The organism is Planctopirus hydrillae, from assembly GCF_001707835.1.
GTDB lineage: Bacteria > Planctomycetota > Planctomycetia > Planctomycetales > Planctomycetaceae > Planctopirus > Planctopirus hydrillae.
Genome location: NZ_LYDR01000058.1, coordinates 1 through 51369, shown reverse-complemented (window position 1 = coordinate 51369; position 51369 = coordinate 1). Strand labels below are relative to the sequence as shown.

32 protein-coding genes and 2 pseudogenes are annotated in these 51369 nt (G+C 53.6%); 24 read left to right on the top strand and 10 right to left on the bottom strand.

What is annotated here, in order from left to right; translation table 11 throughout:
- On the bottom strand, window positions 1-1236 hold a 1236-nt coding region (locus A6X21_RS07485), incomplete at its 3' end, for a hypothetical protein (RefSeq protein WP_131818237.1).
- A 59-nt stretch (window positions 1237-1295) separates the two neighbouring features.
- A complete protein-coding gene (locus tag A6X21_RS24595) occupies window positions 1296-1466 on the bottom strand; it encodes a hypothetical protein (protein ID WP_165603714.1) in 171 nt (56 codons plus the stop codon).
- Between the two features lie 950 nt (window positions 1467-2416).
- Here A6X21_RS24595 and A6X21_RS07475 point away from each other — a divergent pair.
- The 9 genes from A6X21_RS07475 to A6X21_RS07435 are packed head-to-tail and all read left to right on the top strand — an operon-like array spanning window position 2417 to window position 11320.
- A complete protein-coding gene (locus A6X21_RS07475; protein ID WP_131818236.1) occupies window positions 2417-3256 on the top strand; it encodes a hypothetical protein in 840 nt (279 codons plus the stop codon).
- A 48-nt stretch (window positions 3257-3304) separates the two neighbouring features.
- On the top strand, window positions 3305-4504 hold the full coding sequence (locus tag A6X21_RS07470) for a hypothetical protein (RefSeq protein ID WP_068846988.1): 1200 nt from the start codon (window positions 3305-3307) through the stop codon (window positions 4502-4504).
- Between the two features lie 4 nt (window positions 4505-4508).
- Window positions 4509-5015 (top strand): hypothetical protein, encoded by a 507-nt coding sequence (locus tag A6X21_RS07465; protein WP_068846987.1) that lies wholly within the window; start codon window positions 4509-4511, stop codon window positions 5013-5015.
- A gap of 33 nt (window positions 5016-5048) precedes the next feature.
- A complete protein-coding gene (locus A6X21_RS07460) occupies window positions 5049-6638 on the top strand; it encodes a hypothetical protein (protein ID WP_131818235.1) in 1590 nt (529 codons plus the stop codon).
- Window positions 6639-6671: 33 nt separating this feature from the next.
- The gene (locus A6X21_RS07455) at window positions 6672-7142 is read left to right on the top strand and encodes a hypothetical protein (RefSeq protein ID WP_068846985.1); all 471 of its coding nucleotides are present in this window, start codon (window positions 6672-6674) and stop codon (window positions 7140-7142) included.
- A gap of 32 nt (window positions 7143-7174) precedes the next feature.
- Window positions 7175-7627: a hypothetical protein gene (locus A6X21_RS07450; RefSeq protein WP_068846984.1), complete on the top strand. Its 453-nt coding sequence runs from the start codon at window positions 7175-7177 to the stop codon at window positions 7625-7627.
- A gap of 59 nt (window positions 7628-7686) precedes the next feature.
- The gene (locus tag A6X21_RS07445; RefSeq protein WP_068846983.1) at window positions 7687-8325 is read left to right on the top strand and encodes a hypothetical protein; all 639 of its coding nucleotides are present in this window, start codon (window positions 7687-7689) and stop codon (window positions 8323-8325) included.
- Between the two features lie 8 nt (window positions 8326-8333).
- Window positions 8334-9821 (top strand): hypothetical protein, encoded by a 1488-nt coding sequence (locus A6X21_RS07440; RefSeq protein ID WP_068846982.1) that lies wholly within the window; start codon window positions 8334-8336, stop codon window positions 9819-9821.
- A 32-nt stretch (window positions 9822-9853) separates the two neighbouring features.
- Window positions 9854-11320: a hypothetical protein gene (locus A6X21_RS07435; RefSeq protein WP_131818234.1), complete on the top strand. Its 1467-nt coding sequence runs from the start codon at window positions 9854-9856 to the stop codon at window positions 11318-11320.
- Window positions 11321-13448: 2128 nt separating this feature from the next.
- Here the strand turns inward: A6X21_RS07435 and A6X21_RS07415 are convergent.
- Both A6X21_RS07415 and A6X21_RS07410 read right to left on the bottom strand, forming a co-directional pair.
- A pseudogene (locus A6X21_RS07415) lies at window positions 13449-13765 on the bottom strand (transposase); the annotation flags it as partial.
- 49 nt (window positions 13766-13814) lie between these two features.
- Window positions 13815-14747, bottom strand: a complete 933-nt coding sequence (locus tag A6X21_RS07410; RefSeq protein ID WP_068846976.1) for a hypothetical protein — start codon at window positions 14745-14747, stop codon at window positions 13815-13817.
- 2477 nt (window positions 14748-17224) lie between these two features.
- Here A6X21_RS07410 and A6X21_RS24300 point away from each other — a divergent pair.
- The 5 genes from A6X21_RS24300 to A6X21_RS07370 all read left to right on the top strand — a co-directional run bounded on the left by A6X21_RS24300 (window position 17225) and on the right by A6X21_RS07370 (window position 27159).
- On the top strand, window positions 17225-17947 hold the full coding sequence (locus A6X21_RS24300) for a hypothetical protein (RefSeq protein ID WP_131818233.1): 723 nt from the start codon (window positions 17225-17227) through the stop codon (window positions 17945-17947).
- Between the two features lie 1432 nt (window positions 17948-19379).
- Complete coding sequence (locus A6X21_RS07385) at window positions 19380-23507, top strand: leucine-rich repeat domain-containing protein (protein WP_068846971.1); 4128 nt, start codon at window positions 19380-19382, stop codon at window positions 23505-23507.
- A gap of 621 nt (window positions 23508-24128) precedes the next feature.
- Window positions 24129-26276, top strand: coding sequence for a hypothetical protein (locus A6X21_RS07380; RefSeq protein ID WP_165603713.1), 2148 nt, complete (start codon window positions 24129-24131; stop codon window positions 26274-26276).
- Window positions 26277-26319: 43 nt separating this feature from the next.
- Window positions 26320-26571 carry a hypothetical protein gene (locus A6X21_RS07375; protein ID WP_068846969.1) on the top strand — a complete coding sequence of 84 codons (252 nt, stop codon included), beginning with the start codon at window positions 26320-26322 and terminating at the stop codon, window positions 26569-26571.
- A 192-nt stretch (window positions 26572-26763) separates the two neighbouring features.
- On the top strand, window positions 26764-27159 hold the full coding sequence (locus A6X21_RS07370) for a transposase (RefSeq protein ID WP_110766442.1): 396 nt from the start codon (window positions 26764-26766) through the stop codon (window positions 27157-27159).
- Window positions 27160-27395: 236 nt separating this feature from the next.
- Here A6X21_RS07370 and A6X21_RS07365 read toward each other — a convergent pair whose 3' ends face one another.
- Both A6X21_RS07365 and A6X21_RS07360 read right to left on the bottom strand, forming a co-directional pair.
- Window positions 27396-28748: a tyrosine-type recombinase/integrase gene (locus tag A6X21_RS07365; RefSeq protein WP_068846967.1), complete on the bottom strand. Its 1353-nt coding sequence runs from the start codon at window positions 28746-28748 to the stop codon at window positions 27396-27398.
- Between the two features lie 476 nt (window positions 28749-29224).
- Window positions 29225-29437, bottom strand: coding sequence for a helix-turn-helix domain-containing protein (locus A6X21_RS07360; protein ID WP_068846966.1), 213 nt, complete (start codon window positions 29435-29437; stop codon window positions 29225-29227).
- A 630-nt stretch (window positions 29438-30067) separates the two neighbouring features.
- Between A6X21_RS07360 and A6X21_RS07355 the strand changes: the two genes are divergently transcribed.
- The 10 genes from A6X21_RS07355 to A6X21_RS25495 all read left to right on the top strand — a co-directional run bounded on the left by A6X21_RS07355 (window position 30068) and on the right by A6X21_RS25495 (window position 46285).
- Window positions 30068-30625: a hypothetical protein gene (locus A6X21_RS07355; protein ID WP_131818232.1), complete on the top strand. Its 558-nt coding sequence runs from the start codon at window positions 30068-30070 to the stop codon at window positions 30623-30625.
- Window positions 30626-30741: 116 nt separating this feature from the next.
- Window positions 30742-31749, top strand: a complete 1008-nt coding sequence (locus A6X21_RS07350) for a hypothetical protein (RefSeq protein WP_068846964.1) — start codon at window positions 30742-30744, stop codon at window positions 31747-31749.
- Window positions 31750-32579: 830 nt separating this feature from the next.
- A complete protein-coding gene (locus A6X21_RS07345; protein WP_131818231.1) occupies window positions 32580-33695 on the top strand; it encodes a hypothetical protein in 1116 nt (371 codons plus the stop codon).
- 358 nt (window positions 33696-34053) lie between these two features.
- Entirely contained in the window at window positions 34054-35655 is a 1602-nt protein-coding gene (locus A6X21_RS07340) for a reverse transcriptase domain-containing protein (protein ID WP_165603711.1), read from the top strand.
- 518 nt (window positions 35656-36173) lie between these two features.
- Window positions 36174-39284: a BPTD_3080 family restriction endonuclease gene (locus A6X21_RS07335; protein ID WP_068846961.1), complete on the top strand. Its 3111-nt coding sequence runs from the start codon at window positions 36174-36176 to the stop codon at window positions 39282-39284.
- On the top strand, window positions 39281-40123 hold the full coding sequence (dinD, locus tag A6X21_RS07330; RefSeq protein ID WP_068846960.1) for a DNA damage-inducible protein D: 843 nt from the start codon (window positions 39281-39283) through the stop codon (window positions 40121-40123). The genes A6X21_RS07335 and dinD overlap by 4 nt, the downstream gene beginning before the upstream one ends.
- Window positions 40124-40202: 79 nt before the next feature.
- Window positions 40203-43001, top strand: a complete 2799-nt coding sequence (locus A6X21_RS07325; protein ID WP_068846959.1) for a site-specific DNA-methyltransferase — start codon at window positions 40203-40205, stop codon at window positions 42999-43001.
- A gap of 20 nt (window positions 43002-43021) precedes the next feature.
- Window positions 43022-43777: a DUF6946 family protein gene (locus A6X21_RS07320; protein WP_068846958.1), complete on the top strand. Its 756-nt coding sequence runs from the start codon at window positions 43022-43024 to the stop codon at window positions 43775-43777.
- Complete coding sequence (locus tag A6X21_RS07315) at window positions 43774-45855, top strand: 3'-5' exonuclease (RefSeq protein ID WP_068846957.1); 2082 nt, start codon at window positions 43774-43776, stop codon at window positions 45853-45855. The genes A6X21_RS07320 and A6X21_RS07315 overlap by 4 nt, the downstream gene beginning before the upstream one ends.
- 223 nt (window positions 45856-46078) lie before the next feature.
- The gene (locus tag A6X21_RS25495; RefSeq protein ID WP_205847411.1) at window positions 46079-46285 is read left to right on the top strand and encodes a hypothetical protein; all 207 of its coding nucleotides are present in this window, start codon (window positions 46079-46081) and stop codon (window positions 46283-46285) included.
- Window positions 46286-46621: 336 nt separating this feature from the next.
- Here the strand turns inward: A6X21_RS25495 and A6X21_RS07300 are convergent, their stop codons facing one another.
- From A6X21_RS07300 to A6X21_RS25730, 4 genes and pseudogenes are all read right to left on the bottom strand, one after another.
- Window positions 46622-47335 (bottom strand): hypothetical protein, encoded by a 714-nt coding sequence (locus A6X21_RS07300; RefSeq protein WP_068846954.1) that lies wholly within the window; start codon window positions 47333-47335, stop codon window positions 46622-46624.
- A 404-nt stretch (window positions 47336-47739) separates the two neighbouring features.
- Window positions 47740-48420: a hypothetical protein gene (locus A6X21_RS24295; RefSeq protein ID WP_131818230.1), complete on the bottom strand. Its 681-nt coding sequence runs from the start codon at window positions 48418-48420 to the stop codon at window positions 47740-47742.
- 364 nt (window positions 48421-48784) lie between these two features.
- Window positions 48785-49300 (bottom strand): hypothetical protein, encoded by a 516-nt coding sequence (locus A6X21_RS07285; protein WP_068846951.1) that lies wholly within the window; start codon window positions 49298-49300, stop codon window positions 48785-48787.
- Between the two features lie 698 nt (window positions 49301-49998).
- Window positions 49999-50583: pseudogene (locus A6X21_RS25730) on the bottom strand (RHS repeat-associated core domain-containing protein); the annotation flags it as partial.
- Between the last annotated feature and the right edge of the window lie 786 nt (window positions 50584-51369).

The following is a 51369-nucleotide window of genomic DNA, read 5'->3' as shown; positions in this document are numbered from 1 at the left end:
GAAGTCCAGCATGAGCTCTGCCGCGCGGAGGGATGGCAGTCCGCCATCGGTCGAGCGGATCGCCTGCAAATGCTTTTCGACCATCGCCAGCAGTTCTGCTGGTTGGGGGTCACCGCCACTTTCTTCAAGCTCGCCAGCCACCAGGCGATGTAACAACAGGGTCGCAAGATTAAATCGTGAATATGACGCCACTCTCCGTGGCCCGGGAACTCTTTGGTTTCGCGGCAGGCGTCCATTGCGCTGTTCCAGACGAGCCATCTCGACTCCGTTTGCTCGCACCTGTTCGCAGCGGTCGATGACCTGTTGGCAGAGCCGGATATAGTCCGTGAGTGGCAAGGCTGATTTGGCCACTTGCAGCCCATTGAGGAGGGCAAGCTGGGCCTCAACGCTGTTGATTCCCAGCAGAGACACGACCAACCTGCTGCCCAGAAAAAGAATCTTTGTATGAAACTCGTCCTGCGTCTCCGCATCAGTCTCATTGGGGTCATACCGATGGAGAACCTGATGGAAGGCCCGCAGATCGCTGGCAAATGAGCTCTCGGCGATCACCTCTTGGTTGCTTGTCTGGAGACCCTTCAAAAAGTCGAGGAATTTGGACTCGATTTGATCGAGGTCCGACCCTTCTTCGGAAAGACCCTCTCCATAGAAGTGCGGAAGTAATGCGGATGCCGCCATGCGCACCAGGGCCAGAATTTCCAACGCGACCTCTTCGCGAAGGACTCGATTGTGCTCGCCTTCGTTGGCCGTCAGATCGACGTGGCGACGATTGAGCGTTTCGTAGAGTCGCTCAATTCTTCTGCTGAATTCTTCTGCTGGAGATTCCGTCTGGTCGATTGTCATCAAGAGTGCCTCTAGAGCTGCTTGAGCGCGTTGGGGAGTCATAGAAAGCCCTGGGAAGAACTGCCGCATCAGAGACGCGAGCCCGCTATAATCGAGATCCACACTGTCACCATGCATGAGGCATTTCTTCACCACTTCCTGAACCGAAGCATAGCCGCCCATCAACTCAACAGTCAGGGCCATTCGCCTCACAGCACGCTGTGTACGGGGGTCCTGGCCCTCCAGATTGCTTTCCGCGATCTTGCGGCATGCACGCACATCAGAAGTCGTGCGGAATTGAGGACGCATGACACGCGACCCGTGCTGCTTGGGGTCGTCCGCTTGATCGCCGTGCCACTCCGAATCCGTCGTCGTGGCGTCGAGATAATCGAGAATCGAGGGGTTGACGAAACGCACGTGAGATTCCTTGTCTTGGAAAAACGGCAGAGGCCCCTGCGGCCTATGCCAACCACGGATTAACCATGGTTTCCTTCTCTGGTCGCCGCGAGCGTGGGCATCTTCTCAATGCTCACGGTCTGCTCTAATCGAGGCTTGGCCACTGCGGCAGAATCTGCCATGACAACGGACGTCACCACGAGAAGGATCAGAGCAATGGCACTGATTCGTTTCATGAGAGCTTGGAACATTTTGAAAGTCCTTCAAAAGCTGGAGATGGCCATGGCGTGTGGGCAGATCAATGATCCGCCTGTCACACAACACCACGTCTATCTTAAGGGCGCATAGAACAGGTTCTGGACTTGGGTCAGGGACACGTTGTCGCGTAAATGCCTCATCAGCAAGCAGTTAACTGTGGAAAAGAAAATTTGCCCCCCCCCCCCCTCCGTTCTTTCTTTTTTCCTGCTGGAGCGAACTTTCGACGAAGCTGAATTGCAAGTGGCATGCCACCGTTATCACGCAATCCACTGGAATCGGCAGATTCTGCCGTCAGGAGTGGCTGGACACGTGAATTCCAAGGTTACCCCCTCCCCAATCCAATCGCAGGGCGAATTGTTCTGACGACAATGCGCCACCAGCCTGACGACACAAAAGAAGTCGACACGAGCCTGCCGACAGGTAGTCCCCTGTTCGGGACTGTTCATTAGACAAACAGTCCCATCGCTTCGCGTCCCCTGAACTTGGCCAAGGCTGCTGCGTAACCGTGGGTCTGGCCTCGCCGTTCGTTACCGGCTGCATGTGAACTGCAAAGGGGCCAGCAGATCCCTGGCGATGCAAGGGCTCAAATTCGAGTAGCAGGCTGGAGACCAGCGGGCAGTTCGTGAGGGCATCAGAAGCGAAGCGTACCTGTCCCGGTGACGGCCCTCCAGGCATCCCCAAGGGGGAGGGGGTGGAAAAACGTTTAATCTATGGCTGTTCGGAACTTGCGATCGGTTGGACTGAGCCAATGGGCAAAAATCTGTGGCGAATCAGCCAATGGTGAGAACCTCTACTACGCTGACAAGAAATCTGGCCGACACCAAAGAATGTCACCTGATTCCAAAAGTGTCAGGCCTTAGGGACGGATGCTTACGGTGATGTGGATCACACCTGATACTTATCACGGCAAACGAGAACAATAGCTAGTTCCTGAAGATCCGCGGTGAAGTATCAATATTTGAAAAACAGCACTGTGTTAAATGTCTCTCTATCTTCTGTAGAGCGGTCCACACTATCAAAAAGCTATCAAACCATGGTTTTGAAAGAACAAAAGAGTCTGACCACGTCGGATAAAACACCGATTTGGATCGCAGGAATGAAAGCAGCAGTGGAGGGAGCACTCGCTGACCGAGGGTACCCGGTGAGAGCGGAGATCGCCATTCACAAGGAACTGGCACGGTTCCCACGGACGCCTGCGCATTCAGTGGTCGGCGCGTGCGGTGAGGCCTGCTGCCAGACGGTGACATGCTGCATCGATGCTGGGCCTCTAACAGAACAACTTTACAAGAATGAAACTCTCGAACAACGAATTCAGCTTGAGATCGAAGACGAACTTCCGCCTGACTGGCGCTGCAGGCTGACATTCATTCGCCATGACCCCAAATCGGGCGTGGCGTCGGAACTGGAACTGCCTCGCCTTGGAATGTCTCGCTTCGGACGTTGTCAACTCATGAAGGGAAAGCCTATGCATCCATCCGAACACTGGAAAACCGAAGCTACGCATCCACTAGTGTATGTCTTCCTCGACGACCTGCGAGCGGCGTCGGCACCGTTCCTGACGAACGACGCTTGGGAGCAGATCCGCCCTCTGCTTGAGCAGAAGTGGCGGCGGCGACTGCGTTATCAGGTCAACGACGATGCCATGATCCGCGCGGAAGATTGGGAGCTGGTTCTAAATAGCATTTCGTATCTCTTTGAGAAACTGGGCCTGCCGGAACTTAACTGCCGGCACCTCACGAGCGACAGAGGCTTCACCACTCATACTGAAGCCAGCGACAGCTAATAGTAATCTCTATCACCCCCGTTGATCTTAACTTGATTGGACGATGACATGATTTTCCAACGAAGCCCTGAACTCGATGCCGCGCAGCGGCTGATTGCGGCGACCACTACGCTGCACTCTCACCGCCTAAAACATCACGTCGATATGCTCGGATTGGAGCGTGGCGGAAAAACAGCTTTATTCCTGGCGATACTCCGATATGTCCTGGACCTGCGTAACCCGGGTCACTTGCTCCTCCCAGATCACACCTCGGAGCAGATGCTGCGGATCATCCATCACCGTGAGTGCAAGCCGACACAATTCGCACAAGACGGCGATAATGGCACTTCGCACACCGATAACGGCCAACAAGCCAGCAACGACGCGGCCTCTGTCTTGAGTGCGGCCGCCGACAACGTGAGCAAAGCCCGCACGGCCGGACCCGAGTGGGCCCAAATTCAACTGGGAGACCACCGAGTGCAGTTAAATGCACTGCCAGGGGAGGTTCTCCGCGAAGTGAACTCAGAAGCTCTCTCATGGCTCTATCGTTCAAATCCTCATCGCATGTGCGTGGCGACACTGCATGCCCTTCGTAGCCACGCGACCGTTAATTACTATGCCATGCTCGACTCTATTCACCTGCTGCAGCGCACCTCAGAGCTGAATTTCCCGCAGGCATTCCAGAGAGCGTTTCAAGCCATTAATCACTTTGATCTCAACCGCTTGGACCTGTTTAACGTGGACGGTCGCCACACGTTGGAAAAGGCCATCGACGGTCGACTCGTGCCACGCGAGGGTTGGACCGGCAAGGAAGCTGAACCCTATGAACTGATGGGAGTTTCCGCCGACGAGGCCGATCGCCACCTGAAGACCTTGCGGCGCATCGCCGAAACGGTCGTCGATGATGAGCGATATCGCTTGACTCCCTTGCGTTTGGCCGCTCAATCGCGGCCCGATCAGTTTGTGGTGTACCAGTCGCATCACGATTTGGTGATGCTTTTACCAAGCGTCCGGGCGAGAGGTGACTTGATCGATGAAACGTTTCGCTGGTTCTTCGGCGCAATAAATATCCGGCAGAACCAAGTTATTAAGGACGCAAGCTTGAAGGTTAAGGTCAACCCCAGCGGGGTGCCCATTTACGTGGAGCGTGCTGCCCAATCTGGGGCTGAGCGTGTGCTCGATGCCATCAAATTGAACTTGGCTCAGGGCGAAACCCACCGTCGGTGGTGGTCACTAAATTCTTCTTCGACAACCCAAACTTGGAGTTAATGCGATGGATCTTAAGCTTGAAAAGAGCGCGTCTCCGCAACCGGTCAATCCGGAAACATTGCCGCTCGATCATCCCAATGCGCTCGCCATAGGACGTATCGAGACGACCGCAAATCCGCGTGGCAAACCGTCTTTCTCACTGATCCCAATTGAGACCAGGTACGACCTGATCAAGCAGGGCATCGGCTTTACCGTGGCCCTCACCAATGAGTTTGGTCACCCGGAACAGGTGCAGGTCGCTTACTCGATCCCAGGCCAAACCAAACCCGAAGAGTTGCTGAGAAACCTTGAGCCTGAGCGTCTCGCCGAAATCTCATCGAACCCCGATGATCCCGACCAATTGTCACTGTTGAAGCGACTCTTTGTAAAGGTCGCAGCAATCCAAAGCTTCGCGGAAATTCTCGCCAACGATAAGTCGCTGCCCCCCCACTTCGCTCAACAGTGCGACGAAGAAATTGATCGTCTATCCGGGCTGCTGACTCTGATTCGTCAGGTACGTGCGTCTCTCTAATTTCGAACTCTCTAAAAATAGTAAGGAAACACCATGGGTGATGTAGGAACAATCCGACGGGTAGAGACCACTGCAAATCAGCTCTCCAATTGGCTTGAAAAGCAGGAATTCCGCTCCCAGTGCCAGGAGATGAACCCATTTTTTCCAGAGCAGCCGTACTCTTACGTCGATGGAGAAATGACTGCAAGTCGCAAAAAACCCCGGCTGAACGAGCTGCACGAAGTCGCTCCCCAGGCGGTGCGCGCTGGCTTCATCTCCAAGCTGGCAGAGATGAAACGGTCAGAAGATCCGGCACCGCTGACGGCTTTTCTGAATGACCTGGAGGAAAAGGTGCAGATCTCGCTTGCGCGGCTTAATGCTGTCTTCGGGTTGTTAAAGGAGCACCCTGAGCCAACACAGGAGAACGCCCTGGCAGAGTCGGCGAAGCTCAAATCGCTGCTCGACGAAAGTATGACTGAGTGCTTGAAGCGGCAGCGTCCGACCGAGCGAACAGTGCGATCGATCGCGCTCGCACTCGAAGAGGCCGGAGATCGAGTTAAGGGATTGTACTGGCTCAACCACTTCGCCATCCCGAGCGCCAACTCCGATGAATGGGGCGAAACGGCAGTAAAGGATTGGAACCCAGCTGACTTCCCCGGCGGGGAGTTACCACTCTTTCAGTCGCCCTTGATGCCCACGGGAGAATACGCGGCCATCACGTTTACCGACTTTGACGAGAGGACTGTTTGGCAGACCAAGGGCAGCCTTATCGTGTTAGCAGACGAATTCCGCGGCCTCGGTGACATGCGATTCTTCGCTCAGCCAGCTGAACGTTCCCGGTCGATTGTGCTGGGCAACGTCCGCGAGGACTTGGTCGGCGAAGAGCAGCCCGATCTTGAGACCTTCAAGGAGACGATTCAAAAAGAGTTCAAGCACTCGGCAGAAATGTTCAAACGAGTAGCACCTTACCTGGGCTACCAGGTTGGGCGCCGACGCTCACAGTGGGAAGAACGCGACATCACGATTTTTCCGGCGTTTATTGACCTGGGGAAACGTCTGGGGAACGACGCCCGTTCCGATGCCGTATTCAACACCCCGCTGACAAATCCCAGCGACCAACGGTTGCTGGGTTCAAGCGTGATCAGCCCGGTGAGTCGCTGGCTAGCCCGAGATCGCAATAAATTTTATGGGGCTATCGGCCTACCGGTACTGTGCGAAGTCAGTGATGTTCAGGCCCGAGGAACGTGGTCGGTGATCCACAACACACGCACCGCTCATTCCAGCGAACACACGATTGAGGTTCAACTGGGCGAAGATCTCGCAGCGACATTGGTGGCCTTTCACCTGCTGCATGCGAAAGGCCGACCGACCACTACCGCAGAGGCGAAGCGGGTCGGTCAAGTGCTGAATGCGATTCTTCGAAATCGCGCCAGCGAGACGCGGCCCGATCTACCTTTCCTCGAGGCAAAGTGTCTGTGGGAAGAGAGCACATGTGTGCCCGTGACGCTCAAAGATGCCGATGGCAAGGAGATCCTTGATGCCGATGGCAAACCGACCTACACAGGCCAATGGGAGCAAGTTCACATGATCAAAATTAAGTACCGAGAAGGTATCAACAAGTTCCGCGTCATCTTTACCAGTTAGTCATTTGTGTTCCTTTAAAACGGGAGATTTTAGATGAAAATGCTGTGGATAATTAATGGCACCGCGCAGATCCAAGGCGACGAGATCGCCTATACCGGTACGATACTAGGTCATTTGCTGAGCATCAGCATTCACGGTGAATGCCAACTGGGTCACGCCGGCATCGGAACCCGTGCCTTCGTGCTGGAAATCATCCGCAAAAATCGGGGCCTAAAGGAAGACCTTGTTCCAGTACAGAAATACTACGGCACAAACAATCTGATTGATTCGTCACCATTCCCAGGCGAACTTGTAATGCTCAATGAGAACCTGCCTGCTCCCGGAAACTTGGTCGGCAAGTTTACTTTCGACCATATGCGGATCGTCGCACACGAAGACTTCGACGACGAAGGTGGTCCCATGCAGCGATATGTCGTCCATGCCAGCGGCATGAACGAACAGGGCCGCGACCAAACGCCCATTCTCTACGATAGTGTGGCAATTCCCGGATTCGAACTCGTCTAAAACCAACAGTCATTTATTAAGGAAGATGAAATATGCCTACAATCGATTTCATTAAAGACGGTATTAGCATCGCTATGATAGGCGATAAACCGCTTGAGAAATCCAGCTTCGGGGACAGTGTACAGAGTACTACGGATCGACTGGGAAAGCTCACCGAACGCCCAACCCAGATCGACGGTGTGGTGAGCAGAAACATTACTTCCGAGGCCGGGGTCGCCACCCTGTTTAAAGTGTTCGGCCTAAGTCGCACCTGGGATACAGACGACCGCAACGGACAATGTGTCGCCAAGCTCGACGCCCCGGAAGGCAATGGTGCTAGAGATATCATTCAGATCACTCTTGAAGGGGTGATGATCAACAAATGGCGATTCAGCTGGAATGCAGGGGAAGAACCTCGCGAAACGCTTCATGTGTTTGCCGACCGGAAGTCGATCCGGTCACTGATCACACAAGACCAGGCTCTGGGCAAGACGCGAAATGAATAGGCCATTGGAGATCCAGCGGATAGCCCGCTGTGACCGACTGAATCCCGGGAGTTCTCGATATGATCAACAACGAACGGAGTGAGTTAGGTAACATCGCTCATCGGCTGGTCAGCGAAGAGTTCCTACGGATTCGAAGGCGGCGACATTTACTGCTCGATCAATACCTATACGTGCCCCAACAGACCCCACGTTCGCTGGGCGCAGCACCGAACGTTGACATTTCGCGCGGCCAATACGGCAACCACTTCAACAATGGTGACGGCCTTGACCCATATCTCTGCCTGATTCGACTGCTGCTCCAGACGCGCAAGGCGGGCACCTGGCTTTGGGAGCCAGCCGCTGCTGGACGCTCACGACGTCCTGACCTGGCCGATGTTGACTATCACGAGCTGTATGAAGTCAAGCCCGACAACGCGCGCGGCCAGCGCGAAGGCCGACTTGCATTGAACGAATTCTCGCGATTGCTGCGGCAGGCCGACGCCGAGTACGTCGCATACAGCCGCCAGTCACCGCGATATCGCGGTTCGCTTTACACCGAATTGTCATGCCGAATCTGGCGCGGCGGTTCGTGGGTTCCACCCGTTCTTTCTACGTTGGGGCACGAAAGGAATTCGTTGTCGTTCGCTTTTCGTGGCTGCCCGAGGACGCCGGGACTCCTCCTTTGGCGCCTCGCCAGCCATCAGCCGTTCCAAAGATAAGGATTGCGATGAAAATCACTGTCGACGGCCTTGATCTTTCAGGCGCAATGATCAACCAGCTCAGTATCCGAAGAGTATTGAACGAATTCGACGTTTTGACGATGACGGTTCAACTGCCCCACCGGATAAATGTCAAACGCCTTGTCGGTGCCGCAGTTGCCTGTGAAATCCAAGGCAACGAACGGTTCCGTGGATTTGTACATGGTCTGTCGATGAAAGCGAAACGACTTTCTCTGAGAGCGTGGGCCTATCCTGGACGTCTGCACTTGGCGACACGCACCAACAGCTATGGCGGAGGTTCATTTGAGATGCCTATTCATGAGCTCCAGGGAATCGATCGCCTGCTAAAGCAAGTCGTGGGAAGGGAGTTGTTGACGACGCCTGTGCATGTGCTTTTTCAGCATCAAGAAACTGATTGGGCAGTACTCCAGCGGGTAGCAGCACTGTCACATCTGATCTTGTTTGCTGATTCCGTGTCGGGGACGATTCGTTTAAAGCGGCCAACGGATTCGCGGCTACGGAAGATTGTTCCCTCATTCTGGACTGATGAACAATCCAGAGAAGAAGCCTGCCTTACTGCGCGAGTCGTCGAATGCCGCAGTTTCAATACTCGAACCGGTGAGTTTCCTTCGGCCACCGCACGAGAATCAGCTGATTTTAGTTTACCGACAGAGCACACCCGTGGCTTGGGTGAGTTTGTTGTTGAATCGAATTTTCCTTCCAGCGATGGAATCGTACTTAGCGACAAGCAGCAGGCCAGGGCTCGGCTGAACTCGCGATTGTCAAAGGCGTCCCAATGGCATGGCCTGGTCGACGATTTCGATATCTCGGTCGGCGACAGTCTGCAACAGCCAGCCGAACTGGGCGAAGAGCGACTTCTGATTATTTCAAGCGAACTCAAATACAATTCGCGACTCCCACTTCGTCGACAATTATATAACCGGCTTTCTGCCTGCGACGCACGGTTTCCACCATTAGCCAGCGGAAACGATTCGTCTATCCAAAGCGAATACTGGGGACAAGTATGTGATATCGAGGATCCGGCTCGACAGGGCCGCGTGAAAATTTCATTGCCCTGGCATAAGCGTCCTTCGGCCGATCCCAAAAGCTGGGACGGTGTTTGGTCGCGGGTAGGGCAAATGTTCGCCGGCCAGACGGAGAAAGGTATTAGGTATGGCGCTCTTGCACTGCCTCACCCATTGGACTGGGGCCGAATCCGATTTAATCCGCGGGAATTTTCACTTCCCTGGTTTGAAGGCGCGTCGTACACGGGGCATAGTACCTCGCCTGAAGCAGCCAGTAGCTTCCAAGAGCAATTACTATTCTCGTTTCCTGGCGGCCCCACGTTTTTAGTTCGCCACGGTGAAGAGGCACGCATGCTTTTCGCTATGCGTGCCCCAAATGGCGACGACATCTGCAGCATTGAGTTATCCGCTGACGGGAACATTTCCATAATGGGCAACATTCAGATTCGAAAATCCGGAGAAAAGACATGAATTCGTCTCGTCATCGACCCTGGAGTGAAATCGTGAAAGCCGCCTTTACCTTGCCGCTAGCGCAGTATCTTGTTGGCGAAGGCGTCAAAATTACACCGCGGCAACCGCACGGACGAGAGTTTTCTTTGGGTTGTCCCCAATTTGATATCGCTCGAAGCTGGGATAATTATGCTAGTCAAGGTGTGCTGCTTTCCGCGGTGGCATCGCGATCGATTTTATTGCCAACTCGAACTAACGAAGTGGAGGTGCGCGATGATGGCAACGGAGGCGTCGAATTGTCGTTCCTGTTGTCGTACGAGACGAAGCTGCTGCTCGATCAAGTTTCCGCTCTTGATCGTGTTCCGGAGATTACTATCTACCTCGATCCCGATCGATCACGCTCGTCGCCGGAGCCGAGCGCGAATTCTCTCGAAGCATTCGACGCATTGCTGGCGGGAGTGTTCCCGGAGCCGATCTCCTTGGCGACGCAGACGCTTTATCCGCGTCGCGGATTGCCTGCGAGAGACGGGGATGGTCGGCCGTCGGAATCAGAATCTCACCCGGCTTATTGGATGGCGCAATTCGCCTGCCCGCTCAGCCATCGATTTGCACGGTTGCCATTGATACCTTTGCTTGATGCTCCATTCGCAGCTGGTGAACGCGTGACCTTCACTGTGGAATTGGGCCGAGAGTGGGCGAAGGAAGTCGCTCAAAATCTGTCTGGCCGATTGTTCCTAAATCACGTGCTGTTCTGGAATTATTTGCTCGGACAGCTCGAACCGCAACGATCCGCTTCCGACCTATCTCTGAGGGGCGCGAACGCTATTGTTCTCGATGCCGAAGACACCGTTTCCGGTGCCCTTTATTATGACGAACACTTCGCTTCGTGTCGTGATCCCAGCCAAACTTTTCGCGTGCACCGCGATACGGCAGAGGACGTGTGTCGATTGGAGTTCCCACCAGGCGAGTTTTTTCCTGGACGCATGCGTGTGCGTTACCTGATTCCCGTCGATTGGGAGGAACTGCAAGTTGACGTCGGAGAAACTTGCTTCGAGCGAAGCGGGTCGATTGCCTTCGCCGCGCGCTGCCAACCTTTTCCGACCGTGGATTCTGGCGAGCACTCCCCGCGACCCCAGAACACTCGTCTTGCTTGGTCGCTGGCAGTACATCCACAGACATTCTGCACCGAATTGCCCATGACACGTCGCGAATTGCGTATGCTGATTCTAGATAAGATACCACCTCAGTTGAAACGCCTCTTGAGCAGTGCCGCTGGGAGCGAAGATGACTGGCTGCGCATCGAAACAGTGATCCGGCGCGTAGAGCCTGATCCCCTTCGCCATGAAAGCGTTTGGGGGCGAGCAATGCCGGTTACGTCGTGCCACATTCGATTAGCGACTGACGCTCCATTGGACGAATTGAGCCGACAAAGCCGGTGGCTCACGCGCCGCGTGCAAGAAAGCTGTCCCGCCAGCGTCAACGTGGAAATTGTGCTCGAACGGGAATCCAAGGACAGCTAAATATGAAGAGGTATCTTATTGATGGAGACTCAATCGAGTTTCGCCCCGACGCAGGCTGGAACTTCGACGGCTTCGATGGACGTGTAGCCGTCAAAGCTGAAGCCCGCTGCCTGCTTGTCGGAGGCAGGCCAATCGTCGTTGCGGAGGACCTGGTCGCCTGCGCATCAGAGATTTTGCAAAAGGCATATAAAGCTCAGGGATTCGACAAAGTGCCAGGCGCTATCATCCGTGCCGAGGTAAGCGTCGATGAGCAGTCGCTATGTGAACTGTTGACGTGCGATGGCAAGAAGGCCGCTACAGAGGCCACAGAAGGAACTTTCTCTATCACTTGCCGGCCCTCACTCAGCGGCAGTTCCCCGCCGCTCCCCGACCCAGGGGCGCTAAGGCGAACAGGAAAGTGGAGTGTCGCAAAAACATTTCAGAACTTTTTCGATCGAAGGTAATCACCAAAAGGCGAGGGACAATCAATGGCAGCCCTTCTCAGATTCACCACCAGATTGTTGAATTCACCGATCGCCAACGAAACTGTCACCGACGCGAAGTGGTATTTTGATGTATCGCGACGGCAGGTAGTGTGAACCACGATCGGCGCTTCATGATTGACCACGTGAATCTGGGCCATGGTCAACTGATACCGGCGACAATCGACGCGATCGATCAAGCAGGCCCATATCACGACAAACGTCATCGAGATCAAGGGTACTTTACGATTGGCTACGATCGGCAATGAGCCCATAGCCTTTAAACATCGCCTGCTCAGTAAACTCAATTAATCAGTCAAATCAAGACTCCTGAGCTATGGCAAACATTCGAGTTCTTGTTTCGATGTGACCATCGCTCCGTTTCGAGAAACTCGCCGTCGGTTCGATGCACCATTCCAACCAAGGGCCGCGAGGATGGACGCAGTTGTTAAGTCCGGTTGAAATTGGTGGAGAGGTCAGGGTGAAAATAGAAGTGAGGCTTGGTACGAGACACAGTACTTGCAATTACAGAATCCCTGCTTTAGCAGCTCAGTTCTGCTCATAGATGTGTCGAAGAGAATTGGCACTGTCGCTGATGTTTCGCTTCGAAGGATGTTTTCCGCTGCTGTGCTCCAGAGAAGTACTCTCCACGCTGACCCGATGATTGGATTTCGAGAAATCAAGCTCCCGAATTACTTTCTCGAAAAAGAAAAGTCGAAAACACGAGCTCGTGGAACCACTCGACTTAAGTTAAGAGAACTCATATTTCGGGGCATCGAGTACATCCTAATCAGTAAAAACCGATTCACTCAAGAAAGAATTTGCAGGGTGCCGACTTCAAAAATTCCCCGGTGAATGACATCTCACACTGACTCACTACCCGCTCGCATTTTTTTCCGAGATCATCACGGAATCGGCTCAACTGGAAAATACTTTTCGAGAAATCATCCCTCTCGAAATCTTCGAATTTCTGCTGCGCAGCGAAATTTTAGCTATCCAGGAAAACGTGGTTGTTACCGCTCGGTGAAGTCGAAGTTTTGCATGAATCCAGCTATTTTTTGATAACGAGAAAGAACTAGCAGTGCGAATCGAGGGACATCGAAGCCTAGCATAGCAGATATCCCGGAATTCATCGGCTTCGCGAATTCTCACATTTTTCACCCTTTTCCATATTACTCTGCAGCTCATCAGACGTCTTTTCAGAGAAATGACTCACAACTCCCTCTCAGCGAATGCGCTTCTATCAACACTTTAATTTGTACCGAATGGCTGTGATTCATTAAAAAGCATTGAATCTTCCTCGAACTACAAATCGTCACGACGCCACATTCTCTGATTCGAGAAGTTCGTCTCTACCAATTTGGAATTCGCAGATCCGCAAACTCGTTGGATCGGCTTACCGAAAGAAGCTGACATTGATTTTCGTCCCGATTTGTTGATTCGTCATTTTTAGCAATCCGTTGTGCAGTCTCAGAATCTGAGACTTGAGCACGGCTAAGACAATCATTGGCGAAGTGCTGGCCACAGGGATCATCACTGCAGCGCAGGCCGCCACGGCCGCCTCCGTCACCTATGTCGCCACGCCGAGCCTGGCCGGGGTCGCCCTGACCCATTTGATAGGAACCTATGCCGGTTTTCTGACAACGACAGCCGTACCTGCGTCCATTCCGCACATATGCGACGGTCCGTCGTCGTTTCGCCGGGCTCAGAAGTTTCCCGAAGCATCTTCTCGCAGAATGGCCTTGTCCAATTCCGCATCGGCTAAGAGACGCTTGAGACGGCTGTTTTCCCTCTCCAAGTCCTTCAGCCGTTTCGCCTGGTCCAGCTTCAGGCCACCATATTCCTTCCGCCACTTGAAATAGGTCTTATCCCCGATTCCGCACTGGCGACACGCTTCCTTGATCGCTTTCCCTTGAGCCGTCAACACGTCCACTTCACGCAGCTTGTGGATGATCTGTTCCGGCGTGTAACGCACCTGTCCCATCCCGAACCCCTTTCTCAAGTCAAGAACCAGAACTTTGACCACACATGGTCTACCAAATTCCGGTTCCGTTATAAGGGGCTAGGTCACTCTCTGGCGCGTTGGTCAACAGTGTCCATCGCGCCAACTCCCCGCCCGCCTCGTCCAGGATGCGACTGACCACCAGACGCAAACGCAGGGGCGGACCGCTGTGATCCTTCTGGACACCCCCCACGCGGGTCTTGTGCGGACGGTGCAGCACCACTTCTGTCTGGGCCACCTGCTGCCGGGCCGCCACGCCCTTGTGCGTTACCCGGGACTGTTCCGAGAACGCCCCGTTTTCAAGCAGTTTTACGCAGATTTCCGAGATCATCGCCGGTTCGCCGTTCCACAGCACGCGGCGGTCGTCGCAGCGCACCAGAAACAGGTGTCCCGCCGCCTGCCACCGGCGGAAGTGACCCAGCGAATCGGCCTCCCGGTCGATCACATGCACCACCGGCCTGGACAGACCCCAAGTAGCGGAACGCTCCATGACAGCTTCGATCTGGTAGACATGGGCCTGGTCGACCGGTGGCGGAACAGGACTGGTCGAATGCACGGCGTCGGCCGTCTTCAGATGCAGTTCCACGGGGGCGATCGGCGTGCCGTCGTGGGCGTCCATCAGGAGCGAGGTGGTCAGGTCGTAGCCGATGTCGTGTTGGTGGGTCAGTTGCCTGCGGTCGGCCTTGGAGGTGTGCGGGCAGTAGTCGATCTTGGACCAGTCGTGGACGAGGAGAACAACCGGTGCGGAACTTGCGTGGCAGGCCTCGACCCCGGCTCGCCGCAAGGGCACGACCAGTTCGGGCAATCCCACGCGCGGGTTGTTGTAGAACCGCCAGGCGGCCTGGGCCAGGGAAGCGGCCTGGGCGGTGGCAGGCAGCAGCACAGGTCCGGCCGCAGTGCGCGGAGAAACGCTCATCTGGGACCTGACCAGCATGAGGTAACGCGATTGCAGACGCCGTTCCATCGGCGGACGATGTTTTCCATCCTTCAAACCATAAACGATATACGACAATGTGTAGATACCAATGCGCGTCCTCGCGGGAGAGGGGGGGGGGGGAAAACGTTTAAGCCATGGCTGTTCGGAACTTGCGATCGGTTGGACTGAGCCAATGGGCAAAAATCTGTGGCGAATCAGCCAATGGTGAGAGCCTCAACTACGCTGACGAGAAATCTGGTCGACGCCAAAAGACGACCACTGCTTCACAAGGTTATGGCTTAAGGTCCTTCACACAATGGTGCTGGAGAAAAAGGAAGAACAGGCTTAACACGAGCCGCACCTCTGGAACGACAGAAAATGAGAGTTTAGAGCGAAGAGGACCGAAGCGTGGGCCTCCAACTCGACACCGTGCACTCGAAAGAGAATCCGGAAGCAACGCTCTACGACGTATCGGCATATAGACCAACGAAATAAAAAGTAAAACTGAGGTCAGCACTTGGATGCGGCCCGGAAGTGACAGTCCGAATGTAAGGAGTATCTGCAATGGCTAACTCAATAATTACGCTTCCTATTTGTGCATATTTAACACGTTGTCTATCACTTGTTTACACTACTGCAGCATGGGCCTGTGTTACTATCACAGTAACTGTGTTGGTTGTTGTTGAATTTTTACTTTGCGGATTCCTGTTTATGTATATTCAGGCTTCGGCTGGAGGGCTTAAGTGGTTCTGGGAGCCGGCGGTGGAGATTAGCTGGACAAGTCTTTACAATCTGACTGTGATTGCTCTTGTATGCTTGTTAATTAATGGATTGGGGCGATTGTTAGAGGATCTTTTACTCACTTTATCTGTCTGGTATAGCGAAAATCGCTAGAAGCTGAACTCGCCTCACTATCCAAGCCGGATGTTGAATTGACATCGTCCTACTATGATTTCGGTCCTTCCGAACTATCAGAGATAACCATTAGCGAACGAGGGCCACAAGTCGGTCGTCGTGATATTGGAGAGGCGCCCACAGGTCCATGCGAGTACGAAAGCGTGAATGCCTCCGGAAGGTTTGATTGGATACAGATCCTGCCAGCCTTTGGCTGCCCTTTGCGGATCGCCACACAAAACATGGCAAACTTCGACGAGATGCCCCACTGAACATTGGAGCGTGAAAACAATCGCGATATGGACTTTGCGCGAGCCACTTCCAAGACGACAAACACAGTGTGAGTTCAGAGGGACAACATGCACAAGGTGCGCTCTCAGCTCGACAGCATCCCCACAAGATAGAACAAGAGATCGGCATGCTATGAGCTTTCAATAACGTTCCTTAGTCAACTAGCCGCATGAGAGAACCGCCAGCAAGGTGGGCGTATTCTCGACGAAAGCTCCGTACAAAACAACTCGCAGGGGAATTTGCTCAAAGAGAGCTATTGCGGCGATTGCTGGCTGCTAATCCTTCTCCAGTCCAAAGGTGGTGAATTCAAACAAACCACTTTTCTTTCCTCTAACCAAAGAGTGACGCCTTGTCTTTTCGCGAAAGAGTGGTTTCGACTGTGTTGGCAGAATCGCAGCAACGCGGCCAGGACGTGCCTATGCTCTCCACCTTTTTGGCAATGTCCCAAAACGTCACAGCGCTGCCAGCAGGAAAAAGGACGTTCTCCAGGAAATCATGGAGCCTCGCATCCACGACTTTCGCCGACCTGCTCGATCTCTGTACATGCATCGAGGCAGAGGGATTGTCGCTGGATGATGCCACGGCGATCGTCGCGACACTCCCGGAGTGTCATCACCATCTATCAGCTCGGACAGCTTTAACTGATATTGAGAAGGAGTCCAGTTTTCGCTATCGCGTCTCTTTGTACATTAGTTACGTGGTCGTTCCGGCTTTGGCGCGGACAGGATGTTGGCGCCGGGCGGTCCGGGTCGCCACAAGGACAGCGCGATTTCTCACAAGCGAGAGGTCTCGTGAAATCGCTATCATAGTTCGTTCCAACGAACTTCCCGATTATTGGCTCTCTCCCTTACTGGCGAGTTTGGTGGTGCACTGGCCAACTCAGTCCACAGACCGGGTGGTCGCAGACGGTCTCGAGCGTGTCGAACCATCAGCGATTTTTTGGCGTCTTCGCCTCCTGGGTCCCCTGTCTCCGTGCGTCATCCTACGTACTGCGGCCTTGTGCGTGGTTTCAGACTACGGCCATGGCAGGGATTTCGTTTGTCAAGCAACGACCATCGCGCAAGAAAATCACGAAGTAGTGTTGGGGTTGGCTTTTCGGTTGCATGCAGCACTCGCATGCAGAACCACTCGAGACGTAGTTCCAGAGACACCGCAAGCTGCGGAACCTCAATCAATCGGAACATGAGCGCATCCGGGCCAAAGTCCTGTTTGACCCGGGCCTAAGTCGCAATTTCTCGTCAAGTACAGGACTAGAAAGTGGTTTTTTTCGTCAGTTCGTCGGCCGTGAGGCCATTGCCCAGCTTCGCGCCGGGATTGTCCCTGCCAAGTTTTCTGAGTGCGTGGCGCTTGTCGCCCACTGCCTCGGGAAGGAGTCTCTGGTCGAAGGGCATGTTGCAGTCGCTTACGAACTCTTGCAACGCTCCTGGCAATTCTCCCAGCTTTTCGGGAATTGCACTTACTGGTCGCAGTCCGACACGGATGAGCTCCGCGTGCGACTCGCTGTCCTTCGACGGGTCTGCCACAAAGGTGGCGACGAATCTGGGCAGGGCATCCTCACGCAAGTCGAGCCTGATATCGCATTCGAAGTGGGCGACACCGCATGGTCGTTGACCGGGACGCAAGTTCGCCAGCACGACAAAATGGATGTTGGGGATTTGTTTGTGCCTCGCGATGCACGCGAGCGGAAACCCTTTGAAGGGGCGTTGCTGGATGTTCCGTTGCAGAGTCTTTCGTATGACGACAACCTGAACTGGAAACAACTCGCAAGTCATTGCCGTAGGGAACGAAGTCCCTTCCTGCGTTCGCTTGGTTGGATGTTGATTGCGGATCATCTCTTGCTTCGGGGGCAAGCCAACGACAGTTCTGCTGGGCAGTTCGCGATGGCGGCTGTCAGCACCTCCTTGAAGATGGGGCACCTCCCCCTGCAGATGAGAGCGCATCGAACGGCTGGATTGATCTTCGCCGAGAGATCGCAACACATCGACGCAGAACATCACCATCACCGGTCGGATGAACTCCAACGTCAAATTCGCGAACTCGCGGGACGCGCTTCGGCGATTTAGTGCCGACAGTTGTACAACCGGTTTTAGTCACATCATGCGTTGGACTCTACATGAAGACACGAGACGTCTACATGTTCCAGCGGCCGTCTCATGACAAGCTGAAAACACGAACTGACTTTGACTTTCACGTCGCGCTAACAGGCCTGCGCGGGACGGAAAGATCGACACAACACCGCCATTCCGGAGCTTTTGGAGCTGGTCGCTTTCCATTCAGGCGCCGTCACCATCAATGCTCCGTAACGACAACACGGGGGGAACTCACAACTGCCATCGCCCTGCGGGTTCGCGAATCCGCATGGGCCTACGTGCTGGTCTTGTAGGGCAACCCGGGTTCGCAGTAGCGGAACCCTGGCGGAACAGTTCTATTCCGGGTCTCTTGGCGGGAAGAGGTGCGAGCCGACGACCAACGGAAGCGGCCATTGATGAAAGAATTCGAGATATATCTGGCGATCGACGTGCTGGGAATCTCTCCGCCTCGTTTGGAGCGGATGAGGCGGACACCCCTCATGGGGCCTTATCGCGAGACGGTGCGGTCTGGAAAATCAGTGCATGACACATGCAAGAAGGGATAAAACAGTCCGCTCAGGGATTTGTCGGTCATAACGGGATCGGGAATATGTGCTAACTGAGCCTGGGATCTGCTATTTTGGGACGATAACACAGCCGCCGGGATGTGGGACGAACTGCCGCATGAAAACATCGCGAGGTTAACCTCGGTCGAAAACGGCCGTGCGGTCCTGCGAAACTGCAGGTGAAAATGGCCGCGCCCAAATGAGCAGATTAGTGAGGAGTCAAGGTAGGGCGTCAGGCCCGTTTTGTTAGATTTCACCGAGCTGCTCTTAACGTGCGATGTCACATGGAAGAATGAAAAAAAATTTGACAACAATGAAGGCCCATCCAACAAAAGCGAGACGGCTTCCCTATTGAAGTCCTTAATGAGAATTCTCCGCGAACGCTTTTACGCTTTTTTTCAATTTTCATACAGATCCACCAATCCTTCCGAGGCATCCCAGATTAAGAATCTGACCGGACCGTGAAATCGTCAGTAGTTCAATGAGCCTCTTATAGAGAGTGGATTTCGGGAATTCTTTGAGCGACTCACTTGTTGGTAGACGCAGCTTACGACAGTGACTCGATTCGCCAGCATGGAAAGTGGATATGTACGACATCCTGCATCAATCCGCAGGGAACCGGAAAGCGGAGACACGTTACGTCCAAGAACGCTACCAGCACCGGAACATGGTGAAGCAGTTCTTCAGCGCCTTGCAAAGATTCCGCGGCATGCTACCCGAAAGGCAACGAAAGCTAATAACTTCGCGAGTTTGCTCTGGCTCACCACCGAGCAAACAAAGCTGCCTCAAATCTCCATGGGGCCACCCAGGACAAAGACAGCTCCTAAGAACACCACATGTGAAGAGAGGGGGTAGAGGTAATGGATTCGCCCGCTATACAAAATGGCAAGAAGCGTTCTGAATGTGATTTTTTCCTCATAAATACTCATGGTGGAAGATTACGCTTCCCCGAAGTGTTGTTCAATAAAATAATTGACTTTGCAATTGTCTCGTGTGGACGAAATGTTTGCGAAGCCGTACACTCTCAGGTTAACACGCGTTGCGACCAGGGTACATCACATTTTTTTCGGGTAAACACTCTCTATAAGGAAAAGCTCATGAAGTGTCTGATCTATGCCGCCATGCTCCTTACTCTCTCCGCAGCAGCCTATCCTGAGAGTCGCCAAGTTGCTCTCAGCAATGATTATTTGGTAGCAGATGCGGGGACAGTCTCTTTTCCGCAGGATGACGGTCCAGATAAGGTCTTCTCAGTTGACGTCACTGAACTTGACCTGAGTAGCAACTCCAAGATTGACGACGCACAGCTGATGAAGCTTCGGCATTTCAAGAATCTTGTGATGCTCGATGTTGGGGGAACACGAGTAACGGACGCCGGCCTCAAGGAGATTGCCAGGCTGACGGACCTCATAAACCTCAATCTTCGTCAAACACAGGTGACCGATAAGGGCTTAAGTGAGCTCAAGGGTCTTCACAAACTTCGGTCGCTTGATCTCACTTATGACACGACTTCCTTTGACGGCGTGGTACGGCGAGTGTCAGACGCCGGCGTCGAGGAACTGACGGCATTGAAGGAGCTTACCACGCTCAAGCTACGCAACGCTCAGCTGACAGACACAGGCCTTGGACGACTAAACACGCTTGACAATCTAGTATTCCTTGACATCAGTAGAACAAGAGTAACCGATGCGGGAATTCCAAGCCTGGCGAAGATGAAATCACTGGCTGAGCTTGATTTAAGTTATACACAAGTGACTAACGACGGGCTGAAAGAGTTGCATAATCTACACTCGTTAGCTTCTCTAGGTCTTGCTGGTACGCAAATATCAGATGCTGGCATGAAGCACTTAACGAACATTAACAACCTAAAGTCCTTAGACTTGAGAGAATTGCCAGTTACAGACATCTGCATAAAGGAGCTCAATGAGATAGAGCACCTGCAATCTCTTAATCTCAACCAAACAAACATTACGGATTCCGGTATAAGTGAGCTTACGAGCTTCGCTGAGCTGACCTCGCTTGGAGTTGATTTAACGAGAACGACGGATGCGAGTCTCAGACATCTAAAAGGAATGAAGCTTCTTACACAAATTGATGTGGGTGAAGAGGTTCGTGATCAAACTTTGGCTGCACTGAAAGAAGCAGGTCTGTTGCATGCATTGCGTCAGGCGTCGGCCAGCAATGGTGAGCGACCAACCTGTAACGAGGAAGTTATTTCGCTTGATCTTTCCAGGTCACCGGAGATTACCGATCTCGGGCTCCACTGCCTGAGGGAGTTCGTGAATCTTGCATCCTTGAAACTTGATGCAAAGGTTATGACGGATAGAGGGTGCATGGAGCTGAAGGAGCTTAAGAATCTCAAGGTTCTCATTTGTGGATATACTGACCAGGTTACAGATCAGGGATTAAAGGAGCTGAAGAAACTTGAGAAACTGACTATCCTTGACCTTTATGGCCCGCAGTTGACGGATGTTGGATTGGAGGCACTCCACGAGCTCGACGAGTTAATGTCACTGAATTTGATTGGATGGCAAGTAACCGAGAACGGTCTCCGTGAGCTTTCAGCTTTTGATAGACTTAACACAATTGTACTTCTTGATTCCGATATCACTGATAATGTGTTGGCCGCATTGAAGGAGGCAGGCGTTCTTCATGCACTTGATGTTAGTGGTAGCAGTCTGAATCGTCCAAAACGTCCTGAGGATGTGACTTCTCTCAACCTAAGTGGTACGAAGGTTACAGATCTCGGCCTCAGGCAGTTAAAGGACTTTAAACGTATTGCTTCTCTAAACCTTCGTGGCACGCAGGTAACAGATGTCGGCCTGAATGAACTGAAGGAGTTCAAGAATCTCACATCGCTCGACCTCTCCTCTACGCAAGTAACAGATGCCGGCCTGAACGAACTGAAGGCGTTCAAGAGTCTCACATCGCTTGACCTGAGGGGAACGATGGTGACGTCTGCTGGGTTGAAGAATCTTATGGAGTTTAGAGAGCTGACCACTTTGGACCTGAGTAACGAGCAATTCACAGATCAGGCCTTGGTGTTGTTGCGGCAAGCGGGGCTACTTCATGCGCTTCCTGAGGCCTATGCAGCCGATCGGAAGCGGGCCACTACCACGGAGGAGGTTGTTTCGCTCGACCTCTCCTTTAGGCAAGTGACTGATGCCGGACTCAAGGAACTCAAAGATCTGAAGCAGCTGACTTCGCTCAACCTCTCCAATACGCAGGTAACGGATACCGGACTCAAGGAACTCAAAGATCTGAAGCAGCTGACTTCGCTCAACCTCTCCAATACGCAGGTAACGGATACCGGACTCAAGGAACTCAAAGATCTGAAGCAGCTGACTTCGCTCAACCTCTCCAATACGCAGGTAACGGATACCGGACTCAAGGAACTCAAAGATCTGCAGCAGCTGACTTCGCTAGGCGTCGCCGGAACAAACGTGACAGACTCTGGGCTGAAGATGTTGAGGACTTTGGAGAATCTCTCAGAATTGAATCTGGAAGAAACTCTGGTCACGGGTGAAGGGCTGAAGATCCTGGAAGGATTGAGACTTCACACAATCCGTCTCAAGGATAGTGAGATAGACGATCAAACGTTCGCCTCACTTGGAAGCATAGGCTTGCTCCATGCGCTGCCTATATGTTTACAGGCTGGCTATGGGCGACCGACGTCGGAACTGGATGTTGCGATTATTGAACTTCGTGACACGCAAGTTAGCGCTGTGGGGTTGAAGCAACTGAATGTGTTTCAGGCGCTTCGCAAACTAGACATTGAGAACGCGCGAATCTCTGACGACCTTTTGGGGAGCCTGAAGGAAGCAAGACTTCTCCATAGCCTGGTTCAGGCGAACAGAGACTACAAGTACCCGTATATGAAGCGTCCCACCAGCGCACAAGACGTAGTTGCAATAGATCTTGGTGGCGCTCAAGTAACTGATGCGGGACTGAGGAAGTTGAGTGATTTCGAGCAGTTGGAGTCGATTAATCTTGGTGGTACGAAGGTGACGGCTGAGGGATTGCTAGAGCTGAGAATGTTCAGTCGATTAAATCTGTTGGAGATTTCCGACATTGATGATGAGGTTCTGCAGTCTCTGCGGAGATCTGATAAGCTTCACACCCTTCGCAAGGCTAGCGCTGTCGACGGAGGGCGGCCGAGACGCGCAGAAGATGTGGTCAACCTCAATCTCTACAATACGAAGGTCACGGATGCGGGCCTAAAAGAGTTGAGCATTTTGAGCAATATCCAAGTGCTTTCGATCCAAAGTACCGATGTTTCCAATGAAGGGTTGGGCGAGCTTTCCGCACTCTCGCAGCTTTCGTCGCTTGATGCTAGTTACACACATATCTCGGATATTGGACGGCTGAACCTTCCAAAGCTTGAGTCTTTGAATCTAGCCGGAACTAAGATCTCTGACAATGGACTTGCGGAATTAAGGGGGCTTTCGCACCTCACTTCAATTAACCTATCCCGTACTTCTGTTAGTGATAAGGGTTTGGAGGAGGTTGGAAAACTTCTGAAACTCACCTCACTTAATCTTGTTGATACCGATATCTCAAATGTTGGCCTGAAGAAGCTTAGAAGTCTGGCTCATTTGAAATCAATCTCCCTGAGCGGCGAGAAAATATCCGATTCTGGGATAGAGGAGCTATGTAATCTCGAACAGCTGGCGTCGCTGTCGCTTTACGACACAAAGATCACGGATGCCGGGGTGATTAACATCGCTAAATGCAAACACCTTAGCACTCTTACCTTGTCCGGTTCGAAAATAGGTGATGATGGAGTTGCTGCACTCGGAAAGGTCAACAGCCTTGCCGATCTCGATCTTCGCAGAACCAAGGTGACGGACAATGGATTGCTAGAGTTAAAAGGGCTTAACAATCTTGTGACTCTCGATGTCTCTGGAACAGCTGTCACAACTGGTGGAGTGAGAGCATTTCGCAGTTGTGCGCCGTTAGTCAGAGTGGGGTATCAGGACAGATGGCGATGATCTCGACCCCGGCGAACGCCAGTGACGGATGTCGGAGTCGACGGACTTCGTACGAACCAGCCCAATTGCGAGGTGATTTGGAGAAAACCTTTTCACTGAGGACATCCCGGAGAGTTAGTTGATCATGACTTTGACAACGCTCAGGTGGCCGGACGTGAGACCGCCTGTCGGAGTCAAAGAACCACGTCAGCGCCTTAATTGTCGAAGTGAGGCGTTTGTCTTGAGTATCATCGCGATAGCGACTCTGCTTGATAAGAATTTTTAGTCGCTCACCTTGAACTAGTTTGACAGACGATAAAAGGTGGTGTTTGGGAGGAAGTTGCCTTCGGCTTTTGTTTCAACAACATGCCATCGCCATATGGGCCGATCGAGTACCACACCGTGGGTGATGGACATTCCCCATCAAAGAACTCGGGACAGTTCGCGTATAGCCAGTGGATGGTCGTATCCAGATGATTGTGCATACACTCTGGGACCAATCTAATGAACTGTGTGTGGGCATGTGAAAATGAAGAATCGGAAGCAGGGGCGAGTTCAAATTTCATGGCATCGAAAGAGCTGAGGTGTCATCTGTCCCTAACACTAGTTGAAAAAATAATCCCCATTTCTCTGGAGTGTGAAGTGCTGAAACTCCTGTTTGGACCCTGCCTCACTTTTTGCCTTCTGTTCCTGGCTGGATGTTCCCAGGCGATTCAGCTACCTGGTCGCGGGTCCATCCCGATTGACGTGACGACGCTGGATCTCAGCGATAATCGGGGCATCACGGATGCTGAACTAAAAGAGATTCGGAGACTAAAGCAGCTTGTCGCTCTTTGTCTTAACGGCACGTCGGTATCAGATGCCGGAATGCCTGACCTTTGTACGCTGAAGCAACTCGCTCTGCTAAATCTATCGAGAACGCAGGTGACGGATGCCGGGCTGCAGGAGCTCAAAGAGCTAAAGCAGTTGACTATTCTTGTACTCAGTGACGATCAAGTCACCGACCGGAGCTTGGCGATATTGCGTAAGGCGGGCTTGCTTCACGCCCTTCGAAAAGAGGTGACCAACGACCAGTGGCCCAAAGGCCTGGAAGAAATTGGTTCACTCGACCTCTCGAAAACAAAGGTGACGGATGCCGGACTGCGGGAGCTCAAAGAGCTGAAGCAGCTCTCATCTCTGCAGCTTAGCGGCGACCAAATCACAGATCAGGCGTTAGTGGCGTTGCGGGAAGCGGGGCTACTTCATGCGCTTCGTGAGGCCTATGCAGCCGAATGGAAGCGGGCCACGCGCGCGGAGGAGGTTGTTTCACTCGACCTTTCAATGACGAAGGTGACAGGTGCTGGACTTCGGGAGCTCAAACAGCTCCAGCAGCTAATATCTTTGAAACTCAGTCGCGACCAAATCACAGATCAGGCGTTAGCGGCGTTGCGGGAAGCGGGGCTACTCCATGCGCTACATGAAGCCGAAGCGGTCGGTCGCAAGCGTCCCACGCGGCCGGAGGACGTCGTTTCGCTCGACCTTTCCAGAACGCAGGTGACTGATGCAGGACTGCAGCAACTCAAGGATCTGAAGCAGCTGGCTTCGCTTGACCTCCGCGGTACCCAAGTAACGGATGCGGGCCTAAATGAGCTTAAAGAACTGAAGCAGCTGACTTCGCTCAATCTCTCCGGAACGAAAGTGACTGATGCTGGACGGCGGGAGCTCAAAGAGCTGGAGCAGCTCAGTTCCATAGAGTTCAGTCGGGAACAAATTACAGACCAGGAGTTAGCGGTATTGCGAGAGATGGGTCTATTACATAGGAGCCCTCGTGCCAAAGCAGCCAATGGCCAGCGACCCACACGGCTGGATGCAGTCATATCGTTTGACCTCTCTGGAACGAAGGTGACTGATGCCGGGCTGCGGGAGCTAAAAGAAATGAAGGAGCTGGCTTCGATCAACCTCTCCCACACGAACGTTACAAATACCGGACTGAAGGAGCTCAAAGAGTTCACACATCTGACTTCTGTAACTCTCCCTAACGAGCAAATCACAGATCAGACGTTGGTTGTCCTGCGAGAAATAGGCTTGCTTCATGCATTAAGTCGGGCCGAAGCAGCCCGTGGCAAGCGGCCCACAAAGCCTGAGGAAGTCGTTGCACTCAACCTCTCCGGTACGGAGGTAACCGACGCAGGGATTAAGGAATTGAAGTTGTTTCCGAACCTAGTCTTTCTCAGGCTCTCACATACTTCCATTACGGACTCCGGGCTGGCGGAGGTATGTACCCATAGCAAACTGCGTACTCTCCAGATCGACTACACCCAAATCACTCCGACAGGCCTAAGAAAACTTAAGGCCCTCACAAAACTTACAGAGCTAAGAGCCGATACTACAGATCATACACTATTAGTGCTTTCAGAAATCCAATTGCTTCATACCCTCTTTGGTGAGCGAATATCACTCATCAGTAAAATGCCGGTCATCTTTGAAAAGGGAAATCATTTAAGCCTAACGGGTGACAAGGTTACGGATGTCGGGGTGCGAACGCTAAAAAACCTAGATCAGCTAACATCGCTTGATCTGAGCGGCACAAGCGTGACGGATACAGCATTAAAAGAACTGCAGTCATTTCCGAACCTACGTGCACTTAAATTAAACCACACTAACATCACCGATGCAGGACTGCAGCAGCTGAACGACCTTCCGGCACTAATTGCGTTAGATGTGAGTTTTACTAACGTGACGCACTCCGGTTTGGAGAAGTTTCAGAAATCAAAGAAATTGAAGTGGCTTGGACGGGGAGGTGTCATCTAACTGACGAGATGAATTTCCACCTGCACCTTCCTCGGGGCCGGTCATGGATGCCCATCTGCCGGATGTGAAGTATCAGCCTGTCGCGAATGTTCTGCCCGATCAATCCCCTACATGGCCTTGGGGTGGGGGGCGAACGCGGATTCCCCACGAAGTCGTTCTCTGGGGCGATCTGGTTCTTGCTGATCACAGCCTGCCGTTAACGCGACGTCCCAAGAAACATTGGCTGCTCTGGAGATACCGCACGCGAGCGGCTGGCCTGCTGGGAGCAACTGGGGATCTGGCGACGGTTGCATGAAAGGATCCTGGAAGAACTCCACAAAGAGCAGGCCTTTGATCTGGAGGTGGTGGTCGACTCGACCCATGTCCGGGCCTTCGGCGGCGGAGCCGACAGCGTCCGCAGCAGCATTCACAAAAAACACAGGGGCAACCGCCGAAGAAAGGGGTGCAATACACGATCATGGCCGACGGCAAGTGAGGCCCGTAGGCGATTATCTCGACCCCGGCGAACACCAGCGACCATCAATGCCTGCTCCCCGTGCTGAATCGATATCCGGTGGTGAAGGGTGTTCCCGTCAGGCCTCGACAAAGACCGCGAAAGCTCTACGCTGACGCCGGCTACGACGGCGAAGCGGCCGGCAAGGAGCTGGAAAGTCGCGACATCACCCCCGGCATCCGCAAGAGGAACACCGAAACATGGAATTGGGTTGGGGAAGATCCCCCGGTGATTCAATGGATTGGGGTGGTGGAGAGGACCAACAGCTGGCTGGGCGGCTTACGCCGGTTCGGAATTCGCTATGACCGCCACCAGACGATCATCGATGCCTGGAACCACCTCGCCATAGCCGCCCTCTGCCACGGCGTACCGATTAGGCAGGCCGCATAGCGCTTAAATAAAACTGAGGTTTTGTGTCAGCCTCTTACTATCAGAGGGGCGACTTGCGGAACCTGACTATAAGTCTCGCACCACCGAGTATTCGACTACCCTCCGACTACCACATGTGAGTGAAATTCACTGAAATCCAGCGGAAGCGAATGACCGCTATTGAAGTAGTCTTTAGTGTGTGTAAACTCAATAGTGTCAACACTTTAATGCTGTAGTCCTGGTAGCTAAAAAGGGCTTCACACGGTGGAAGTCACAGGTTCGAATCCTGTATCGACCATTTTACGTACGCTGCCTGCCTTATCAGTAAGCATCAGAGCCCCGCAAAACAGCTTGTTTTGTGGGGTTCTGTCATTTTCTGGGCAGTGGTCTGCCACTTCGGGAAGCGTCCTGATGGCTCCTGACTGCACCGCTTTCTGCACCACTTTCCGCGTCGGTTCAAGCGATGATTTGGACGCCGATTCAAAATGGGAATCGAGCGTCTGCCGGTAATGGTCAACTGCGATGGTTTCGGAATGTCCCAGCCACCCTGCGACGACGTGGCCGGGAAATCGTTCAGCCAGTTCCGTGGAACATGATGCCCGGAGATTCACCCAGAGCCGTGGCCACGGTGTCAGACCCGCTTTGCGGATGATTCGCGTGAATTGCGTTCTCAGGTTGACTGACTTCCAGCCAGTGTCTGATTTGGCCGCATCTCGCCGCAGCCGTTCGAAGACGAACTCAGTCCCATCTTCCGCCAGTTCTTGCCGCTCCATCAAGGGGGGCAGCAGTTCGGGGAACAGTGGTATCTCTCGTGACTCGTGGCCAACGTGGTGTTCTGTCTTTGGGCTCGAGATCCGAATGCGGTCACGTTCCCAGTCGATGTCTGACCATCTCAGCCCGACCGCTTCGGAAGGGATTCTCAGACCGCCGAACCGGGCCAGAGAGACCAGAAGCCGCCATTCGGCATCAGGACAAGCCGCAATCACCCGTTCGATGGTCGTTCGATCAATGAACCTCTGTCTTGCGGGGTTCGTTTTATTGCTGGCTCGAAGTCCTTCAAACGGATTCTCTTCGATCAGCTTGTGCCTTACCGCCGAACGAAAGATCGACCGCGCCAGAGAGAGTCGCCGGTCAATCGTGGCGGGTGACAATTTTTCACGACGAAGGAATCCCTGAAAGTCATCCGCCATACCGGGAGTGATCTCCGCGAGTGCCACTTCGTTCCCGAAGCATTTCCGCAGATTCCGCACACCATGCCCGATGAATACTAGCGTCCCCCCTTTCACGAGCGATCGCTGCTTCTCCATGAACTTATCAAGAAATCCACCCAGAGTCGCAATGGTCACAGGTTCCCGGCGTGGCACCAGTTCGAGGCCGGGCCGCGATAGCTTTTCGTGAACATCATCCGGCAAAGTGCCGACCCATGCAGCGAGATCAGTTGGCCAGGGAGATCCTGATCGCTGGCAGGCCACGAGAGCTTCCAGCCGTAGCTTAAATGAACGAGCCGCTTTGATGGGGGTTTTCCCCAATCGAATGGGCCGCCGCCGTCCATCAGAACAGACGACTTGCAATGTGATGTTACCAGAAGCATCTTTTGAGAGACTTGCCATTGAATGAACCCCTACAGTTCGAGTGAGCTTGATGAATCAAACGACATTACGAATCACAGACAGTGAGAAAAGTTTGTCAGTCTATTGAGTGTTTCACGAGTCAGCCGCGGCGGCCAGTTCGCCTTCCTGAATCCTCCGCGATTCCTCCATCACGTAAACGGTTCGACGCCATACGCCCCTGTCGAGAAGACTGGAATCTCATAGCGAAAGCGATTTTCCAGGAAGATGGCTCTGTTTGTCTGGTGGCCTGGTATGTTCACTTCTTCCCACTGCCAACCATCAGTTCCTGATCGACAGGCCCGTTTTTAGAACGTGGATGCCAGGACTTCTCGTCACGATAAACCTTTCAAGACGTATTCTGGCTCCCCATCAGAATACCGCTGAGCTGTTGAGTCTCCTGCGAGGTCGACTCGAACCTCTCTGTAAGACCTCAATGCAGTTCAGCTGTCTTCTTTGGGAGATCCGGACAACTTCAATCACGTCGTGGACTGACCCGCGGAACGTAACAATTCGAGAAGTGTCGCCTGGTCGAATAAGACACGTCGCCCCAGCTTCCAGGAGGGAATTTTGCCAGACCGTACATGGCGGTCGAGAGTGGCGATTGAAATCCCCAGGATTTTTGCTGCGGTCTGGCGATCCACAGCGACAGATTCAAAGCCAGGTTTGAACTCATGAAAAATGTCGTACATGGTGATATTTCTCCATATGGGCTGAATCCATTCCGAGAATGCTGCTGCACAAGCAGGTATTCACTCCCTGTTTAGAAGGGACATTCCTGGCTGTTCATCAGGGAACGAGCACAGAGGTCGGGAATGGCTGTCTCAATCGAACCTCCTCTCGGCATGGCGTGATATGGCACAGAGCTTCAAGACTCATCGTAGCGCTGGAGGGTGATCCGCGCTAGTGAGGTTTTTGATGTTTCGTGAGAATTCCCGGCATGACTTTCACGACGGCCGTGGAACGCAATCTGGCCACTCATTTCTGGAGCGAGACGCAGCAGCTGTTGTCTGAGCAGAATTTTCTCCTCTTGCGCTCACGCCAGAGATATGAGGAAATAGCGAAAGCTCGATGTGTGCAGATGTAGTACATCGCCCTGTTCCACACCCTCGTTTTTGGGCGAAAAAGTGATGCCGCGTTCTCCATTTGGCGACTATTTCTTCTTCGAAAAGCAGATTCCGGGTCCCACATCCCCAATTCGGGAGCCAAATTGGCGGGAATTGTGGTGCCTTCTGGCGAGGAAACACCCTGAGAAACGCCTTAAAGACCCCTGGTGTCTGCGTCTCTTGAAGTGCTGGGAGCTGCGGGAGCGCATTCCCACCGTGAACGATCACATCGATGAAGCCGTGCTGATGGCCGTTTCCTTACGGGAAACGGATCCGTTTGTATCGGCTGAAATCGAGGCGCGTCTGCTGGCTCATCAGACAGTGAGTGAGGTTGCTGCTGTGGTGCAATGGCCCGAAAATGCCATTGTGGCTTATGAAGCTCTGTTCTTTGAAGTGTTGCCTCTTTTGAAGACATCGATCTCCTGGATTCAGCATAACGCTGTCAAATTTCGGCCTGTGGAAATCACAAAAAGCCATGAATACAGCTATTTCTGGAAGGTTGTGGCCTATCAATCGGGTCTCACAGAACTGGAGCGATATCTGACTCCTGAGTTGCGCACACTCGTGCGAAGGTATGGGCTGTTGGGATATCTGCGAGAAGAGAGCCAGCTGACACGGGAAGAGAAGCTGAGAGTTCTACGGATCCTGTCCCCCCGCGATACGCCCCGGCATCCCCGGCCACAAACATGCAAACTGGTTTATGCCGCTGAAAAACTGCGGGAATTGAGAGCTCAGTGTCAGTGGCTTCAAACCGTCTGTAATTCCCAGCCCTAGGGGTTCGGGAAGGGTCTGATGACTCCTGCACAGGACCAGACTGGGTGGGGTATCCCCGCCCAAATCATCGCTTTAGCACAAATCCTCAAACAAAAACTTGGAGAGCAAGTGATCACATGGCATGGGAAAGACGCCGAAACGGCAACAGTTACTACTACCGCTCAGTTCGTCGCTACGGACGTATTGAAAAAGAGTATTACGGCAGTGGTTATGATGGGATCGCAGCAGCGCAGATGTTCGCAGCCATCAAGCAGGCTCGGCGGAAGCTGACGTGTTTTGAAAATGAGGTGCGGAAACAGGCCCGGATCAGCGCCCGGAAGTTCCAGCAGTTGCTGGAGTTTCCACTCCCTGTGCTGGCCGGATTGTTAGCCCCAACAGACTATAGGCTGCCAGAACTCACGGATCGCCAGAAGCGACTGATAGGAAAGGCGACGGCACAGGAACTGAAGCAGTGGGGCAAAACCGCCTTGTATCTGCAGCTCGTCACGATGTCCGGTCGTTCTTCATCTCAACTGGATTACCTGAAGCAACTGGTGGAAGGCAAGGTCGCGCTTCCTGAGGGGATGCATGCTCACCCCATCCAGGAGTTGTTTTACGAGCAGCTGATGTTGATGACTCTCATCGATGCCTCCAGGACACTGAAGAAATCAGGGCACCGGGCACGGCAGACGGCTCGTTACCACTACGAATATCCTGGACTCTATTCTCGAGCCCATAAGGCGCGGGCAGCCATCGAACGTGTTGCCTTTGCTGTCCACAAATTTCCCGTGAGTCATGTGACTCCGCCAGAAACCTATTCGCTCGATCTGAAAATCCAGATCAAACTCGATTTTCCCGAGAAAGAGATCGAGACAGAGAATCTGTACTGGCCGCTGTATCTCCATGAGCATGCATGTCGACTCCCAAAAGCTGCTGAAGCCTCGTCTTCAACAACATTGCCCGAAGGGGTTAACGTCGAGGAGTCGGCAGATCCGCAGGCTGTTGACAATGACCAGACTCTGGAAAAAACAGCCACTGTCGACCTTCGCTCAGAGAAACTGCTGTTGCTCCGTATTCCCCAGCCGGATGTTGACAGCCGCATTAACCATCTCCCGCCATTTATCCACCTGACAAAGGCCGGTTAACACCACGACCCGCAGTTCAGAACAGGATCCACACTGCACACGCGATCCAAAGTCTAAGGCTGAGTGTCTTGAAAGCACGCAAATTTCGGTGTGCTCAGTAGTATATATAGAATTCTGGTGTAGCCTTCTTAACGAGATTATGCATGATGACACTTGGTGACTGACGCTAACTTGATATGTGATGGAAGCAACTCAGTGACTGACCGAGGGTCTGTTTCGTCAGGGTAAGGTCCTTTCGTTGATAGTGACACGGAGTTGGTCCGAAAGGTTGTCGGTATCCTCTTGGCGGAGATTTACCGGCTCCACTCAATGTTGAGCACCTGCCGCATCTGTTCGTGTATTTTCTGTAACCACTTGATCGTGGAGCAGTTTCGGTCATTGGCAACGGCCAACGGCGGGGCATCGACACGCTCTGCAAGCTGGTTTTGGGGTGCCCTTTTTGCAGTGCGATGTTTGAAACCCAGAATCTCGACACTCCGAGACTGTCACGTTCTGAATTGGTCAGTGAAGTTTGTCTCAGTTGGCAAAGAGGTTGAAAGATGGACGAAGAGGAAGGTGGAAGCGCGCAAAATCAACAGAGCGTTACGCTTGGGATAAGTTGTCTTGGTGAGGTCAGACTTCCGGAAGAGGTGTTTCGCCGAATCCGGAATGATCTCCCACGACCACTTGCCCGCATGAAGAATGATCTACTAGACCGTCAAAATCTCGCAATTCGTGAGCATGGCTTTGTGACTTTGCAGACACGTGCTTTTAATCGGATTTGGGTCGCACTTTATCAGGCAGGATATGCAGTTGAGATTGTACATGGCTGTGAGCAACCAGAGGCACACATGGCAGTTTCAGATACCCGTCCACAAAACACGATCCCTGCCGATGATCTAACTCGAGATTCTCTGATTTTTAGTCGCTACGGGCAAATGGTCTGTCATAATGACCAGCATCGCTGGAAAGTGATCATAGACCTGATTGCGGCTTTTCCGGAGGTCAGGTTCATACTTCCAGTGGTCAGTCGTAAAGTCGCAGATGAGGTGTATTGCCGACTGACACGCTTCTTTCCGGATCAAGTCGAGTTCGTCTGCGGAATTCGCCCAAGAGCTTCAAGAAGAATTCTCGTTACGACTTTCTGGACAGGTACCCTGATCGATCCATCGAGGTGCGCTGTGTTAGTCCCCTATTTCCCGCCGAGTTTTCCAGAATGGCTGAAAATCATGTTGATCCAGCCAGCGGGAGATCGATTTTACGTCTTCAGAACTCGGATGGAGCATCTTGCAAGGGCTGATGAAGAGCAGCTTGAGGCAAGAGTTGGATTGCCATTGTTTGAACACAGTTTTTTGGCTCCTCCAGTCTGGGAATCGATCATTGAACCTGTCAGCGGGCCCGTTGTTGGCTCTAACAGAGTTCGCGGACCACTTTCACGTTATCCAGCGACTTTTGATCGACGTATGCACTACTGGAGGCATTCGAGTCGTAATCTCCAGATTCTGAATAAGTTTGCTGATGAATTGAGGACAGCTGTGAGTGTGAATCGAGGTCAAAATCCTGTCCCTGTGAAGATCATCGTTGAGAATCAAGAACATCGATCAATATTGCTTCAGTTGCTCAACGCTTCGAGAGAAAGTCTTCAGTTACCTCAAGATATCGAGACTTTCGACGACTATGTACTCACGCTGATTAGTGCAAATAGCACGACTCCATTGAATTCCGTTCTGATCTGGGGCGTGGGTGGCCCTGCTTCTCGATGGCTGGATCAATGGCTGTTAGCCTCTCGGAAAACTGGACGGACCGTAAGAATCGTAGATTTCTGTGATGAATTCGATATTGAAGCCGCTCGCATGGCGCGGGATCGTATGGCCGCTTACCAGAAGCAGGGCTTGACTCAGTTGAGAAATCACAGAAGTCCTGTTGATCGATCGCTGAATCAACGAGACCTGATTGTCAGTGCCTAAACTCGATTTCAGAGAGAACTCATGACGAATTCATTAAATTCTCGACATCCACCTTGAGCCTCATTCCGCTTTTCGCCCGGTGAAAGTACCAGACCGGGCTCCTATTGATTTACTTAATTCAAAACTGTGAACGGAATCTGATCGAATGAGCTTCGATACACCCCGCCTGCTATCGCGAAGGAATATCGACACGTCAAGTGAAGCTGGGCGACTTGATCGCCGAGAGAGGAGCCAATTGTTCCTTCAGCAGCACCAGCGTGAATGCTCAAATTTCGAACGCCTGCCTCTGCCACAAAAGCGTCGGTTCCTGAGAAGCCTCAGGAGCCGCATCGCCGACGAGCGTAACCTTCAGGAAGCGGTGATACATCTCACGTCACACGGAGAAAAGGCGCCAGGCCCAAACGGCCAGTGTCTGACAACCTTATGGCGAGAAGCCAGAGTCAGGGTCTTTCAAGAACTGAAGGCACTGGCCCGGCAACTGGAGAGCGGCACCTATCAACCCAACCAGCCTCGAACAGTCAACATCCCCAAAAGCTCCGGAACAGGACACCGGACTATCAGTATCTCAAACTGGCAGGACCAGGTCGTGCAGCGCGCGGTGGTGCAAATCATCCAGCCACTGCTCGACCCGCGATTCGATGATTTAAGTCTGGGGTATCGCCCCGGCAGGGATCGCACTGAAGCACTGGCCAGAGCAATCGCAATTGCCGAGCGGGAGGAAAGATATGTCTGGGTCATCTCCGATCTGAAGGACGCGTTCGACCATGTGAACCATCAATACCTGCTGCGTGCCCTCAAAGGGGACCACTGGCTGGACAAACTCATTCCATTAATCAGGCGAATCATCGCGATCGCAGGAACAACTGGCATCCCGCAGGGAGGGGCTCTCTCTCCTCTACTGCTTAATGTTGTTCTGAACAAAGCGATTGACCGCCAATGGAGGAGACTCTATCCACACATCCCTTTGATACGAGTAGCTGACGATATCTGTCTTCTTTGTCGAACCCGTGAGGAATCACAAGCCGCATGGAACGATTTGAGAAGGATAGCAACAGACATCGGAATGCAGATCAAGGGAGCGCAGGACGCCGACTGCTTCGATCTTTCAAATGGTCAGCATGCTGACTGGCTGGGAGTTGAAGTACGGAAAGACGGTTCGGGTATTAAGCCTGGGCTGTCACGGCGATTCTCTGCGAGGCTAAGGAAGGATCTGGAAGAACACTACACCCAACCAGATAGTCTGCTTGTGATAGCGGCACTCCTGAGGGGAAAGTTCGACCAGTTAGGACCCATAGCAGAAGATGGGCTGAGTGCAGCACACGAGGCAGTAAGAAAGGGAATTGAAGAACTCCAGATTGAAACACCAGTCTCCACTCAGGAACTGAGAACGGTCTGGGAGCACGCCAGAGTGCGATACCTCGCAAGGCAAAGTTATTACCATATCAAGCAATCTCAACCGGTAATGACAACAAACAACACGGCCCGACGCGATGGCTTCGCCTATCGCTACCGAACTCGACCTGAAACCCGGGTCGATGCAGAAACGTCTACGGTGACGCCCGTCACTGTGGAACTGACCACAGCTATGCTCCCCAATCGGGTGGGAGCATGGTTGTGTGCAGTTGAAAGTGAGCAGAACCAGAATCCCGAAATTCAATGCGAATCTGTAAGAAACGTCACAGCATCACGGCTGGCTCTGCTGGGGGTACGAGCCGCCATAAAGAAGTATCCGGATCGCTCCCTGATTTTGAGAACAGACTCTGATTACCTGGCAAATGTCTTCACGGCGAATCCGCCTTCGTTCATTGAACAGCAACCGTCATCCCACGAAGAATCGCCACATGCCAATCAGGATTTGTTGCGACCAATAATCAGAAGTCTACAGCAGTCCGGGAGACGACTGATTACTGAACTCAGACCGCCTCAGTCGGCGACTCGGCAAACGATGAGTATGGCCTAACTCGAATCAATTCAATGTGCGGATGATCGTGGGATGGATCGTCGCAGGTCTGCCACCACGGACAGCACCATGCGACAAAAATCAGTCTTTGGGGGTTTTCAAGACCAGATTTGATCAGCCATAACCACAACTGTTCCACTTGACTTAAGTTCATGGGCACGGCCCATTGCACAGATTTTTGCACCTCCGACACACAGGATTTGCCCCTGGCAGGTACATAACGGCAATCTCCGCCCAGTGGTGATTCTGATTTCTTGATCGTCGTCGAGTGGTGGTATCTCGTCTCCTTGAGTTAGACGCGTGCAATTCCTGCTTTTGCCGTGACGAATCCAGAGTGCTTTTGGTCAGGGTCGTTTTGCCGCGAGGTGACGTCTCTTACAATTTTCCCAGTGGCCGTTACCAGTTCGTTAACTTTGCTTCTGGCATGTTTTCGCTGGACAGACGTGACTTGCTGGTGCGATATTGCTGTAATTCTTCGATAAGCACTGGCGTCCACTAAACGCTCCACAGGATGGGTAATGACTTCCGATTTCTTCAGCGGTCCAATCCTGAACTCCCCCTATCGTTATCCGCGCCGACATTGGGAGCTTGACGAGGAGGGGCAGCCGACTCAATTGGTGGTAGAATCGCGCCGCAGGGCCAAGTTTATTACTGCGATCCCTAAACCGAAGAAGCAGAAGGGGAAATCGTCGAAGCAGGCATCCCTTGTCTTCGACGAAGGCAAAGGATTATCGACGCAGCAGCAGCAGTACGACTCCGAGTCACTGATTAACGATGTGCGAGATGCGGTCGATCGCTGGCGGGCTTTGCCCAATCCCAGCCAATGGCAGGTGACTCCCGAAACGGCCCGATTGCTCCAGCATTGGCGGCATCATGAATTCGCTTCGATTCGTCCCTTCTTCTGTCAGGTCGAAGCAGTGGAAACTGCCATCTGGCTGACAGAAGTGGCTCCACATTCCCAAAACGGGAAACGCTTGCTCAACATATTGACGGCCGCCAGTCAGGACGCCAACCCGGAACTGCTGCGGCTGGCGCTTAAGCTGGCCACAGGGGCTGGAAAAACTACCGTCATGGCCATGCTGATCGCCTGGCAAACGATCAACGCGGTTCGTCGGCCAGGGAGTAAGAACTTCACTCGCGGCTTTCTCGTCGTGGCACCGGGTCTCACGATCAAAGACCGCCTGCGGGTCCTGCGGCCGAACGATCCCGACAGCTACTATGCCAGTCGCGAGCTGGTTCCTGCGGATATGCTGGATGACATCCACCGTGCCAAGATCGTCATCACCAATTACCACGCCTTCAAGCTCCGTGAACGCATCGAGCTGTCCAAAGGTGGCCGCCAACTGCTTCAGGGGAGGAACGGCGAGGAACTCGACACCCTCGAGACGGAAGGGCAGATGCTGCAGCGGGTCATGCCCGATCTGATGGGCCTCAAGAACATTCTCGTTCTAAACGATGAAGCCCACCATTGTTATCGGGAGAAGCCCAAAGAAGCCGATGATGCTGATCTGACTGGTGATGAAAGGAAAGAGGCCGAAAAGAACAACGAAACCGCTCGACTGTGGATTACCGGCCTTGAAGCGGTCAACCGCAAGCTGGGTGTCGCCCGAGTCATTGACCTTTCTGCGACTCCCTTTTTCCTCAGCGGCTCCGGATATGCCGAAGGCACGTTGTTTCCCTGGACGATGAGCGACTTCTCGCTCATGGATGCCATTGAATGCGGCATTGTCAAGCTTCCGCGCGTCCCCGTTGCCGAGAATATTCCCGGCAACGAAATGCCCATGTTTCGAGACCTCTGGGAGAACATCCGCCAGGACATGCCCAAGAAAGGGCGCGGCAAGGGTGAAGAACTCGATCCGCTCAAACTCCCTACCCGGCTACAAACTGCAATTCAGGCCCTTTACGGTCATTATGAAAAGACGTTCCACCTCTGGGCCGAAGCGGGGATCCCCGTCCCGCCCTGCTTCATTATCGTCTGCCAGAACACGGCCATTTCCAAGCTGGTTTACGACTACGTTTCCGGCTTTCATCGCAATAACGATGATGGGTCAACCTCACTCGAAAATGGCCGCCTGGCGCTGTTTCGCAACTTCGATGAAACCACGGGAAATCCGCTCTCCCGCCCCAACACGCTGCTGATCGACAGTGAACAACTCGAAGCGGGTGATGCGCTTGACGACAACTTCCGCAACATGGCAAAGGATGAGATCGAACGCTTCCGGCAGGAAATCACCGAACGGACCGGCGACCAGCGCAGTGCGGAAAGCATCACCGATCAGGAACTTCTCCGCGAAGTGATGAACACCGTTGGCAAACCGGGGCAACTCGGTGGCTCGGTCCGCTGTGTCGTCTCTGTCTCCATGCTTACGGAAGGCTGGGATGCCAATACTGTCACGCACGTTCTGGGGGTTCGCGCTTTTGGCACGCAGCTCCTGTGCGAACAGGTCATCGGCCGCGCTTTGCGCCGTCAATCCTACGACCTCAACGAGCAGGGGCTGTTCAATGTCGAATATGCCGACGTGTTCGGGATTCCCTTCGACTTCACCGCCAAACCCGTCGTTTCACCGCCGCAAAAGCCGCGGGAAACCATCCAGGTGAAGGCCATTCGCCCCCAGCGGGATGCGTTGGAGATCCGCTTTCCGCGCGTGGAAGGCTACCGCGTCGAATTACCCGAAGAACGGCTGACTGCCGAGTTCAACGACGATTCGATTCTCGTGTTGACGCCCGATCTCGTAGGGCCATCAATCACTCGAAATGAGGGCATTATTGGCGAAGCGGCAGATATGGGCCTGGACCATATGAAGGATATGCGGCCCTCTACACTCGTTTTCCACGTCACTCAGCGTCTGCTCTACACAAAATGGCGTGATCCGGGCGAAGCTCCCAAGCTTCACCTTTTTGGCCAGTTGAAGCGCATTACCAAACAGTGGCTCGATACATGCCTCATCTGCAAGGGGGAAACCAATCCTGGTCTGCTCCTTACTGACCAGAACATCCAGGATATGGCTTGTCAGCGAATCACCGATGGTATCACCCGGGCTTTCGGCGACGAGCGGCCCATCAAGGCGCTGCTCGATCCTTACACCCCCACTGGTTCAACAGCTCAGATCCATTTTAATACCAGCAAAACTGAGCGCTGGCAGACCAGTCCCGATCGCTGTCATATCAACTGGGTGATTCTCGATTCCGACTGGGAAGCCGAGTTCTGCCGGGTCGCTGAATCGCATCCACTTGTCCGGGCTTACGTCAAGAATCACAACCTGGGCTTTGAAGTCCCTTATCTCTTTGGCAGCGAACCCCGCAAGTACCGGCCCGATTTCATCGTCCTGGTGGATGACGGCCACGCTCCTCATCCCGATGGCACGCCGGATCTGCTCCATCTAGTGATTGAAATCAAGGGTTATCGCGGTGAGGATGCGAAAGACAAGAAAGCCACGATGGAGACCTGCTGGGTACCCGGCGTCAACCACCTGGGAACCTACGGCCGCTGGGCTTTCGCTGAGTTCTGCGACGTTTACCAGATCGAGTCGGATTTCAAAGCCAAGGTTCAAGGCGAATTCGACAAACTCATTTCACAGTTCGCGGCTGTGAAAACGATCGTCGGTTCTACTTCAGGAGGTCGGTCATGAAAACAGAAGTAATCCAGATGCTCACAACGACGTTTGAAGGCCATGCCGCGCAGACCGAAGGTGGCGTTGAATACTGGCTTGCTCGGGATTTGCAGTACCTGCTGGGATATTCCAAGTGGGACAACTTCCTGAACGTCATTTCCAAAGCCAAAACAGCATGTGAACTTTCGGGCCATGACGTTGCCGACCATTTTGCCGACGTCGGGAAAATGGTCGACCTGGGGTCAGGGAGCCAGCGCGAAGTCGACGACATCATGCTAACCAGATACTCCTGCTATCTGATCGCTCAGAACGGCGATCCGAAGAAGGAGGAAGTCGCCTTCGCCCAGTCGTATTTCGCCGTTCAGACTCGCAAAGCCGAACTCATTGAGCAGCGAATTCTGGAGCTGGAACGGATTTCCGCCCGCGTAAAATTGACGGGGACTGAGAAGGAGCTTTCGTCGGTCATCTACCAGCAGACGGGAAGCGATCGGAATTTTGCCTTGATTCGTACCAAAGGCGACTTCGCCCTCTTTACCAAATCGACCCAGGCGATGAAGGCGCAGTGGAAGGTTCCCGACAATCGCCCTCTTGCTGATTTTGCTCCGACGATCATTCTCAAGGCCAAAGATTTCGCGACGGAGATCACCATCTTCAACGCCAGGCAGAATGCGCTCAAGACGGAAGCCAGCATCTCCAATGAACATGTGAAGAACAATCAAGCCGTTCGCAACACCCTTCTTCAACGCGGGATTCGGCCTGAAAGTCTGCCACCTGCTGAGGATCTCAAGAAGGTCGAGCGGCGGCTCGCGACCGAACAAAAGAAGTCGCTCAAGAATCCTGAGGCCCTCGATTCCTGAACGCTTGGCTAACCCGCTTTGCTGATTGAAACACCTGAGTCCTGCATCGCTCCTGACTCCTGAAAAGACAGCCTGATCCATGCCGAAGAAGAAATCTGCTGCTGCTGCTCCCCAGACGAACGCCAAGTCGGTCGAGACTTTTGTCCATGAAGATGCATCGCGGCGGAACATCCCCACGGCTGAGTTTCAATCGGTGGTCGATAAGCAGCAGCGGGGGCCGGTGCCGGTGAAGTATCCTCGCAATACCGATCTCGATCCTCAGCTCGTCTGGCGCGGTAAGGATGAGCAGGACTGGTCGGAGTTGGTGGTGGCCGCACCGCCTCTTTACATCCAGGAAAAGGTGCATCCCAAGGCTCTCATCGACGATCTGCTCCGCCAGACGGAAGCGGCCCGGCGGGAGGGGCAGCCAGCGGTGGAGACGCAGCTCGATCTGTTTGCTGATTTCAACGGCTTGCCCAGCTTCGATGCACGGACGGAGTTCTACCAGCACGATGCCCACTGGTCGAACCGCATGATCCTCGGCGATTCACTCCAAGTGATGGCGAGCTTGGCCGAACGTGAAGGGCTGCGTGGCAAGGTGCAGTGCATCTACTTCGACCCGCCCTACGGCATCAAGTTCAACAGCAACTTTCAGTGGTCGACCACCAGCCGGGATGTGAAGGATGGCAATGCGGGCCACATCACGCGCGAGCCGGAGCAGGTGAAAGCGTTCCGCGACACCTGGCGCGACGGCATCCACAGCTATCTGACGTATCTGCGCGATCGGCTGACCGTCGCCCGCGATCTCCTCTCCGATTCCGGCTCGATCTTTGTGCAGATCGGCGATGAAAATGTCCACCGCGTCCGGGCAGTGATGGATGAGGTGTTTGGGGAGGACAACTGCATCACCGTGATTGTTGCTCAAAAAACAGGGACTGTTACTGGCGACTTCATTCAATCGAATACGGACTTCATTGTTTGGTATGCGAAGAAGAAGGAGGTGACGAAGTATCGGCAACCTTTTGTAGAACGTGACGGCAAGCCAGAAAAGGATACAATCAAGCTCACTACGATGGAGCGAAATGACTACGGTGCATACCCCCTCACGTCCGACGGTTTTCGTGAAACTACGACTGTGAAATTTGAGTTTGAGGGTCAAACATTTCATCCCGGTTCGGGTCGCCATTGGGGAGTTACAACACCTGAACTGGAAAGAGCCGGACGTGCGGGGCGCATTCTTCGACAACAAACGCAGATAAGGCTTCGCTACTTTTGGGATGATTATCCAGTGATCGCTTTGGGAGGTTATTGGAACGACGTTGGTGGAGCTACGGGCAAGGTGTATGTAGTCCAGACTGCCACTAAAGTAATTGAACGCTGCATCCTCATGGCCACCGATCCCGGCGACCTCGTGCTTGACCCAACCTGTGGTTCTGGCACCACGGCGACCGTCGCGGAGCAATGGGGCCGTCGCTGGATCACGATTGACACCTCGCGTGTGGCTTTGGCGCTGGCCCGGGCCCGGATTATGGGAGCCCGCTACCCGTACTATCTGCTGGCAGATTCCAAAGAGGGACAGCAGAAAGAGGCCCAGATCACGCGGACGGCCCCTTCGACTTTGCCAGTCAGTGGCCGCATTCGCCAGGGATTTGTTTATGAACGCGTCCCGCACATCACTCTCAAAGCGATTGCCAATAACGCTGAGATTGATGTCATCTGGGAGGAATTCGAAGCTCAACTTCTCCCTTGCCGCGAAAAGCTGACTCAAGAACTCTCGGCTCGCTGGTTAGCCGACTTCCGCAAGACGCAGAAGTACACCGTGGCTGTTCCTGAAGTGATTCAGGAATGGGAGATTCCCCGGGAGATCCCGGAATCGTGGTCGAAAAAGGCGACGTCACTCCATGCCGAGTTCTGGAAACTGCGTATTGCCCGGCAACAAGCCATCGATGCCTCGATTGCGGCCAGGGCCGAGAATGAATTTCTGTATGATAAACCTTACGAAGACAAGAAAAAGGTTCGCGTCGCTGGGCCGTTCACCGTCGAAAGTCTTTCGCCACACCGCTTGCTGGGCGTGGATGAAAATGACGACCTGATCGACCCGCTGACGAAGGTTCAGCAGGCCGGCGGCGAAGCCCAGACGTTCGAGCAGATGATCCTGCAGAACCTGAAAACAGCGGGAGTGCAGCAAGCCCATAAGGAAGACCGGATCACGTTCACCTCAGTGGTGCCGTGGCCTGGCGAGATGATCTGTGCCGAAGGGAAGTATCTCGAAGGGGATGTTGAAAAGCGGGCAGCGATTTTTATCGGCCCGGAGTTCGGCACAGTCCAGCGCCAAGACCTGGTGCAAGCCGCCCGCGAGGCAGGAGATGCCGACTTCGAGGTGATGATCGCTTGTGCCTTCAACTACGAAGCCCATGCGACGGAGTTCAACAAGCTGGGGCGGATTCCGGTTCTCAAAGCCCGGATGAATGCTGATCTGCATATGGCGGAAGACCTCAAAAACACGGGCAAGGGGAACCTGTTCGTGATCTTCGGCGAGCCGGATATTACGGTGCTGAATGAGCCGGACGGGTTAATCCGGGTGAGGGTCAACGGGGTCGATGTGTTCAAGCCGCAGACGGGCGAAGTGGTGAGCCACGGTGCCGACGGCATCGCCTGCTGGTTCATCGACACGGACTACAACGAAGAGAGCTTCTTCGTGCGGCAAGCCTACTTCCTGGGGGCGAACGATCCTTACAGTTCACTGAAGACAACGCTTAAGGCGGAGATCAACGCCGAAGCCTGGGAATCCCTCCACAGCGACACCTCCCGCCCCTTCGAAAAACCCTGCAGCGGACGGATCGCGGTGAAAGTGATTAATCATCTGGGTGATGAGGTGATGAAGGTGTTCAGGGTGTAGAGGGCCCAAAGGAGAAACGCATGAGTCGATTCAATATCGAAACGCGGGGGATTGACAGTTGGCGTGAGCGACTGGCCGACCCGGTAACGCAGTGGGTTCGGGGTTATTCCGCCTTTGAAGCGGCCGTTTCTTGGGAACTGGCAGCGAAATCGGCTTCCGGACTGCCGACATCGATCTCGGCCGTGTTGGCTCGCGCAGGGTATGGCGAATCGCATCTTCTGTTAGGCGTTGCTGAACACAACGTTTCACTCGAAGGTCAAGGTCATGACTCGCAATGTGATCTTTGGGCATTGCTTCAAACTTCCAATGGTATGGTTTCCTTGTCTGTCGAGGCGAAGGCCAATGAACCATTCGGAGAAGGCCACCAATCTTTGCAGACTTGGTTGGATAGCGGGAAGTCATTGAATTCCAAACCGAATCGCTTGAAGCGTTGGCAACACGTGCAACGTATGTTGCCAATTTCGGGTGTCGCCGGTTATGGCGAAGTTGCCTTTCAACTTTTGCACCGCTGCGCCACTGCCGTGATCGAAGCCGAAAGATTTAATCTCAAACATGCCATTTTTATCGTCCAGGCATTTAAGTCTCCTTCCACCAGTTACAACGAATTCGTCAAACTCTGTACCGCGATTGGAATCGATTCCGGCAAAGGACATCTCCATATGACAAACGTAGGCAACATCTCTCTGGGAGTTGCATGGGTCGACTTCCCGATAGCAACTGACAATCAGCTATCGAGATTGATCCCGAAAGGTCGCAAGAAAAAGCCATCAGAATGAATTTTCTCATTGCGGATACTTTCACCTCCAGTCTCGCCCGACTCACCCGTGACGAGCAGAAGTCCGTCAAGACGACGGCGTTTGATTTGCAGGTCAATCCCGCCAGTCCGGGGATGAGTTTCCACAAACTCGATCGGGCCAAAGACAAGAATTTCTGGTCGGTGCGCGTCAGCCGGGACATCCGGTTGATTGTCCACAAGACGGCGGATAGCCTGCTGCTCTGTTATGTCGATCACCATGACAAAGCCTATGCCTGGGCCGAACGCCGCAAGCTGGAGACGCATCCTCAAACCGGGGCCGCCCAGTTTGTGGAAGTTCGTGAATCGATTCAGGAAATCGTTGTTCCGAAGTATGTCGAGACCGAGACTCGCGTGCCCGTGCGCACTTTGCCAGCGCTCTTCGCCAATCGGCCCGACAGTGAATTGCTGAGTTATGGCATTCCGCTTGAATGGCTGGACGAAGTACGGCTGGCCACAGATGAGACCTTGCTGTCATTGACGATGCATCTTCCTGCTGAAGCAGCAGAAGCACTGCTGGAGTTAGCCACGGGTGGAAAACCACGAATTCCAGAACCAGTGGCGGGAATTTCTCCATTCGAACACCCAGATGCCCAGCGTCGATTCCGGCTGGTGACGAACGTCGAAGAACTGGCCCTGGCCCTCGACTTCCCCTGGGACAAATGGACGGTCTTTCTTCATCCCGAACAGCGTCAGTTCGTGGAAAAAGATTTCCATGGCCCGGCCCGTGTCTCAGGTTCTGCGGGAACCGGCAAGACAATCGTGGCGCTGCATCGAGCGGTCTTTCTAGCCAGGAAGAATCCCGCTGCTCAAGTCCTGCTGACCACCTTTTCGAACACACTGGCCCGTGCGCTTCGGACATTGTGCCAACGACTGCTCTCCCAGGAACCGGCGATCGCCCAGCGAATCGAGATCTCGTCGCTGGGGGAGGTCGCACGCAGTCTGTATGAAGAACTGGTGGGGCCGGTGGCGTTGGTCGATCGCCAGGTGATTGAAAAACTGATCGGCGATGCGTCTCAACGCGCTCCCGATCACAAATTCACGCAGCAGTTCCTGGTGGCCGAATGGGATCAGGTGATCGACGCCTGGCAACTCGACAACTGGGAAGCCTATCGCGATGTCGCCCGACTGGGCCGCAAGACCCGTTTGACAGAAGCCCGGCGGCAGGTCTTGTGGTCGATCTTTGCGGACGTTCAGGCCAAATTGGACGAGATGCAGCAGTTCACCGAAGCCAGACTCTTCACCACCCTGGCCGATGAACTGACTCGCGCGAAAAAACCTTGTTACAACTTCGCCGTTGTGGATGAGGCTCAGGATATCGGCATTCCCCAGTTGAGGTTTCTGGCAGCTTTGGGGGCTTCTCGGCCGGACGCCCTTTTCTTCTCTGGTGACCTGGGGCAACGCATCTTCCAGCAGCCGTTCTCATGGAAATCTTTGGGAGTGGATGTGCGGGGGCGCAGCCGGACGTTGCGGATCAACTATCGGACATCGCATCAAATCCGCCAGCAGGCCGATCGCTTGCTGGGGCCGGTGGTGAGCGATGTGGACGGCAACAGCGAGGATCGCAGCGACACGATTTCGGTCTTCAACGGACCGCCTCCCACGATTCAAGTGGCGAAAAGCGAAGCGGAGGAGATCGCAGCGGTCGGCCGGTGGCTCTCTGGACAGGTTCAAGCGGGAATTCAGCCTGAAGAGATGGCAATTTTTGTCCGTTCCCACGGGCAGTTGAGCCGTGCCGAGGCAGCCGCCAGGCAGGCGGGACTTCCATTCAACGTGCTTGACCAATCGGGCGAGATTGGTGGCGAGACGCTGACGATCAGCACGATGCACCTGGCCAAGGGGCTGGAATTTCGTGTCGTGGTGGTGATGGCCTGCGACGATGAAGTCATCCCGCTCCAGGAACGCATCGAATCGGTGACCGACGACGGCGATCTCGAAGAGGTGTATGACACGGAACGTCATCTGCTGTATGTCGCCTGTACCCGTGCACGGGATGCGCTTCTCATCTCCAGCACGGAACCCGCCTCTGAGTTTCTGGACGATCTTCGCGCGGAGACATAGACCTGAGCTAAGCGAGTTGACTGGTCATGCCGGATCAAGCGTGGCTGATCAGTCAGTTCGCTCATGCGATGGATGTGTTTCCCACCGCTCTGGCCCTGGGCGGTGCATCACTCCCGAAGGGTGTTGTGTTCGATGGAGTCGATCTCGCGCCATTGCTTTTCGAGTCGAGGCCACTGCCAGAGCGACCGTTTTTTATCGAGGCGATTAACTCTTCGCCTGCCGCCTGGGTGAATGTAAGGCTCATTTCCAGACTCAAACAGGTTATGGAGGCTCAACGCCCGAACGGCACGAACCAGAACTGCTTTTTCAACTCGGTCGCGATCCCTCTGAGAAACGCATTGTCGCCGCACATCCCGAGGTTCTCGCTCGTATTCAGGAAGCCATCAAGGCTCACCAATCAAAAGTAATTCCAGGTCCCCCGCAGCTTTAATAGTCGGCAATCATATTTCTGAAACGTCTGGATCGACTGCCCAAAGTCATTGTACGTGAACTGCACCTGATTCACAGCATTTCCTGAGGTGGCGGCATCGAAAGCCCCTGCCGGAGAGTGATCCCTGGCAGGGGTGTGGGAGAAACGCTTTGCAGAGTTGTCAATGAGCAGAGAGGTCATGGTTGAGGGAGGCGAGGCCTCTTGTGCCACTGAGAAGCAGATCGCTCAAGGACGAGCAACCTGCTTCACTCCGGATATGAAAACTCCAGCCACTCGTGACAGAGGCTGGAGTTGAAGAGCGCTACCCTTGACGTGGTTTCCAGGGATATTCTGTGATTATTCCGTAATGTGGAAATTGACAATACTCAGATTCGAAGTCACTTCATAACAATAGACTGTGTACGACAACGTACTCAGTTCTTCAAGATACAATGGTGAGCATCCAACGATAGGGATTGGGCCAGGGCCATTCATTTCGCCGTTATCATCTCCATGAACCGTCATGATTCCGTACAAGAACTCATCGCCATCGCAGAATAAATAGATCTGCAATTGGACATTTTCCAGCAGGCAGGGAATATCCAGGAGCGTTGTTCCGTAATAGCCGGGAAATGCGCCGCCACCATAGCGGGCATCTTCGGGCATACTGGTGAAGTAGTCCAAATTCACTTCGGGTGATGCAATGGTGCTACCGTCGCGTTTCACCTGAAACTTGGCCTTCAGTGTTGCCGGGATGGGGTAAGGACAGCAGGAGACCTCAATTGTGGAGGCGACGCAGGCTTCGAGTTTGAGTTCACAGCCTGTGAGTTGTGTGGCAGGGACGTTGAGTGAGATGGTTTCTTGAACATCGGGTGCGGCGACAGTGGTGGAGGCGATGGTGGCGCCTTGACGACGGATCTGAACGGTGTAAGGGCCCGTATAGGAGGTGTCACGATCGATGGTAACTTCGACCGTTGCATCGCCTGCGAAGGGCTTGAGGAGAGGCGTCATTGGAAGACAGGAAACATTGGTGGCGGGATCAGGTGTGGGAACATGGCGTTCGTTGGACATGGCGGTGTACCTCGAGAAGGAGATTTGAAAGGGGGAAGAGAGAATGGATCAGAGTTGTGGCGAGAAGGGTCAAAAAAGGGCTCGACAAGAAAGAAACCGGCCGCCAGGGATGACGGCCGGGGTAGACGGTGTGGGGATGGAAATGGGTCAGGAGGGAGTTGGGAGTTGGTTCGGATTTTATTCAGGTGGAATCGATGCATTTCGGCAGATTTTCAACGAAATGCTCGCAGATGGGCGCTCGAAAACTGGCGACATATTCGACCCTGCGTCTCCCGAGCAGGCGAAGGTAATTCAGCTGTCGGATCAAAATCCTGGTGGAGAAGCGATGCGTGAATGCCCGGCGTCATGTTGTACCGACGCGGACAGATAGAATTACAACGAGCATATCCATACATTGTAGAGTATTAGCTTATCGTACCCTCAACTTGTATCGTTCCGTCCGGAGAGGACATCGACCAGGTAGCGGAAAAGGGGTTACAGCTTTGGACATTAAACGTTCCCACCATATGGGATGACGAAGGACAGATCGCCTGATAGGAAAAGTTTGATAGCAGGTGCCCGTAACAGTAGAAAAATATTGTGCCGCAAGGATACGTAGTTACACCAGTGCCGTTGTCATCTTCCGTCTCATAATCGGGAGGGTACCAGCCGGGATCTGTCACCCTTGAGTTTTCCTCGGTGTAAACCAACGTGTAGGAATGTGTACCGTCTGCCGAGGTGCCGGTTCCTGAAACCGTCACATGATTGGTGAGGGTGGCCGGTATCGGGAACTCACAACAAGCGATATTGATTCCTGCGATCGGGGTTACAGTGATTACCGGTTCGATCTCGCAGGTTTCCGAGGCTGTTCCCGGGATCGAGATGTTGGCGGTCAGGTTTCCTGGTGGTGTGGTCAGGGTTGTTGATCCCAGCGTAGCGCCGGTTTGATTTTTCACCGTGACGAGAGTGGGGGTGTCGTCGCTGGAATCACGGTAAACGGTGGCGGTGAGGGTGAGGTTGCCGGAGGCGGGTTTCAGGAGGGGGACCAGGGGAAAGCTGGCGGAGGGTGTGGCGGGGTTGGGGGTTTCGACAGTTCGTGTGGTCATGGGAGAGGCTTTCGGGAATTGGGGTGCAGGAAGGGATGAAAGAGACGGGGTTGCGGTTGGGGATGGGTTTGGTTGGAGGTGGATGGAGGTGGGAATTTTGAAGAGCGGAAGGGATCGGGGAGGGGAAAAGAAACCGGCCGCCAGGGATGACGGCCGGGGTTGAAGGGGTGGGGATGGAAATGGGTCAGGAGGGGGTTTGAGGTTGGTTTGAACTGGGTTCAGGTGGAATCAATGGGTTTCGGCCGGGCACAAGCGAAACGATCGCAGGCGAGCCAAAACCGCCTGTGCCGCTGGCACACAGGTAGCTCGAAGACGAGCAACCTATGTCACCCGGCGGGACTGCCGTACCTTGCTTGTGCTCGCATCATTCATCGCCTACAGCTGTAACAGAAACATCATGCAACACCCCTTTAATGGGAGATTCTGGGATCGACTGACCTGGAAGCATTTGCGAATTGGCCTCTAAAACGAGTTGCTCTGCATGTCTAGGCGTGGGAACCATGCTCACTCCAATCACATCGCATTCTGTGTTGAGCACCTGATTGGCAGGAACCCATTTGTCAAGTGCATAAAACTCACCGGTGTCGCTAACTAAATAATACTTATGCATCTTGGCAAGATCATGCCTTTCTACGATTTTTCCGCGTAGTCTCGTGATCTTTGGCTCATAAAGGCTAAGAGAAGGGATTGCTGAACGGAAATCGCTCTTATTCTTCGTATCATGCTCTTCCAGTGTGGCCCCATCTGGATTCGATTCAACTGCCTTGGGATTGTAATAGGGTGGCTGCGAGGCCGTGGTTTTCACCGCCTTAGATTCGTCGATGCCACATCCAAAGATGCATGCTGCAAGGGAGAGGTGCATTACAAACTGACTTCTCATTTTATTGCCTCGTTAGTTTCACATGCGACACACCACACCTCGTAATTAAAGTCCGTATTATTTACCATCCAGTCTTCGACGGAGCTCGTTAGCACTGTCATCGGCCCGACCCCTGGGAGATCAGGTAGGTGTTCGTGATCAGCGTGTACCATCATGCCGTCATCGTTAAGATATCCATAGTCAAAATTGACCCAGTTAGGATCTCCAGGTAGTTGAGGCCTTCTCACTCGATCCCAGTTAGAAAGATCAATCTTACCAGTCGAAGAGTTCTTACTGGCGTCAGGCTTCGTTCTGTTCTTTCCCCGATTGTTCCAGAAATGGATCGAGTAAATTCTAGGCCTTGCTTTCTCGTGATTGCAGTTTTTTCCTTTGCAGATATTTTGTTCCTCCATTACGTTCTTTCTATCCTTCGCTTCGGATAGAGTGGCGTAGCAATTTCTCATATCTGGCCATGTTTTGTCCCCTTTGCCTTCTTTAATTCCAAGTTCTACACAAGTAAGTCCGACACAGCCTCGCCTTACGGTGGAAGTCAAGTATTGGTTAACTAATTCTTTCTTGCGAGGGCTTAGGCCTTTATCCCAGTTGGGATTGCGTAGCACCCACTCGGCCATCCAATCCTCATGTGAACTTTCCTCTTGAAGTCCAAAAGGGTCGGAAAAACTAGTCGGCATTGATAATGCGTACTGGTACAAATGCGAACCCGCAAGGCTACCCAGTGGATCACGAGAAGTCCATTGCCCGAGTCCGTGAAAGTAAAATCGGTGTCGTATGGCACTCAGTCCAGTGCGTAGATCGTGCCAATATCCGCAGCACGTTGTTTCCCAATTGAAGTCGCTGGTTGAAAGGCTGTCGAAATATGGTGAATTAACGGTTGCCACTCCATAAGCGTCATACTCAATGCGTTCCTGAGGGTCGCCGCCTTCGCCTGCGACCGCCGTCACGTTCCAGTTGGCGTCCTGGAGGGCGTAGAGGCGTTCGTCCAATGTGGAAGCGGTGGTGCGGTCGCGGAGGATGAGGTCGTCGATGTATCTCAGGCCCCAGATGTGGTGTTGGGAGGGTGTCGAATTGGAGTCGATCCGTTCCTCGATGTTTCGCCAACCATCTGTGAAGTAGGCGTGGGTGGTTTCGTCCAGCACTCCGGAGTTGTAGGTTTTGACAGCCACTCGGAAGTTCCGCGCGTCGTAATGGTACTCGGCGACGGTTTCCAAAGTGCTGGAGACTTCTTCTTCCAGTTTGACGAGCCGGTTCCAGGCGTCGTAGGTGGCCGTGTAGGCTTCGTCCATCTGCTTGGGTTTGGGGATGGTGGTCATGTTGCCGACAGCGTTGTAGGCCGGGTCGGCCCAGGCACTTCCCACCGTGTTGGTGATGTCGGTGATTTCATTGACCGGGTTGGCGGTGCGTTCCTGTTCCATGCTCCAGGTGGAACCGTTGTCACTCTGCTTGAATCCTTCCCAGTTGCCGGTGGGGTCGAGATTCCAGTCCTGCTTGAACGCGGTGGAGGTGAGGGCGGTTTGGGTGCCGTTGAGTGTGCCGCGGTTGGCGGTTTTCAGGCGTTGGAGGCCGTCGTAGGTGTAGAGCCAGTCGTATTCGGCACTGTTGGCCGTGGCGATGGGGTTCTTCCGCCAGATGCGGTTCGAGGCTCTGTCGTAGCCGTACTGGATGCGGGAGAGGTCGTCGTTAGTGGAGGTGCTGTACCAGCGGGAGTCCTTCACCCGGCCCAAACGATCCAGGCCGGTGTAGATGTCTCCAGTGTCAGGATCGTTGGAACCTCCCGCCAGCGTGTACCGTAGATTGGGTTGGGGGCTGGTCTGCTGGATGACGCCTGCCAGGCCGACGAACTCGTAATCGGCCAGGTGGGTCGTGTCATCATCCACAATCGAGCCAATGCGGCTGAGGGCATCGTTGATTTCGCCTGTCGTGCCGTAGTCGTAGGTGAGTTCCCGGCCGTTGGGGTAGGTGAGGCTCAGTGGGCGCACGGTGTTGGTGCTGCCGTTGGCATAACCTCGCTGCACGCTGGGTGTGGTGCCGGTATTCACGGTGCCGCCATGCTCCTGGAACGTCTGGATCGA

Bases quoted from the DNA above. Each gene is read 5' to 3' on its own strand.
- A6X21_RS24595 (WP_165603714.1), bottom strand. From the start codon at position 1,466: ATGTTCCAAGCTCTCATGAAACGAATCAGTGCCATTGCTCTGATCCTT.
- A6X21_RS07470 (WP_068846988.1), top strand. From the start codon at position 3,305: ATGATTTTCCAACGAAGCCCTGAACTCGATGCCGCGCAGCGGCTGATT.
- A6X21_RS07465 (WP_068846987.1), top strand. From the start codon at position 4,509: ATGGATCTTAAGCTTGAAAAGAGCGCGTCTCCGCAACCGGTCAATCCG.
- A6X21_RS07460 (WP_131818235.1), top strand. From the start codon at position 5,049: ATGGGTGATGTAGGAACAATCCGACGGGTAGAGACCACTGCAAATCAG.
- A6X21_RS07455 (WP_068846985.1), top strand. From the start codon at position 6,672: ATGAAAATGCTGTGGATAATTAATGGCACCGCGCAGATCCAAGGCGAC.
- A6X21_RS07450 (WP_068846984.1), top strand. From the start codon at position 7,175: ATGCCTACAATCGATTTCATTAAAGACGGTATTAGCATCGCTATGATA.
- A6X21_RS07445 (WP_068846983.1), top strand. From the start codon at position 7,687: ATGATCAACAACGAACGGAGTGAGTTAGGTAACATCGCTCATCGGCTG.
- A6X21_RS07440 (WP_068846982.1), top strand. From the start codon at position 8,334: ATGAAAATCACTGTCGACGGCCTTGATCTTTCAGGCGCAATGATCAAC.
- A6X21_RS07410 (WP_068846976.1), bottom strand. From the start codon at position 14,747: ATGGAACGGCGTCTGCAATCGCGTTACCTCATGCTGGTCAGGTCCCAG.
- A6X21_RS07385 (WP_068846971.1), top strand. From the start codon at position 19,380: ATGGATTCGCCCGCTATACAAAATGGCAAGAAGCGTTCTGAATGTGAT.
- A6X21_RS07375 (WP_068846969.1), top strand. From the start codon at position 26,320: ATGGATGCCCATCTGCCGGATGTGAAGTATCAGCCTGTCGCGAATGTT.
- A6X21_RS07365 (WP_068846967.1), bottom strand. From the start codon at position 28,748: ATGGCAAGTCTCTCAAAAGATGCTTCTGGTAACATCACATTGCAAGTC.
- A6X21_RS07360 (WP_068846966.1), bottom strand. From the start codon at position 29,437: ATGTACGACATTTTTCATGAGTTCAAACCTGGCTTTGAATCTGTCGCT.
- A6X21_RS07350 (WP_068846964.1), top strand. From the start codon at position 30,742: ATGGCATGGGAAAGACGCCGAAACGGCAACAGTTACTACTACCGCTCA.
- A6X21_RS07345 (WP_131818231.1), top strand. From the start codon at position 32,580: ATGGCAGTTTCAGATACCCGTCCACAAAACACGATCCCTGCCGATGAT.
- A6X21_RS07335 (WP_068846961.1), top strand. From the start codon at position 36,174: ATGACTTCCGATTTCTTCAGCGGTCCAATCCTGAACTCCCCCTATCGT.
- dinD (WP_068846960.1), top strand. From the start codon at position 39,281: ATGAAAACAGAAGTAATCCAGATGCTCACAACGACGTTTGAAGGCCAT.
- A6X21_RS07325 (WP_068846959.1), top strand. From the start codon at position 40,203: ATGCCGAAGAAGAAATCTGCTGCTGCTGCTCCCCAGACGAACGCCAAG.
- A6X21_RS07320 (WP_068846958.1), top strand. From the start codon at position 43,022: ATGAGTCGATTCAATATCGAAACGCGGGGGATTGACAGTTGGCGTGAG.
- A6X21_RS07315 (WP_068846957.1), top strand. From the start codon at position 43,774: ATGAATTTTCTCATTGCGGATACTTTCACCTCCAGTCTCGCCCGACTC.
- A6X21_RS07300 (WP_068846954.1), bottom strand. From the start codon at position 47,335: ATGTCCAACGAACGCCATGTTCCCACACCTGATCCCGCCACCAATGTT.
- A6X21_RS24295 (WP_131818230.1), bottom strand. From the start codon at position 48,420: ATGACCACACGAACTGTCGAAACCCCCAACCCCGCCACACCCTCCGCC.
- A6X21_RS07285 (WP_068846951.1), bottom strand. From the start codon at position 49,300: ATGAGAAGTCAGTTTGTAATGCACCTCTCCCTTGCAGCATGCATCTTT.